Annotated in this window: 63 protein-coding genes, 11 pseudogenes and 1 other annotated feature (2 of these 75 cut by a window edge); of the genes and pseudogenes, 20 read left to right on the forward strand and 54 right to left on the reverse strand. The window is 40.8% G+C overall.

Going from position 1 to position 55,981, the window contains the following annotated elements:
• On the reverse strand, positions 1-154 hold the beginning of the coding sequence (locus tag M5V91_RS19215; RefSeq protein ID WP_009335421.1) for an Lrp/AsnC family transcriptional regulator. Its footprint begins 323 nt before the window's first position; 154 of the gene's 477 nt are visible here — the first part of the coding sequence; the start codon lies at positions 152-154; the stop codon falls past the left edge of the window.
• A 208-nt stretch (positions 155-362) separates the two neighbouring features.
• Here M5V91_RS19215 and M5V91_RS19220 point away from each other — a divergent pair, with 208 nt between their 5' ends.
• Positions 363-1,292, forward strand: coding sequence for a DMT family transporter (locus M5V91_RS19220; protein WP_019381064.1), 930 nt, complete (start codon positions 363-365; stop codon positions 1,290-1,292).
• A 127-nt stretch (positions 1,293-1,419) separates the two neighbouring features.
• Entirely contained in the window at positions 1,420-2,778 is a 1,359-nt protein-coding gene (locus tag M5V91_RS19225) for an IS1182 family transposase (RefSeq protein WP_251266574.1), read from the forward strand.
• Between the two features lie 202 nt (positions 2,779-2,980).
• On the opposite strand, the gene M5V91_RS19230 is transcribed toward M5V91_RS19225, so the two are convergent.
• The 5 genes and pseudogenes from M5V91_RS19230 to M5V91_RS19250 all read right to left on the reverse strand — a co-directional run bounded on the left by M5V91_RS19230 (position 2,981) and on the right by M5V91_RS19250 (position 9,570).
• Complete coding sequence (locus M5V91_RS19230) at positions 2,981-4,534, reverse strand: BCCT family transporter (protein ID WP_009335424.1); 1,554 nt, start codon at positions 4,532-4,534, stop codon at positions 2,981-2,983.
• 350 nt (positions 4,535-4,884) lie between these two features.
• Positions 4,885-5,976 (reverse strand): tartrate dehydrogenase, encoded by a 1,092-nt coding sequence (locus M5V91_RS19235; protein ID WP_251175556.1) that lies wholly within the window; start codon positions 5,974-5,976, stop codon positions 4,885-4,887.
• A gap of 18 nt (positions 5,977-5,994) precedes the next feature.
• Positions 5,995-7,442, reverse strand: a pseudogene (locus M5V91_RS19240) (aldehyde dehydrogenase family protein).
• Positions 7,435-8,519 (reverse strand): annotated as a pseudogene (locus M5V91_RS19245) (aromatic ring-hydroxylating oxygenase subunit alpha). The pseudogenes M5V91_RS19240 and M5V91_RS19245 overlap by 8 nt, the downstream one beginning before the upstream one ends.
• A gap of 31 nt (positions 8,520-8,550) precedes the next feature.
• Positions 8,551-9,570, reverse strand: coding sequence for an NAD(P)/FAD-dependent oxidoreductase (locus M5V91_RS19250; protein ID WP_009335442.1), 1,020 nt, complete (start codon positions 9,568-9,570; stop codon positions 8,551-8,553).
• Between the two features lie 181 nt (positions 9,571-9,751).
• Here M5V91_RS19250 and M5V91_RS19255 point away from each other — a divergent pair, with 181 nt between their 5' ends.
• On the forward strand, positions 9,752-11,137 hold the full coding sequence (locus tag M5V91_RS19255; protein WP_251175558.1) for a sigma-54 interaction domain-containing protein: 1,386 nt from the start codon (positions 9,752-9,754) through the stop codon (positions 11,135-11,137).
• Between the two features lie 160 nt (positions 11,138-11,297).
• On the opposite strand, the gene M5V91_RS19260 is transcribed toward M5V91_RS19255, so the two are convergent.
• Positions 11,298-12,041: a hypothetical protein gene (locus M5V91_RS19260; protein ID WP_284521442.1), complete on the reverse strand. Its 744-nt coding sequence runs from the start codon at positions 12,039-12,041 to the stop codon at positions 11,298-11,300.
• Between the two features lie 594 nt (positions 12,042-12,635).
• Between M5V91_RS19260 and M5V91_RS19265 the strand changes: the two genes are divergently transcribed.
• Positions 12,636-13,073, forward strand: a complete 438-nt coding sequence (locus tag M5V91_RS19265) for a cell wall hydrolase (protein WP_009335446.1) — start codon at positions 12,636-12,638, stop codon at positions 13,071-13,073.
• Between the two features lie 68 nt (positions 13,074-13,141).
• Here the strand turns inward: M5V91_RS19265 and M5V91_RS19270 are convergent, their stop codons facing one another.
• From M5V91_RS19270 to M5V91_RS19285, 4 genes and pseudogenes are all read right to left on the reverse strand, one after another.
• Positions 13,142-13,738 carry a hypothetical protein gene (locus tag M5V91_RS19270; protein WP_251175560.1) on the reverse strand — a complete coding sequence of 199 codons (597 nt, stop codon included), beginning with the start codon at positions 13,736-13,738 and terminating at the stop codon, positions 13,142-13,144.
• 331 nt (positions 13,739-14,069) lie between these two features.
• On the reverse strand, positions 14,070-14,552 hold the full coding sequence (locus tag M5V91_RS19275) for a hypothetical protein (protein WP_251175561.1): 483 nt from the start codon (positions 14,550-14,552) through the stop codon (positions 14,070-14,072).
• Between the two features lie 18 nt (positions 14,553-14,570).
• Positions 14,571-14,990 carry a hypothetical protein gene (locus M5V91_RS19280; RefSeq protein WP_251175562.1) on the reverse strand — a complete coding sequence of 140 codons (420 nt, stop codon included), beginning with the start codon at positions 14,988-14,990 and terminating at the stop codon, positions 14,571-14,573.
• A gap of 70 nt (positions 14,991-15,060) precedes the next feature.
• Positions 15,061-15,147, reverse strand: a pseudogene (locus M5V91_RS19285) (ATP-binding protein); the annotation flags it as partial.
• A gap of 182 nt (positions 15,148-15,329) precedes the next feature.
• On the opposite strand from M5V91_RS19285, the gene M5V91_RS19290 reads away from it, so the two are divergent.
• Genes M5V91_RS19290 through M5V91_RS19300 form a run of 3 tightly spaced genes read left to right on the forward strand, consistent with a single transcriptional unit; the run spans position 15,330 to position 17,270 of the window.
• Positions 15,330-15,650 (forward strand): PadR family transcriptional regulator, encoded by a 321-nt coding sequence (locus M5V91_RS19290; RefSeq protein ID WP_217026171.1) that lies wholly within the window; start codon positions 15,330-15,332, stop codon positions 15,648-15,650.
• Positions 15,647-16,183 (forward strand): DUF2812 domain-containing protein, encoded by a 537-nt coding sequence (locus M5V91_RS19295; protein WP_251266915.1) that lies wholly within the window; start codon positions 15,647-15,649, stop codon positions 16,181-16,183. Before M5V91_RS19290 ends, M5V91_RS19295 begins: the two co-directional genes overlap by 4 nt.
• Positions 16,184-16,196: 13 nt before the next feature.
• The gene (locus M5V91_RS19300) at positions 16,197-17,270 is read left to right on the forward strand and encodes a zinc metalloprotease (RefSeq protein ID WP_251175564.1); all 1,074 of its coding nucleotides are present in this window, start codon (positions 16,197-16,199) and stop codon (positions 17,268-17,270) included.
• Positions 17,271-17,329: 59 nt separating this feature from the next.
• On the opposite strand, the gene M5V91_RS19305 is transcribed toward M5V91_RS19300, so the two are convergent.
• From M5V91_RS19305 to spxA, 3 genes are all read right to left on the reverse strand, one after another.
• Positions 17,330-17,659: an IDEAL domain-containing protein gene (locus M5V91_RS19305; protein ID WP_251175565.1), complete on the reverse strand. Its 330-nt coding sequence runs from the start codon at positions 17,657-17,659 to the stop codon at positions 17,330-17,332.
• Positions 17,660-17,742: 83 nt separating this feature from the next.
• A complete protein-coding gene (locus M5V91_RS19310) occupies positions 17,743-18,156 on the reverse strand; it encodes an RrF2 family transcriptional regulator (RefSeq protein WP_009335455.1) in 414 nt (137 codons plus the stop codon).
• 79 nt (positions 18,157-18,235) lie between these two features.
• Positions 18,236-18,631 (reverse strand): transcriptional regulator SpxA, encoded by a 396-nt coding sequence (gene spxA / locus M5V91_RS19315; RefSeq protein WP_009335456.1) that lies wholly within the window; start codon positions 18,629-18,631, stop codon positions 18,236-18,238.
• 766 nt (positions 18,632-19,397) lie between these two features.
• On the opposite strand from spxA, the gene pdxR reads away from it, so the two are divergent.
• Positions 19,398-20,831, forward strand: a complete 1,434-nt coding sequence (gene pdxR / locus M5V91_RS19320) for a MocR-like pyridoxine biosynthesis transcription factor PdxR (protein WP_251175566.1) — start codon at positions 19,398-19,400, stop codon at positions 20,829-20,831.
• Positions 20,832-21,161: 330 nt separating this feature from the next.
• On the opposite strand, the gene M5V91_RS19325 is transcribed toward pdxR, so the two are convergent.
• The 10 genes and pseudogenes from M5V91_RS19325 to M5V91_RS19375 all read right to left on the reverse strand — a co-directional run bounded on the left by M5V91_RS19325 (position 21,162) and on the right by M5V91_RS19375 (position 26,091).
• The gene (locus M5V91_RS19325; RefSeq protein ID WP_009335459.1) at positions 21,162-21,602 is read right to left on the reverse strand and encodes a GNAT family N-acetyltransferase; all 441 of its coding nucleotides are present in this window, start codon (positions 21,600-21,602) and stop codon (positions 21,162-21,164) included.
• Positions 21,603-21,710: 108 nt separating this feature from the next.
• A pseudogene (locus tag M5V91_RS19330) lies at positions 21,711-22,450 on the reverse strand (ABC transporter permease).
• Positions 22,447-23,357 (reverse strand): annotated as a pseudogene (locus M5V91_RS19335) (ABC transporter ATP-binding protein). The pseudogenes M5V91_RS19330 and M5V91_RS19335 overlap by 4 nt, the downstream one beginning before the upstream one ends.
• An 18-nt stretch (positions 23,358-23,375) precedes the next feature.
• Positions 23,376-23,789 carry a DUF3021 domain-containing protein gene (locus M5V91_RS19345; protein WP_251175570.1) on the reverse strand — a complete coding sequence of 138 codons (414 nt, stop codon included), beginning with the start codon at positions 23,787-23,789 and terminating at the stop codon, positions 23,376-23,378.
• Complete coding sequence (locus M5V91_RS19350) at positions 23,786-24,244, reverse strand: LytTR family DNA-binding domain-containing protein (RefSeq protein WP_251156692.1); 459 nt, start codon at positions 24,242-24,244, stop codon at positions 23,786-23,788. Before M5V91_RS19350 ends, M5V91_RS19345 begins: the two co-directional genes overlap by 4 nt.
• Before the next feature lie 183 nt (positions 24,245-24,427).
• Positions 24,428-24,864, reverse strand: a pseudogene (locus M5V91_RS19355) (YfmQ family protein).
• Positions 24,865-24,886: 22 nt separating this feature from the next.
• On the reverse strand, positions 24,887-25,078 hold the full coding sequence (locus M5V91_RS19360; RefSeq protein ID WP_009335464.1) for a hypothetical protein: 192 nt from the start codon (positions 25,076-25,078) through the stop codon (positions 24,887-24,889).
• 163 nt (positions 25,079-25,241) lie between these two features.
• The gene (locus M5V91_RS19365) at positions 25,242-25,472 is read right to left on the reverse strand and encodes a hypothetical protein (protein ID WP_251156691.1); all 231 of its coding nucleotides are present in this window, start codon (positions 25,470-25,472) and stop codon (positions 25,242-25,244) included.
• Between the two features lie 10 nt (positions 25,473-25,482).
• Positions 25,483-25,875, reverse strand: a complete 393-nt coding sequence (locus M5V91_RS19370) for a hypothetical protein (RefSeq protein WP_251175572.1) — start codon at positions 25,873-25,875, stop codon at positions 25,483-25,485.
• A 54-nt stretch (positions 25,876-25,929) separates the two neighbouring features.
• Positions 25,930-26,091: a hypothetical protein gene (locus M5V91_RS19375; protein ID WP_175502229.1), complete on the reverse strand. Its 162-nt coding sequence runs from the start codon at positions 26,089-26,091 to the stop codon at positions 25,930-25,932.
• A 308-nt stretch (positions 26,092-26,399) separates the two neighbouring features.
• Here M5V91_RS19375 and M5V91_RS19380 point away from each other — a divergent pair, with 308 nt between their 5' ends.
• The gene (locus tag M5V91_RS19380; RefSeq protein ID WP_251175573.1) at positions 26,400-26,876 is read left to right on the forward strand and encodes a VanZ family protein; all 477 of its coding nucleotides are present in this window, start codon (positions 26,400-26,402) and stop codon (positions 26,874-26,876) included.
• Positions 26,877-26,914: 38 nt separating this feature from the next.
• On the opposite strand, the gene M5V91_RS19385 is transcribed toward M5V91_RS19380, so the two are convergent.
• Together M5V91_RS19385 and M5V91_RS19390 are read right to left on the reverse strand one after the other, a co-directional pair.
• Positions 26,915-27,856: a serine hydrolase domain-containing protein gene (locus M5V91_RS19385; protein ID WP_284521444.1), complete on the reverse strand. Its 942-nt coding sequence runs from the start codon at positions 27,854-27,856 to the stop codon at positions 26,915-26,917.
• Complete coding sequence (locus M5V91_RS19390) at positions 27,838-28,245, reverse strand: serine hydrolase domain-containing protein (RefSeq protein ID WP_251175575.1); 408 nt, start codon at positions 28,243-28,245, stop codon at positions 27,838-27,840. Before M5V91_RS19390 ends, M5V91_RS19385 begins: the two co-directional genes overlap by 19 nt.
• Positions 28,246-28,729: 484 nt before the next feature.
• Between M5V91_RS19390 and M5V91_RS19395 the strand changes: the two genes are divergently transcribed.
• Entirely contained in the window at positions 28,730-29,341 is a 612-nt protein-coding gene (locus M5V91_RS19395; RefSeq protein ID WP_251175576.1) for a cupin domain-containing protein, read from the forward strand.
• A 47-nt stretch (positions 29,342-29,388) separates the two neighbouring features.
• Here the strand turns inward: M5V91_RS19395 and M5V91_RS19400 are convergent.
• The 5 genes and pseudogenes from M5V91_RS19400 to M5V91_RS19420 form a co-directional block, all read right to left on the reverse strand.
• Positions 29,389-30,094: pseudogene (locus tag M5V91_RS19400) on the reverse strand (DNA alkylation repair protein).
• A 227-nt stretch (positions 30,095-30,321) separates the two neighbouring features.
• Positions 30,322-30,993 carry a hypothetical protein gene (locus M5V91_RS19405; RefSeq protein WP_369425903.1) on the reverse strand — a complete coding sequence of 224 codons (672 nt, stop codon included), beginning with the start codon at positions 30,991-30,993 and terminating at the stop codon, positions 30,322-30,324.
• Between the two features lie 15 nt (positions 30,994-31,008).
• Positions 31,009-31,962: a DUF2268 domain-containing putative Zn-dependent protease gene (locus M5V91_RS19410; protein WP_251175578.1), complete on the reverse strand. Its 954-nt coding sequence runs from the start codon at positions 31,960-31,962 to the stop codon at positions 31,009-31,011.
• 120 nt (positions 31,963-32,082) lie between these two features.
• Positions 32,083-32,853, reverse strand: a complete 771-nt coding sequence (locus tag M5V91_RS19415) for a class I SAM-dependent methyltransferase (RefSeq protein WP_251175579.1) — start codon at positions 32,851-32,853, stop codon at positions 32,083-32,085.
• A gap of 11 nt (positions 32,854-32,864) precedes the next feature.
• Positions 32,865-33,068, reverse strand: coding sequence for a hypothetical protein (locus tag M5V91_RS19420; RefSeq protein ID WP_251175580.1), 204 nt, complete (start codon positions 33,066-33,068; stop codon positions 32,865-32,867).
• A gap of 392 nt (positions 33,069-33,460) precedes the next feature.
• On the opposite strand from M5V91_RS19420, the gene M5V91_RS19425 reads away from it, so the two are divergent.
• The 3 genes from M5V91_RS19425 to M5V91_RS19435 all read left to right on the forward strand — a co-directional run bounded on the left by M5V91_RS19425 (position 33,461) and on the right by M5V91_RS19435 (position 36,140).
• On the forward strand, positions 33,461-33,715 hold the full coding sequence (locus M5V91_RS19425) for a YiaA/YiaB family inner membrane protein (protein WP_009335475.1): 255 nt from the start codon (positions 33,461-33,463) through the stop codon (positions 33,713-33,715).
• Positions 33,716-33,814: 99 nt separating this feature from the next.
• Positions 33,815-34,022, forward strand: a binding site (T-box leader).
• 91 nt (positions 34,023-34,113) lie between these two features.
• On the forward strand, positions 34,114-35,847 hold the full coding sequence (locus M5V91_RS19430; protein ID WP_251175581.1) for an aromatic amino acid hydroxylase: 1,734 nt from the start codon (positions 34,114-34,116) through the stop codon (positions 35,845-35,847).
• Entirely contained in the window at positions 35,844-36,140 is a 297-nt protein-coding gene (locus M5V91_RS19435) for a 4a-hydroxytetrahydrobiopterin dehydratase (RefSeq protein WP_251175582.1), read from the forward strand. The genes M5V91_RS19430 and M5V91_RS19435 overlap by 4 nt, the downstream gene beginning before the upstream one ends.
• 31 nt (positions 36,141-36,171) lie before the next feature.
• On the opposite strand, the gene M5V91_RS19440 is transcribed toward M5V91_RS19435, so the two are convergent.
• Positions 36,172-36,549, reverse strand: a complete 378-nt coding sequence (locus tag M5V91_RS19440) for a hypothetical protein (protein ID WP_251175583.1) — start codon at positions 36,547-36,549, stop codon at positions 36,172-36,174.
• A gap of 281 nt (positions 36,550-36,830) precedes the next feature.
• Here M5V91_RS19440 and M5V91_RS19445 point away from each other — a divergent pair.
• A pseudogene (locus M5V91_RS19445) lies at positions 36,831-36,935 on the forward strand (DUF1259 domain-containing protein); the annotation flags it as partial.
• A gap of 62 nt (positions 36,936-36,997) precedes the next feature.
• Here the strand turns inward: M5V91_RS19445 and M5V91_RS19450 are convergent.
• Complete coding sequence (locus tag M5V91_RS19450) at positions 36,998-38,125, reverse strand: bifunctional cystathionine gamma-lyase/homocysteine desulfhydrase (RefSeq protein WP_009335479.1); 1,128 nt, start codon at positions 38,123-38,125, stop codon at positions 36,998-37,000.
• A complete protein-coding gene (locus tag M5V91_RS19455; protein WP_192908096.1) occupies positions 38,122-39,048 on the reverse strand; it encodes a PLP-dependent cysteine synthase family protein in 927 nt (308 codons plus the stop codon). The genes M5V91_RS19450 and M5V91_RS19455 overlap by 4 nt, the downstream gene beginning before the upstream one ends.
• Positions 39,049-39,297: 249 nt before the next feature.
• On the opposite strand from M5V91_RS19455, the gene M5V91_RS19460 reads away from it, so the two are divergent.
• Both M5V91_RS19460 and M5V91_RS19465 read left to right on the forward strand, forming a co-directional pair.
• Entirely contained in the window at positions 39,298-39,933 is a 636-nt protein-coding gene (locus M5V91_RS19460; RefSeq protein WP_284521445.1) for a class I SAM-dependent DNA methyltransferase, read from the forward strand.
• A 315-nt stretch (positions 39,934-40,248) separates the two neighbouring features.
• Positions 40,249-41,162: pseudogene (locus M5V91_RS19465) on the forward strand (aliphatic sulfonate ABC transporter substrate-binding protein).
• 63 nt (positions 41,163-41,225) lie between these two features.
• On the opposite strand, the gene M5V91_RS19470 reads toward M5V91_RS19465, so the two are convergent.
• The 10 genes and pseudogenes from M5V91_RS19470 to M5V91_RS19515 all read right to left on the reverse strand — a co-directional run bounded on the left by M5V91_RS19470 (position 41,226) and on the right by M5V91_RS19515 (position 49,398).
• Positions 41,226-42,566, reverse strand: coding sequence for an LLM class flavin-dependent oxidoreductase (locus M5V91_RS19470; RefSeq protein ID WP_251175586.1), 1,341 nt, complete (start codon positions 42,564-42,566; stop codon positions 41,226-41,228).
• Between the two features lie 19 nt (positions 42,567-42,585).
• Positions 42,586-43,437: an ABC transporter permease gene (locus M5V91_RS19475; protein ID WP_251175587.1), complete on the reverse strand. Its 852-nt coding sequence runs from the start codon at positions 43,435-43,437 to the stop codon at positions 42,586-42,588.
• A gap of 14 nt (positions 43,438-43,451) precedes the next feature.
• Positions 43,452-44,220: pseudogene (locus M5V91_RS19480) on the reverse strand (ABC transporter ATP-binding protein).
• Between the two features lie 111 nt (positions 44,221-44,331).
• A complete protein-coding gene (ssuE, locus tag M5V91_RS19485; protein WP_217034814.1) occupies positions 44,332-44,877 on the reverse strand; it encodes an NADPH-dependent FMN reductase in 546 nt (181 codons plus the stop codon).
• A 90-nt stretch (positions 44,878-44,967) separates the two neighbouring features.
• The gene (locus tag M5V91_RS19490; protein ID WP_197214080.1) at positions 44,968-45,123 is read right to left on the reverse strand and encodes a YezD family protein; all 156 of its coding nucleotides are present in this window, start codon (positions 45,121-45,123) and stop codon (positions 44,968-44,970) included.
• Positions 45,104-46,222: a sulfate/molybdate ABC transporter ATP-binding protein gene (locus M5V91_RS19495; protein WP_251175589.1), complete on the reverse strand. Its 1,119-nt coding sequence runs from the start codon at positions 46,220-46,222 to the stop codon at positions 45,104-45,106. The genes M5V91_RS19490 and M5V91_RS19495 overlap by 20 nt, the downstream gene beginning before the upstream one ends.
• A gap of 28 nt (positions 46,223-46,250) precedes the next feature.
• On the reverse strand, positions 46,251-47,120 hold the full coding sequence (gene cysW / locus M5V91_RS19500; RefSeq protein ID WP_251175590.1) for a sulfate ABC transporter permease subunit CysW: 870 nt from the start codon (positions 47,118-47,120) through the stop codon (positions 46,251-46,253).
• Positions 47,121-47,195: 75 nt separating this feature from the next.
• Entirely contained in the window at positions 47,196-48,041 is an 846-nt protein-coding gene (gene cysT / locus M5V91_RS19505) for a sulfate ABC transporter permease subunit CysT (RefSeq protein WP_251175614.1), read from the reverse strand.
• Between the two features lie 28 nt (positions 48,042-48,069).
• Positions 48,070-49,118 (reverse strand): annotated as a pseudogene (locus M5V91_RS19510) (sulfate ABC transporter substrate-binding protein).
• A gap of 109 nt (positions 49,119-49,227) precedes the next feature.
• The gene (locus M5V91_RS19515; RefSeq protein ID WP_251175592.1) at positions 49,228-49,398 is read right to left on the reverse strand and encodes a Fur-regulated basic protein FbpA; all 171 of its coding nucleotides are present in this window, start codon (positions 49,396-49,398) and stop codon (positions 49,228-49,230) included.
• A gap of 492 nt (positions 49,399-49,890) precedes the next feature.
• Here M5V91_RS19515 and M5V91_RS19520 point away from each other — a divergent pair, with 492 nt between their 5' ends.
• The 3 genes from M5V91_RS19520 to M5V91_RS19530 are packed head-to-tail and all read left to right on the forward strand — an operon-like array spanning position 49,891 to position 51,312.
• Positions 49,891-50,319, forward strand: a complete 429-nt coding sequence (locus tag M5V91_RS19520; protein ID WP_009335482.1) for a MarR family winged helix-turn-helix transcriptional regulator — start codon at positions 49,891-49,893, stop codon at positions 50,317-50,319.
• Positions 50,320-50,355: 36 nt separating this feature from the next.
• On the forward strand, positions 50,356-50,991 hold the full coding sequence (locus M5V91_RS19525) for a nitroreductase family protein (RefSeq protein WP_251175593.1): 636 nt from the start codon (positions 50,356-50,358) through the stop codon (positions 50,989-50,991).
• Between the two features lie 21 nt (positions 50,992-51,012).
• Entirely contained in the window at positions 51,013-51,312 is a 300-nt protein-coding gene (locus tag M5V91_RS19530) for a putative quinol monooxygenase (protein ID WP_071159691.1), read from the forward strand.
• A gap of 95 nt (positions 51,313-51,407) precedes the next feature.
• On the opposite strand, the gene M5V91_RS30600 is transcribed toward M5V91_RS19530, so the two are convergent.
• From M5V91_RS30600 to M5V91_RS19555, 6 genes are all read right to left on the reverse strand, one after another.
• Positions 51,408-51,644, reverse strand: a complete 237-nt coding sequence (locus tag M5V91_RS30600) for a DUF2798 domain-containing protein (RefSeq protein WP_341000078.1) — start codon at positions 51,642-51,644, stop codon at positions 51,408-51,410.
• Positions 51,645-51,718: 74 nt separating this feature from the next.
• Positions 51,719-51,865 (reverse strand): hypothetical protein, encoded by a 147-nt coding sequence (locus tag M5V91_RS30605; RefSeq protein WP_306576776.1) that lies wholly within the window; start codon positions 51,863-51,865, stop codon positions 51,719-51,721.
• Positions 51,866-51,924: 59 nt separating this feature from the next.
• Entirely contained in the window at positions 51,925-52,065 is a 141-nt protein-coding gene (locus M5V91_RS19540; RefSeq protein WP_019381106.1) for a hypothetical protein, read from the reverse strand.
• A gap of 82 nt (positions 52,066-52,147) precedes the next feature.
• A complete protein-coding gene (locus M5V91_RS19545) occupies positions 52,148-52,309 on the reverse strand; it encodes a hypothetical protein (protein WP_019381107.1) in 162 nt (53 codons plus the stop codon).
• Positions 52,310-52,315: 6 nt separating this feature from the next.
• Positions 52,316-52,483: a hypothetical protein gene (locus tag M5V91_RS19550; protein WP_009335485.1), complete on the reverse strand. Its 168-nt coding sequence runs from the start codon at positions 52,481-52,483 to the stop codon at positions 52,316-52,318.
• Between the two features lie 23 nt (positions 52,484-52,506).
• On the reverse strand, positions 52,507-52,959 hold the full coding sequence (locus M5V91_RS19555) for a GNAT family N-acetyltransferase (protein ID WP_071159689.1): 453 nt from the start codon (positions 52,957-52,959) through the stop codon (positions 52,507-52,509).
• A 253-nt stretch (positions 52,960-53,212) separates the two neighbouring features.
• On the opposite strand from M5V91_RS19555, the gene M5V91_RS19560 reads away from it, so the two are divergent.
• Positions 53,213-53,482 carry a hypothetical protein gene (locus M5V91_RS19560; protein WP_009335487.1) on the forward strand — a complete coding sequence of 90 codons (270 nt, stop codon included), beginning with the start codon at positions 53,213-53,215 and terminating at the stop codon, positions 53,480-53,482.
• 74 nt (positions 53,483-53,556) lie between these two features.
• Here M5V91_RS19560 and M5V91_RS19565 read toward each other — a convergent pair whose 3' ends face one another.
• From M5V91_RS19565 to M5V91_RS19580, 4 genes are all read right to left on the reverse strand, one after another.
• Positions 53,557-53,712 carry a DUF1540 domain-containing protein gene (locus tag M5V91_RS19565; protein WP_009335488.1) on the reverse strand — a complete coding sequence of 52 codons (156 nt, stop codon included), beginning with the start codon at positions 53,710-53,712 and terminating at the stop codon, positions 53,557-53,559.
• 58 nt (positions 53,713-53,770) lie between these two features.
• Positions 53,771-54,289, reverse strand: coding sequence for a GNAT family N-acetyltransferase (locus tag M5V91_RS19570; RefSeq protein ID WP_251175594.1), 519 nt, complete (start codon positions 54,287-54,289; stop codon positions 53,771-53,773).
• Between the two features lie 458 nt (positions 54,290-54,747).
• The gene (locus tag M5V91_RS19575; RefSeq protein ID WP_251175595.1) at positions 54,748-55,941 is read right to left on the reverse strand and encodes an ABC transporter permease; all 1,194 of its coding nucleotides are present in this window, start codon (positions 55,939-55,941) and stop codon (positions 54,748-54,750) included.
• A protein-coding gene (locus M5V91_RS19580) for an ABC transporter ATP-binding protein (RefSeq protein WP_284521446.1) crosses the window boundary here: on the reverse strand, positions 55,907-55,981 show its 3' end. The gene runs 648 nt beyond the window's last position; 75 of the gene's 723 nt are visible here — the last part of the coding sequence; its start codon lies off the right edge, out of view; it ends in the stop codon at positions 55,907-55,909. Before M5V91_RS19580 ends, M5V91_RS19575 begins: the two co-directional genes overlap by 35 nt.

Genomic DNA, 55,981 nt, shown 5'->3' on the forward strand with positions numbered 1-55,981 from the left:
CCGCTTCCAAACGCTTAATCCTTGCATGTACAGCTGGAGCAGAAAGATTCACCTTTTTCGACAGTTCCAGATTGCTAATCCGAGCATCCTTTTGAAGCAAATCCAGGATTTTTATATCCAGGTGATCTAATACCTTGCTTACAATTGATTCCACTATCCATCAGCCCTTTTCAATTATTCAAAATACGGATCAAATCACACACTCAAACTGAATATTCTACAATTATAATCTTATATACTTTTAATTATTTTGAATTAATTTCATTATACAAAATTATCTTTTGTTTTTTTAAATAAATGTTAAAATTATTCATATAAATAATGTCATTGTGCACAATGGCTCTGAAAAGGAGCTTAATGACGTGAACTATTATCTTCTCCTTCTTTTAACAAGTCTTCTCTGGGGCGGAAATTTCATTGTAGGAAAAACGCTTGTGGATCATGCATCTCCTATTACCTTAACCATTTTAAGATGGGCCATCGCCATTATCTGTCTCGTTCCTCTTGTCTGGCATAAAGAGAAACGGCTGCTGCCGCCGAAAAATGCAATCCTGCCATTACTGCTAATGGGCATCACGGGAGTAGCTTTGTTCCAGGCCCTGCAATTCATGGCACTGGAAAAAACATCGGCCACCAGCGTTGGCTTAATCTCTACATTAAATATGTTTTCCATTGCTGCCTTCTCTTTCATTTTTCTAAAAGAAAAAATAAACATACTGCAGCTCATGTCCATGTTCATTTCATTGTTTGGCGTACTGCTGGTCCTTTCAAAAGGTAGCCTGGAGTTACTGGTCTCTCTTCAGTTTAATAATGGGGACCTTTATATGATGGCCGCGGTGGGCATGTGGGGAATCTATTCGGTCTGCAGCAAATGGGCCATGTCTTTCGTTACACCTATGATGTCCATCTTATACTCAGGCATATTTGGCCTTCTCGTGCTTTTGCCGTTCAACACTGCTGGTTTCACCGTTACAGATGTCAGTGCTTCCTTTCTTTTATCCATTCTGTATACGGGTCTGATTTCAACAGTCCTATGCATGGTACTCTGGAACATCGGGGTCAACCAGCTGGGACCAAGCACTTCCGGCCTGTTCCTAAACTTTAATCCCATTTTCACAGCCATCTTAGCTTTTATCTTCTTAGGAGAGGTCTTGAACTGGATACAAGCGGTCGGAAGCATCATTGTCATTGCGGGGTGTTTCTTATTCTCTGCACTTAAAACCAGGACTGGAAAAACAACAATGGGGATTCCTGCACCAGTATTTATAAGTGAGCCGGTTAAGGAGAGATAAAAAGCAGTGCCTGCCCCTTTATATGGAGCAGGCACTTCAGACTGTCGACAAACTCGATGAAAATCGTGCTTGTCTGCAGTCTTTTTTATTTTAAAATAGAAGTAATACAAAGCTTGAGGTGATTTAAATGCTTTCAAAACATAATCCAATTCAACGGGATCAAATTGAAATGGTTGCTTTAGACGAACTTGTACCGGCGGACCATTTGGTCCGCAAAATTGAAGCGGCGATTAATTTCTCATTCATCTATGACTTGGTAAAAGATAAGTATTCAGAAAAAGGCCGCCCAAGTATTGACCCTGTAATATTAATTAAACTCACATTTATTCAATATACCTTCGGTATTCGCTCCATGCGTCAAACAATTGAAGAATTGAAAACGAATATGGCTTATCGATGGTTTTTAGGATATGGCTTTCACGATAAAGTTCCTCACTTCTCAACTTTCGGTAAAAATTATGAGCGCCGATTTAAAGACAGCGATCTCTTTGAACAAATATTTTACCGAATCTTAAAAACCGCAGCTGAAAAGAATTTAATTAGTGCTGAACACGTTTTTGTAGATTCTACTCATGTAAAAGCGAGTGCAAATAAACGCAAATTTGAAAAGAAAGTTGTTCGAAAAGAAACCCGTGCTTATCAAGAACGCCTTCAAGAGGAGATTAACCAAGACCGCGAGGATCATGGAAAAAAGCCGTTTCCACCTGATAAGTTTGATAAAGAAGAATACAAAGAAATCAAGGAAAGTACAACAGATCCAGAGAGTGGCTACTATGTAAAAGATGAGCGTACAAAACAGTTCGCTTATTCTTTCCATGCGGCTGCAGACCGCAACGGCTTCGTGTTAGGCGCAATTGTAACCCCTGGTAACACGCATGATAGTCATATTTTAGAGCCATTGGTAGAACAAGTCATTGAGAAAGTTAGTAAACCAAAAGCTGTTGCGGCAGACGCAGCCTATAAAACACCTGCTATCACGAGCTACTTATTGAAAAACGACATCACACCTGCTTTACCTTACACACGACCTCGCACAAAAGAGGGTTTCTTCAGAAAACATGAGTATGTTTATGATGAGCATTTTGACTGTTACATTTGCCCAACTGGTGAGATATTAAAATATACTACAACTACAAAGGAAGGCTATCGTCAATATAAATCAGATCCTCGAATTTGTGCTGGATGCCCTTTCTTGTCTCAATGCACACAGAGTCAAGCACATCAAAAACTGATTCAACGTCATGTGTGGGAGGAACATGTGGAAGAAGCAGATCATCTTCGCCACCATCAAGACGTCAAACCGATCTATGAAAAACGCAAAGAAACAATTGAACGAGTATTCGCAGATGCAAAAGAAAAGCATGGCATGCGTTGGACAACCCTCAGGGGACTTAAAAAAATGTCGATGCAGGCGATGCTTACTTTCGCTGCCATGAATTTGAAGAAAATGGCCAACTGGACTTGGCAAGGTCCAGAAATGGCCTAAATGATAACCTCGGAGAGGTCTGCAATTCTCTGTAATTACTTGAAGTCCTACAAAAAATCAAAAAAAGAGTTCGGAATGAGACTATTCCGAACTCTTTTTGTCTACAAACTGCAGTGCCTGCCCCTTTATAGGGAGCAGGCACTTTGATTCCTTCTAATCTTTTGAGTAATTAGGGACAGTGTACCTGTCCCATTGTCCCCGCTTATGCCTTTTTGGCAACAGCTTTCTTTCTTATACTTTTAACGATAGGCTCATCTTGATTCCGGCTTTCACTCATCGCTTTTAGCTCATCTTTTAAGCCCTTATAAGTGGAGTAACACATGAAAAGCATGAGAATGGCTAACGGGATGGATGTGGCAACCAGGGCTGACTGTAAGCCGGATAGGCCTCCTGTCATAATTAATACAGCAGAGACCCCAGCAATTACAATCCCCCATATAACTTTTGTTGAGTGAGATGGATTAGGGTTTCCATTTTCACTGATCATCCCTAATACAAAAACAGCAGAATTCGCAGAGGTTATAAAGAAAACAAGTACAAGTACCATAGCTAAAATACTTAAAAAGACACTCATTGGAAAATAATCGAAAAACTTAAATAAAGCAGAGGTTACATCGGTGGAAACCGCCGTTGCAATCGCTGTTTCGCCCATGTTCTGAATGAGATCAATGGCCGAACCGCCCATCACGGCAAACCAGAAGAATGCTCCTGCAACAGGGATAAAGATGGCCCCGATCATAAACTCTTTGATGGTTCTGCCCTTTGAAATTCTGGCTACGAAACTGCCGACAAGCGGAGCCCAGGCGATCCACCAGCCAAAATAAAACAGTGTCCAGCTTGCAATCCAGGTTCCATCACTATAGGGCTCAGTCCTAAACGACATCCCAATGAAATTCTGGGCGTAATCCCCTATCCCTTGAAAAAAGATCTTTAAGATGGATTGGGTTGGTCCAAGAAACAATACGAATGCCAATAGTGCAAATGCCAGCAGCATATTAAGGTTGGACAAATGCTTCATCGCTCCCTGAAGGCCTGAAACAGTGGAACCGACATAAATAAAACTTACAACGAGAATAATAGCAACTTGGGTATAAAAGCTTACCGGAAGACCCCACAGATAATTCATACCGCTATTCACTTGAAGCGTTCCAAATCCCAGCGATGTGGCTATGCCAATGACAATGGAAAGAATGACAACGACATCAATCAGTTTGCCAAAAGGGCCCCTAATTTTGTCTCCTATTAATGGATAAAAAACAGAACTCAGTGAGGCCGGCAGCTTTTTGCGGAATTGGAAAAATGCTAAGGAGACTCCTACAACTGCATAACACGCCCATGCAGAGACCCCCCAATGCAGGTAAACAAATTGCATTGCCAGCTTTGCGGATTCTTCTGAAGATCCTTTCCCAAAGGGAGGATCAATATAGTATGAAACTGGTTCTGCCACACCCCAAAATACAAGACTTATCCCAATAGAGGCACTGAACAGCATCCCTACCCATGTAGCTGTTTTGTATTCTGGCCGATCATGATCGTCCCCCAGCCTGATTTTCCCGAATCTTGAAAGCCCAATATACATACAAAAAGCAAAGAAGAAAAAGACACTGCCCAGAATAAACCAGCCCAAGTTATTATAGATAAATTCCAGTGAATGATTTGAAAAGCTTTCCATTTGCTTTGGGGCAAAGACCCCTATACTTATTAAAACCAAACTTATGGCTAACGAGGAAAAAAAGACAGTTTTTTTACCGTTCATGCCAACACTCCTCTTTCCAGAATATTGAATTTTCAGTATTTTAAATGTAAGCGGTTTCCTGTTATTCCAAAAAATAAATGAGAGAAAAGGTAAATCGGACTAGCGCATAAAAAATAGTACTCTTCCTTTTCACCTTCACAATTATTTTGATCGTTAGCAGATTCCCTGACCCATAACGGTCACTTTATCTATTTATCAGACTTTGCGGTGCATTAGTATTCTTCCCATCTAAAAAGTGGAAACAGGTTTATAACGACCGCCGCTAATAAAAGTTAAGTATAAAAGAAATGGAAGAAAAATCAACCTATACCATAGGAAGAATCAATTCTTCCTATGATATCCGCTGACTTTTAAACCTTTAGTTTACCAGATACAAGCCGGGTCTCCATGATGTCAATAATCCGATTACCCACTTCCGCGGTAGATGCGGTTCCTCCCATATCCGGTGTAAGTGTCTCATCCTCGATCAGCAAATCCTCAATGGCTCCAAGCACTTGTTTTCCATATTCCTCATAACCAAAAAAGTCAAGCATCTGACTGGCTGACCAAATGGAAGCAAGCGGATTGGCAATCCCCTTACCTGCAATATCAGGAGCAGAGCCATGAATAGGTTCAAACATGGAAGGATACTTTCTTTCAGGATTAATGTTGGCACCAGCGGCAAGCCCTATTCCTCCTGCAATAGCAGCACCCAGGTCTGTTAATATATCGCCAAATAAATTGGAAGTGACGACCACTTCAAACCTCTTTGGATCCTTAACCATCAGCATGGCAGCGGCATCTACAAGGTAGGAGGCTGTTTCCACATCAGGGTATTCAGAGCTTATTTCTTCAAAAACCTGATCCCAGAAAACCATTGAATAATTTAATGCGTTCGCCTTTGATATGCTTGTGAGAGACCTTCCTTCCTTACGAGCTGCTTCAAATGCATACCGAATGATTCTTTCCGTTCCTTTTCGGGAAAACACACTGTTTTGCAGGACAACTTCATTTTGCTGCCCCTTAAACAGCCATTCACCAGCACCCGCATACTCTCCTTCGGTATTCTCACGGATAAAAAGCATATTTATCTCTTCCCGTTTTACATCCACTAAGGAAGTTTTTGCCCCTTTCAGTAAATGAACAGGCCGGATATTCACATATTGATCAAAATCTTTGCGGATTCTTAAAAGCAGATCCCATAAAGAGATATGGTCAGGGACGCCGGGAAACCCGACTGCCCCCAAATAAATGGCATCAAACTTCTTTAATTCTTCCATGCCATTTTCATCCATCATCTTTCCGTGTTTCGCATAAAATTCACAGCCCCAAGGGAAATAAGTAAAATCAAAGCGGAAACCTGAATCCATCGCCGCCACTTTATTTAGTACTTTGATCCCTTCGCCAATCACTTCAGGTCCAATTCCATCACCTGCTATAACCGCAACTTTATAAATTTTCACAAAAATCTCCCTTTACCTTTAGTTATTATTCCAGACAATTAATTTCATCTCGGTCATTTCTTCAACTGCATATTTGATGCCTTCCCGTCCGGTGCCGCTTTCCTTTACACCGCCATACGGCATCTGGTCAACACGGTAGGTTGGAACATCATTGATTATAACTCCGCCAACATGAAGTTCCTGCGAAGCAAAGAGGGCATGCTTCACATTATTTGTGTATATTCCCGCCTGCAGGCCAAACCGCGAGTTGTTGACATGCTTTATGGCATCCTCAATGGAACTGAATTTGTTTACGACGACAACGGGAGCAAAGGCTTCCTGGCAGGATACTTTTAAATCATGCTCCGCATTGATAATAATCGTAGGCTCAAGCACCCCATTTCGAAGGCTTCCTCCGGCTGCAATAGATGCATTCGTGCTTTTTGTTTCCTCAATCCATCCTAGTACTCTATCAGCCTCTCCTTTTGAAATTAGAGAAGAAATATACGTATCCGGTGCAAGCGGATCGCCAACTTTCAGCTGCTTTGCTGCCTGAATAAATTTTTCTGTGAATTCTTCATATACCTCTTCATGTGCATAGATGCGCTGAAGCGAAATACAAACCTGACCCTGATTCGAAAAAGCCCCCATTATGCAGCGGTCAATAATCTGGTCGACATCTGTATCTTTATCAATGATTAAGGCTGAATTCGATCCCAGCTCCAATGTTGTTTTCTTTAAGCCTGCTCTGCTGCGTATCCCAATCCCAACTTCCGGACTTCCTGTAAAGGTGACCATGCTGACCAGGTCATTTCTGACAATTTCTTCCCCTACTACACTTCCAGGACCGGTTATAACGTTTAACACACCCGGCGGCAGGCCTGCCTCTTCAAATAATTCGGCTATAAACAGTGCCGAGAGCGGTGTCTGTGAGGCTGGCTTCAAGACAACTGTATTCCCTGCGGCAATTGCCGGTCCTACCTTATGAGCTACAAGATTCATAGGGAAATTAAAAGGAGTTATGGCTCCTATGACCCCAATCGGCTCTCTCAATGTATATCCAATACGGCCAACCCCGCCTGAAGCAGCATCAAAAGGAATCGTTTCCCCATGAATGCGCTTAGCTTCCTCAGCCGAAAATTTATACGTTTCGACCGTTCTGGCAACTTCCGCTTTTGAGAACATAATAGGTTTGGACGACTCTCGGGTAATGATCTCTGCAGCCTGATCCGCTTTTTCAATCAAAAGCGAAACGACTTTTTCTAAAATCTCAGCTCTCTTGTAAGCTGGCATTTTTGCCATCAAATGCCTGGATTCGTAAGCAGCTTCAATGGCCATTTCAGTCTGTTCTTTATTCGCCATCGCGATTTGGGCAATTTCTTCCCCGGAATAAGGTGAAAAAAGAGATGCGTATCGATCTGTTTCTACTTTTTTCCATTAATCATTAAATACTTTTTTGCTGGCTGAACTCCGGTTATTTTACTCATTTAGGGCCTCCAATACCATTTCATGAAATTGAACAATTGCTTTTTCTGAGGATGAATATCTGCCTTTGCTGAAAGCTCGGGAGCGAAAACCAATTTGTTCCAATTCTACCAATTCAATATCTTCCGAGCGGACTTGCTCCGCAAACGTCATTAAATCCTTTTCCGCCTGGGACAGGTTCTCATCACGGAAATAATATGTGTAGACAGCCATGGATGTTTCATGATCAATCGGAATAATTTGAATGGTCGCCATATTGCCTGGCCCCGGATAAATGGTCAGCATCAGATTTGGCCATAGCCAGTAGAATTGGCCGCCTTGCATTTCGGCATCATTTAAATCAACTGTTCCATATTTTTTATCTGGCTTGACAATTGTCCCTTGCATGGAATAATTCTCACACGTAATAATCTGATAATCATTCATATCAAGTGCAGCAACGAAGCTTGGATGTGCAACATGGCAGTGGTCACACTCCAGGTAGTTATCCATAAAAGCCTTCCAGTTCGCTTTAAATGTACGTGTTTTTTGGCTGGTTCTTTTTAGTTCGCTTAAAAAGGAATTCTTGCTCAACCTTTCAAAGAAATCTCCATATGACTCACTTAATGGCTTTGCATTGTCATCCAAATTTACAAAGATAAGTGATTCCAAAATTTCCATCCGCACCGAACGCAGACAGGCATCCTTTACACAAGCCTCGTCTTCCCCTCTAAAGTTAGGCGCTTTATTCAGCTGGCCATCAAGCTTAAATGTCCATCCATGATAAGAACATTGGAGAATCTTTTTATTCCCGGCTGCATTTTTTTCAAGCTTTGTTGCCCGATGTGGACAAACATTGTAAAAGGCACGGACTACTTCATCTTTACCGCGGTTTACGATAATAGGCTCGCCGGCCACTTCTGCAGTAAAGAAATCTCCAGCCTTTTCCACCTGACTAACATGTCCTACGAGCTGCCAGGACCTTGAAAACACAAGGTCCATCTCTTTTCCAGAACTTTGGGATCTGTGTATTTGTCATAGGTTAAGGTTCTTTCAAATGTACGATTTGTTGCATTTTGCACTTTATTGTAAGCAGTCATGATTTGTCTCCTTCTTAAATGAATTTTTCCTTTAGATTGCTGAACCGGTTTTTTCCTTATCTGCCATAATGCTTGTACTATGGAGCGGCTGGACCTTTGAACCTGGATCAATATAAACCTTTGCATTGCTGACAGCTGTCGGCGCTTCCCCAAATCCGCTGGCTATAAGCTTTACTTTGCCTTCATAGGTACAGATGTCACCTGCCGCATAGATTCCTGGAATATTCGTTTCCATTTTGGAGTTTACCAGGATCGCATTTTTCTCTATTTCCAACCCCCACTCTTTAATGGGGCCTAATGAAGATACAAATCCAAAATTCACTAGTACATCATCTGCCGGGATGAGCATTGTCTCCCCGCTAGCCGTGTTTTCTACCATTACGTTTTCAATTTCTTCTGCACCTGCCAGCTCCACTGGAATATAAGGTGTCAGCATTTCCACACTGGAATGTCTCAATCGTTCCACACTATGCTCATGCGCCCGGAACTTATCTCTCCTATGAATGAGCGTTACCTTGCCGGCAATCGGCTCAAGCATCAGAGCCCAGTCAACCGCTGAATCCCCTCCACCAAAGATCACAACCTTTTTGCCGGCAAACTGATTTAAGTCTTGGACAAAATAATGAAGATTTTTATTTTCAAATTTGTCCTCGCTGCCGATATTTAATTTCCTTGGCTGGAAAGCACCGTTCCCTGCCGTAATAATCACTGCCTTCGTATAATGGGTCCCTTTATTCGTGTGAATCGCAAATGATTGATCAGACAGGCGGACGATGCCTTCCACTGATTCCCCTAAGCAGACAGATGGATTAAATTGATTCATTTGCTTTATCAAATTATCTATCAGTTCCTGAGCTCTTATCTTAGGAAAACCAGCTATGTCATAAATATATTTTTCCGGATATAGTGCTGATAATTGTCCGCCCAGCTGCGGAAGACTCTCAATAATTTTCACCGAAGCCTGGCGCATACCAGTGTAAAAAGCTGTAAAAAGACCAACTGGGCCTCCGCCTATAATGGTGATATCGAAAGCATCTGGATAATTGCCCATTCCTGAACCTCCTTTATATCGTTCTATACACCTTTTTAATGCAAGTACTGTGCCAATAGTGAAAACCCTTAATAATTAAACAAACAATTGAAAATTTACTGAAAAATATCAGATATTGAGTTAAAATATACTCAATATCTGGTATTCTTGAATCAAAAATGACTCAGGAGGGCTTCACCGAATGAAAATGCCAACAAATACAGGCAATGTAGAAATGACATTGGGAACCTTGTTAAAAATTCTTGATTATTCTTCTGATGAAATCTTCGTTTTAGATGGTGAAATGCGGATTCTATATGTGAATAAAGTATGTGAGAGGCACTATGGACTTAAGCCAAGGGATGTAATTGGAAAGTACAATGTGGAACTTTTTGAAAAGGGCTACTGGAAGCCTTCTATTGTTCCTGAGGTATATCGGCGGAAAGAGCCGTGCTACTTAAGACAGCAGACATATATCGGGGCAGAGCTCATGACTACGGCCATCCCGATCTTAAATAACAAAAACGAAATTGAACTGGTTGTCATCACCTCTACGGAAATACAAAAAATTAATATGGTGAATGCAAGGGAGGATAAAATCGAGTCAAAATCGACTCAGCATGAAGAAAAGGAAATAACAATTGTAACCAACAGCGGAGAGATTAAAGAAATATTGGAGTTTTGTAAAAAAGTAGCTCCAACAGATTCAAATATTCTTATTCTGGGAGAATCCGGAACCGGAAAGGGTGCCTTTTCTCAATATATTCACAAAGTCAGCAACCGGAATAAAGGGCCATTTCTTGCCATCAATTGCGCTGCCATTCCGGAAGAACTATTGGAGTCCGAACTATTTGGCTATTCAAAAGGCGCCTTCACCGGGGCAAATAAATTAGGAAAACAAGGATTAATTGAAGCAGCGGACGGCGGCACCCTCTTCCTGGACGAAATCGGAGAAATGCCCCTTTCCGTACAGGCAAAACTGCTTCAGCTCATACAGGAGAAACAGTTCATCCCTGTCGGAAGCAGCGAAATAAAGAAAGTGGATGTCCGCATCATAGCGGCAACTAATCAGAATCTGACCACTATGATTGAAAACAAATCATTTAGAGAAGACTTATTTTATCGTTTAAATGTAATTGATATTCATCTGCCGCCATTGCGGGAAAGAAGGGAAGATATCATTCCGCTCACCTATAATTTCCTGAATAAATTTAACCAAAAATATAAAGAGAATAAAGTCATTTCTGAAGAGTGCCTTAATGTTCTTACTCACTATTCCTGGCCGGGAAATGTGCGCCAGCTCGAAAACCTGATTGAAAGATTAGTCATTATCAGCAATTCCATTATTCAGGTCTCTGATCTCCCTGACATGATCAAGGAAAATACTCATCAAGCAGTATACCCATCTCATTCCACTAGCCTGGACAAAGCTCTGGATGAAACCAAAAGGATTCTGGTAAGAAGATCGTATCAGACCCATAAATCCTCCAGAAAAGTGGCAAACGACCTTGGCATCAGCCAAACGAAAGCAGCCAGGCTGATTAAAGAGTATTGCGGAGCAGAGGGACAGGTTCCTCATCCCTATTGAAAATTGGGGCAGTATTCCTGTCCCCTTCTCAAATTATAAAGGTTTTAATAACTCACTTTTATTCAGTTCTAAGTGATTAATAATCTCAGGAAGCTGAGAGTCATTGCGGTGAATTAATTCTTCATTTAGTACGGGTTTCTCTTGAACAAACTCTTTCCACTCATCCCCAGTCGTATACAGTATGTATTTCGTTGGTTAAATTCGGCTTATCATAGATTTTAAGGAAACTTTCAATACCATATTCATGAATAAGGAAGCTCGAAAATGAAGCAGATTCAATATAAGCCAGCCACCTTAAAGAATGAGAGTCTTTATTTGGGTTTAAATATGAAAAAATTTCATCCTTCTGCAGAAGTGTTTCCAGAGGCAGCATAACTTCTTGCATCATTAAATAGTTCATGATGCCATGGATATCTCCCTTATAATTAGGAAATACTTTTTCGTCCGAATAGGAATCCTGCATAAAAATCGCCAGACCTTCTTGTGTAACATGGTCATGATTATGGCCAAATAATACATGAGTAAGTTCGTGAACGAGAGGATAATCTCCATCTTTCACCCAATAAAGGTGTATAGTATTCCCGCTTGAATAACTTACCTTTTCCTCTTTATATAGATGTAAATATATTTTAGATGGGGAGAGAATTGAAATATTTTTCTTTTGCAGATGATTGTAGTAATCGAGGGTTTCTTCCTTAATTGCTTTTAATGCATCTTCGGAAAAATTTCCTTTATTAAAAGTAACAATTTCTATTTTTCCATCGTCTGTTTTAAAGTTTTTTAGATTACTCTGTTCAGTTGAAACTGCTTTTTCGGAAGTAACCGGATCTGAATCAGAGTGGCTGCAGCCAGTCATCAAAAACAGCAAAAATACAAAACAGCTGATTTTTATTGATCTGCTCAATTTATCTCCACCTTTCTAAATATTAGTGAGGTATTGAATGTGTTATCAAATAAAAAACCATTAATATACTAAACCCGCATAGCAAAATTAAAATCGCATAAAAAACTTTCCTCCATAATCCGCCTATGAAGTAGACACTTACTAAAAAATAATAGATTAGTACACACCCAAAAATAAACAAAAGAAATTCTTTGGTTGATTCCTTTAAGGCAGCGGCGCCGTCACATTTGTTAAAGCCAATCCCCCGAAAATAAATAGGCCTATACCATATAAAAATTTTTTCAGGCTTACTCCACTTTTATCTTTTTGAGTTTTCAAGATACCCACCCCTCATAAGTAATGGTACGAATTCCCATAGAAAAGGTTTCATTAAACTCCCTTTTTTTGCATATTTCAAACGGAGGCAGCATATAAATTAGGTAGCTTATTTAAATAGAGCTCGAAGCAGTTAAGCCACACTAACTGTTTATATATCCGTAATAAGGGGTGCTGAACACGCAATGCGGTTTGCACCCCCAATTAATATTTCTTCCTTTGAACCCGTTAGCATGTTTACAGGATTTCTTAATACAATTCTTTTAGAGGTGATAAAAAGTGCCAAGAGTACAATATACCGACAGTGACGTGGCTTTAATGGCAAGGATGATGAGGGCAGAAGCCGAAGGTGAAGGAAAACTGGGGATGCTTATGGTCGGAAATGTTATAGTCAATCGAAGAGCGGCTGATTGCCTCGATTTTGTAGGTCTCCGGACAATACCTCAAGTCATATTTCAAGTGCAGGGAGGAAATTACTCTTTTGAAGCCGTACAGAAAGGAAATGTTTTTTACAACAGGGCCAGAGGTGTAGAGAAACGATTGGCTAAACAAACCTTAGACTATTGGAGGCAGCATCCTTCCAAGTTTGCTCTCTGGTATTTCAATCCATATGCTCCATGTCCGCCAACATGGTACGATCAGCCTTTTTCAGGACAATTCAAACAGCATTGCTATTATGAACCCCAAGCTAATACATGTGAAAGTGTTTATAGGTGACCATACCCCCACGTTTAGTGGGGGATATTTGCCTTCCTTTAGTGTATGTAAGTCCCAAAAGAAAGCTCTTAGTTACTATCCACTTTCTCAAGGGCATCCGCATAATAATCATCTATTACCAGCATCGGTTCCTTTATAGATTCCAGGAGTCTTTCTACATTGACAGATTCCTTTTCCAGTTCTTCGCTAACACTGCTATAAACTGTAATAACCGCTTCTATTCTTTCTGTTTCTTCCTTACTCATACGATATGATTGATTTTCAAGAAACTTATCCGTCATGCCATTTATAAACCCATCAACACGAAATAAGCTATATTGAAGCAAGTTCCAATCAGGTGCATCCTCTCCCATATCAAAAACAGACATGGCAGACAAATAGGAATTGATACTTCTGCTCTCTCCGTTCACAACTCTCCATGAATTATATAACTCGTCTTTCCACTCATCCTCTTTCTCAATAGGTATCTGAACAAATTCCTCAAGCCAGTGAGCCGAATTATCGCCTACTGCAGCTATGGACCTCAAATGTGCATAATTCCTTTCCTGGCTTTGTTTTATAAAGTGCCTGTATCCGAGATTTATATAAATGCTATAAACAAAAGCTGACACCAATAATATAAATAACATTCTCTTAAAATACTTTTTCGCATTTGTCTTCTTCATCAAATCCCCCTTTGCATCCATCGTTCCAAAAATAAAAAGCCGCCCTTCTGGCAGCTGACTAACTAGCAAAATTGATTAACACTGCTCCCTAATAAAGAAAACTCATAGTAAGAAAAACGAATGCAAATGTGGACATCGCTTTTGGCAATTTACCGTATGTATAAATGAATATACACCCAATTACAATGTGGATAATAGCAAAAAGGATTAGGTTCATTTTTCCGCCTCTTTACTGAATGGTATTAATAAAAATGGAACGTAACCCCAGATCGAATAAAAATAGCCGCCTTTTTCTCGAAGAACTACTTATCAAAACAATCCATTATTCTTACTATTTCAGTAAGGAAGCAGCCATAACATACACGCCACCCATAAAGACAATCCAAACCAAAACAGGCAATCCTAAAGATTTCAAGGCATTTCTCCAGCTTCCGAATTGTTTGCGGCGCAAAATATAATCCGTTATAAAAAATAACACAGCCGCTCCTAAACTTAAACCATACAGAATTGACCCAAAAAGCAAGTGCAGGATTAATGAAATATATAATTCCAGTTTCCTGTTTGTATGGTTCGAAATAAAAAAGGCTAATAAGTCACTAACGGCAGAAGTTAATGTGCCATAAATCAAAATGACCGGGAAGCTGTATAAAAGATAGAAGGGAATGGATATAATAGCTCCCCGAAAGTATTCACCAGCCGAACCAGCTTCTCCAACAAACGGATCCGTTGCAATCAGACCTAACACAACCGCGAACAGTGACCCTGAAATCGATGCAGCTATTACTTTTCTTGCAAACATTTGACTGATGCCCAACTTATTGCCGCTCCTTTTTCATACATACCATCCCTGCTCATTCTTCTTAACCAGACTGATCAACAAAATGTAAAACGGAAAAACAGCTAAAGCTCCAATTGCCATAAGGCCAGAAGCAGTGTTCGGAACATCCCCCTGGTAAGTAATTGGAAAAAGACTTGTTGTCATATATAAAAACAGCACAACATAAGGCAGCCAGAGTATGACATTACAATACCAGGCCTTTGTTTCAGACAGCCAGCGTTTTGTTAAATTAATAAGGAAAACAGAGCAAAGGATAAATCCGCTGATGATAATAACAGACGATACAATATTAACGGTATCAATAGTCCATTCTGTCAGTCTGCTGATTCTGCAGACATTCAGCATAAGCTGAATGGGAATTGCGATCATCACAGCATACAGCATACTTTCTATATTTACCTTTAAGAAAAACACTCCCCTTCTTTAATAGTCTTCAGTCCAATCGCATCGAAATATCAGCTATAATACGGATAACCTCTGGCACGTTGGGCAATTCTTTTTCTAAAGCCTTCGCAAATGTCGTTTTCCCGCTATGCGTTTTGCCGACAGTCATAATCGCTAACCTTTTCACACCTGCAGCTCCGTTCCAAAATCTGCTGTTAACATGAATTTATATTAATACCTTCCTGTACATATTCGAAACCAATATCCATCTTCCTTCAAATAAATTGGAAATTTTTATAGATTCATTATATCGTTTTATGATATATTACTTTTAGATATATCATAAAATGATACAAAGTTGGTGCTGGCATGAAATCTTTAGAACAATTAACAGATTCCGTCTTTTATATAATGGCGGCCTTTACAGAGCCCCGGCATGGCTATGCAGTGATGAGCCTGGTTGAAGAAATAACAAACGGCGAGGTGAATATTGGGCCGGCGTCCCTATATACCATTATCAAAAAGCTGATCAAACAGGAGTATGTTGAGCTATTCGAGGATGCAAACTCGAGGAGGAAGGTTTATGTACTGACAGAAAGAGGCCGTGAAATTCTTCAAGCTGATATTGAAAGGAGAAAAACGATGGTGCAATTTGCGGAAGATGGATTGAATAAAGGGAGAGTACAATGAAGAAAACATATAAAATCTCGAATGGACTCGCTTTTTTTGAACAAAAGGATTTACAGATGCTGCGGGAAAAAGCTGCAGAGGGGTGGATGGTCGAATCCTTTAAAGGCGGCCTGTATACATTTACAAAGTCCAGCCCAGAAGATGTAATATTCAGTATCGACTATCATGAAATGACACCAGAAGACGAAGAAGAATACTGCGATTTATTTGCAGCTGCCGGCTGGACACATGTTTACTCACATACAGGAATTCACCTGTTTAAAGCGGTTCCCGGCACACCGCCTATTTATAGTGATGCTGCGTCCAAAACAGATCAGGTAAAACGAACGGCTAAGCCAGTATACATAGTAACCATTGCTGCCCTCCTGTTCACAATTATTGCTCTAGCATTCATGAAATTAGCAGAGGGATTCCTTAATCAGGCAGGCAAAATAGGATTCTTCATCTCTATTGTTTTATTTATCCCGATGCTTATGACATCCATGGCGCTTTTCATACAGCTGTTAAAAGTAAATAAATCCAGCAAAAATTAAAGGAGATATCTCAATGAGTAAAATTTTTACCCCCTTCTATATATGCTTATTAGGCATTGCTCTCCTAATCGGCTTCTCTTTTACTTCCCATGCAGATAAAGCCTTCTCTATTGGGCTTGTGGCCGCATGTGCTTTCATCGTTCTCTTTATCCATGAACTCGGTCATGTCATCGGCGGAAAGCTTGCCGGCTACACGTTTTTATTTTTGACAGTCGGGCCTATCACAATCGAAAAGAGCCCTGCTTTAAAAATAGTGCCAAACCAAAGCTGGCTTGCCTTTGGCGGACTGGCCAGCTGCATGCCGGACGAAATAAACTTAACGAAGATGGTTAAGAAGCACAAATGGTTTGTGGCAGGCGGTCCTGTATTTACTTTAATTGCATTTGTAATCAGTCTATCCATTTGGGCTATGACAAAGGCCGAAATGGCTATGATGCTTACAGTACTGAACTTAGCCATTTTCTTTGCAACGGCTATTCCCTTTAAAGGAACCTTTAACTCAGATGGCAGTGTTTTTCTGCTTCTGCACAAAGGCGGCAAAGAAGCAGAGACATATCTCGCCGGGCTTATCCTATTAAAAGAAGTGATGTCACCGCGCACCCCAAGCGAGTGGGATGAACAGTTAATCCAGGAATCTTATAAAACAGAAGCTTCCCCAGAGGCCATGACTACCGCATTCCTGCTATTCTACTATCACCTCATGAATATCAATTATGAGCAAGCCTCGGAATCAATTGCAGCCTTCAAAAAACTTCCTATAACCAACAAAACGAAATTCCGTCTGCAGTTTGCTTCACATATCCGGCAAATCGACTCATTCCTGTCCTTAGAACCTGATCTGACTTTAATTAAAACCTTGCATAGCAATATGTATACAATAGATAAGGTCAGCTACAAAAGAAGCGAAGCCATTCTGGCTTATTTAAATAGAGATGCCGAAAAAGCATATTCCCTTCTTGATGAAGTGGAGAGGACCTGCAGAAAAGGAAGCACCCAATACGGTTATTTTCATGCAGAACTAAAGCTGACAGAAATAATAAGGAATCGTATGGACAGCCAGAATGCACAAGACTGTAAAGCAATATAAAACAAAGTGCCTGCATCTGACTGCTTATAAGCAGACGGACACAGGCACTTCCCCGGTTTTTATTTAATATCCTTCACAAGCTCTCTCATCGAATTCAGCTTCGAGGTCAATTCAAAAAACCATTCTTCATCTCCAGTGGAAAGGGCAAGGTCGATCAGGAAATGGATCTGTTCTTTATTGGCTACCTTTGCCGCCGGCATTTTCTTAACCTGTTTGCTAAGCAGGGGAATGATTTTGCCTTCAATAGTTTTATTATCACTTGAAATAACTTTTGTCTTAATAAATCCTTCTTCAAGAGCTTCGATATAGCCAACGATTAGTTCCCCTTCACGGGATTTCCCCTTAATCCAATCTCCCGCTTTTAAAATGGCCTTATTGTTGGACATCATTTTTTTCACCTTCTTAAATGAGATTTTCAAACTGTAATAATTTTCATTACATTTTAATGAATGGAAAGCTTATTAGCTCCCAATTAATTTTCTTTATAGATCAAATCAACAATATTCTTTAATGTATAGTGCTTTAAATATTCACCTAAATGTTCCTCTGCACCTAAAAAGATGTTGATCAGAACTCTTTGCATATTAGCCCCCACTACACAGGCTTCATTTGAATCCGGACACTTCGGCTGCAGTGCGCCTTCAGAAGTAATCTTATAAATATCCCAAAGATTCACTTCGCTTAAATCCCGGGCAAAAATAAATCCGCCGCCCGTTCCCTCTTTTGATTTAATAAATCCATGTTTTTTTAATAAACTCAGGACTTTTCGGATGCGGACCGGATGGACACCTGCACTTTCAGAAATCGCATCGCTCGTTGACATGCGATCCAGCTGCAGGGCGAGATAAGTTAGACTGTGAATGGCAAGAGTAAAATCGCTATTCATGGCCGGCCTCCTATATTTTCTCATACTGTACTGTAATACTAAGTGTTACAGATCGACTTGTCAACAATTTACAGACTGGTTAGTTAGCCAATCTTTGCAGTTCATTGTATGAAAACGTACGAAACTTCCGTGGAAGGAAGCTGCGAATTTCGTCCTCGTTAAAGCCGACCTGGAGTCTTTTTTCATCGAGAATAATCGGTCTGCGCAGCATTTGAGGATTATCGATAATCAATTGATATAACTCTTTTAGCGGCATGGAATCAATATTCACGTTTAACTCCTGGTAAGCTTTTGATTTAGTTGAAATAATCTCCTCAGTCCCATTTTCTGTAAGGCGCAGAATCGATTTAATTTCATCCACTGTAAGCGGATCTGTTACAATGTTCCGTTCAACATAATCTATTTGATGCTCCTCAAGCCATGCACGGGCTTTCCGGCAGGAACCGCAGCTTGATGATAAGAATAAATTCACCATTTAAAAACACTCCCTCTATTGTTTAGATATTTTTTATAAATGTAATATAATTTCTTACAGTTAACATTCAAAAGTAAATCCTTCTTTCCCCAATCGGGTATACTGTAATGATAATCATTACAGTTAAAAAAGTCAATATTTTCTTTTACTACTCGAATAATCGCCATACAATTCAACACCATAATAAAAAAGGAGGGTTACTCTTGAACGTAAATTTCTTTAGAGTTGTTAACGCAATCCTTTTATGGACCATAACAGTCATTTTCCTCCCAAAGTCGTCCTTTAAAAGATTTCTGCCGGTTACCTTATTTTGCTCATGCATTTTGTTAGTGCAAACCCTTTTAAACCTTCTTTTTAAATGGTGGAAAGTAAAAGGCGGTACAAAATTTATTGTATTGGACGCATTAGCTTTTATTTTCGGTCCCTTTTTCGCAATAAATTTATGGGTATTTCATTTTACTTATGGTAAATACCTGCTATATTTTTTCTTTAATTTCGTGATGGACATCATTTTTGCTTTCCCGCTAAATGCACTATTCCAAAAGATTGGCCATTACAAGCTTAAAAAATTCAAACCCATTACTCTGTTCCTGATTTCCTTCGCACTTGCAAATGTTAATTACGGCTTTCAGAAGTTAATGGAAAAGAACAAACCTTAAAAGCCATATATCTGCTTTTTTTACGCTTTTAAACCCTCTCCATCCATTATTTTAGAAAAAGGCTGTTATAATAATTTTAAAGTTTCACTTCGAAAAGGATGTTTCAATTGGATTGGAAACCTGATAGAAAATCAAAAACACCTATTTATAAGCAGCTGGCGATGTATATAGAAAACGGAATAGCAGATGGCACATTCCCTCCCGACAAACCGCTGCCTTCAGAAAGAGGGTTAGCAAAACAGTTTGATATCAATAGAAGCACGGTTGTTGCTGCATATGATGAACTGGAGTCAAACGGGATTGTTGAACGAAATCGGGGAAGCGGTACGATGGTCAGCAAAGATATTTGGGGAATGGCCAAAAGGCGCATTCCAAGCTGGAACCGGTATATAGAAGCAGGCTCCTTTTTGCCCAATTTGCCAGTCACACAAAGGATTCATAAAGAACTGGCAGAGACAAAACTGATCAACCTGGCCAGCGGGGAACTCTCTCAGGACCTCTTTCCTTTGGCTTCGCTAAGAGAGATTACTTCCAATCGCTCTTTTATCGGGACACTGGGGTACGATCACCCTCAGGGAAATGAAATCCTGAGAAAAACACTGACTGACCATGTAAAAAAGTTCCGGGACATCGAGACCAGCCCTTCTTCCATACTTATTACTTCCGGTGCCCAACAGGCCCTGCACCTTGTCGTCCAATGCCTCTTAAAGCCCGGGGACTCTGTTGCCATCGAGGATCCCTCTTACCACTACAGCCTGCCAATCTTTAAATCAGCCGGAGTCAAAACTTATTATTTAAAAACAGGCAAGGATGGAATAAATCCTGATGATATTATAGCTTTATATAAAAAGCATCGAATTAAGATGATCTTTTTAAATCCCATTTTTCAGAACCCAACAGGCACATTGCTTCCTGAAGACAGGCGCAGAAAAATCCTTGAATTGTCCTCTGAATACGGAATTCCGCTGGTGGAAGATGATCCTTACAGCCTGACACCCTTTACCTGCGGAAAAATGAAGACACTCAAATCCCTCGACCGTAACGGCATTGTTTTATATATAAGCTCCCTGACCAAAATTGTCGCTTCCGGCCTCAGAATCGGCTGGATCATCGGTCCGAGATCAGTAATTGAGCGGTTATCAGATGCTAAGCAGCAGGTGGATTTCGGTCATGGAAGCTTTTCGCAATGGATTGCGAATGATTTTATTGAGTCCGCAGGCTTTGAGTCACATTTAAAATTTCTAACCAGACATTTGGAACAGCGGAGAAACTCCATTGTTTCAAGCCTGAATCATTTCCTGAAAGACCAAGTGGAATTCAGCACTCCGCAAGGCGGAATCCATCTTTGGTGCAGAATCAAAAAAGAGCATAATGAAAATCAGCTGCTTGAAGAATCAATTAAACGGGGTGTCATCTACGTTCCCGGAACCACCATGGGCGCTGAGAAGGGATTCGTGCGTTTTACGTTTGGCAGGGAAAATGAAGAAAGAATCCATGAAGGTATTAAGCGGTTTGCTGAGGCTCTGAAAACTCTAGAATAATGAAAATACGCCTGGTTTTCAGGCGTTTTTTCATTAAGGTAATGCAAAATTCTACAACAAATTGAATCTTCCATCATTGAAAAATCAGCATATCTGCTTATCTAATTCACATATCCACAGGGTTATACATTACGATGTCACAGATCTAAAGAACTCAAAGAGTCTGTGGTATTGGGCCCCCTGCAAAGAGAGAGCCTTCAGAACCTATTGCAAATTACTTAAATCCAGATAATACAAACAGAAAAATTTATAAAAAACCATAAATATTATTCATTTGATATTTAAATGGATCCAAGAGTACGGAAAATCCATTCCTTTTTAAAGAATCCATTAAATACTCAATTCATAATGGTAAAATTGCTCATCCCGCTTAAACCCGATTTTTTCATAGAGTCTTTGTGCAGAAAAATTATCAGGAGCCGTACTGAGGCTGATACTTACCGCACCTGTTTCAGCAGCGAGCTCTTTCGCTTTGTCTATGAGCTTTTCCCCTATTCCCTCTTTCCTTGCCTCTGCATCCACATACAAATCATTCAGGATCCAGGCTCTTTTCATAGATATAGATGAAAAAGTTGGATAAAGCTGAGTAAATCCAAGATACTTTCCTTCCTTCTTCACCACATATATGACAGAATCCTTCTTCTCTAATCGTTCTTTTACGTAATCGGCTGCTGCTTCCAAATCGGGTGCTTGTTTGTAAAATACGCGATATAAATTAAATAATGCAGAAACTCCTTCCAGATCCTCCATTGAAGCTTGATAGATTTCCATATTCATAACCACCTTTATAACATGAATTAAGTAATTATATAAATATTAACAAATATTTGTAAACTCAATATGTCTTTATGCAATGAAAAAGCCCCAATCTCTTAGGGCTTACTTTCCGCTCCACCGAAAGAATCGCACAGCAAGTACAACAGACACAATCGCAATCCCAATCAGAACAGCAGCTTCAAATCCATATTCCGTAATCGGCGCTTCAGTCCAGGTACCCCTCAGCAATTGAATCACATAATAAAGCGGAAGGATTTTAGCTGCGTATTGAAGGACTGATGGCATCATCTCAAGAGGAAAGGTCGCACCTGAGAGGAACAGCATCAGGTTCAGGAATAAGGAACTGATGGCTGCTGCAGACTGTGCATTTTTAGCTAAGGATGTCAGGAATAAAGCAAACGGGAAAAAGGCCAGGATGCTGATCAGCAGAGAAAGCAGCGTACTGCCAATATAAGCCGGCAGAGTCAGGTCATACAGAAGCATCCCAAAGATCATAAGCAGCAAGGCAGATATGGCAAAGATGACGGTCCCTTGAAAGGTATGGGCGGCGAGGATTTTCCATGGCTGAAGCGGAGTTGACTGATACCTCCTTAAAACACCCGTTTCCCGGTAATTGGTTAAAACGGTTCCCAGTGTAAAAAAGGAAGTGGTTACTATGTTGACGCCAATCCATGAAGGAACAAAGTATTCTGCAAAAACCTTTTGGCTCATGTTGTCTCCTACAAACATGGAACCGAACAGCCAAATCATGACAACTGGAAACAGGAACGTCCAGAACGTGCTTAACCGGTCCCTAAAAACATTTTCGTTTCAAGGGCGGCGAGCTTTACAATAGCATTCATCCGATTTTCTCCTTTTCTAAGTACTGGACAAATAAATCATCGAGTGAGCCCTTCTCAAACTTAAAGTCTGCCAGACGTATCCCCTTTTCCTGGCAGTGAGCGAAAATGTGAAAAGCTGTTGTCTGCTGATCATCGCAGTACACTTTGAATTCGTCCAGGTTATTTTCCACTCGTTCAACACCAGGAAGGGAGAGTAAATATTCACGGCTAAGGCCGGCACTCGTAAAGGCCAGACAGTCAGCAGCCCCTTCATTCAACAATTCATGCGGTGTATTCAGTGCTTTCAATTGGCCGCTATAGATCATTGCCACCCGATCACAAAGCTGCTCAGCTTCTTCCATATAGTGCGTGGTCACGACAATGGTGCTGCCCCGGTCCCTTAACAGCCGTATTAATGACCACATTTCCCGCCTTGCAGAAGGATCCAGCCCCATACTCGGTTCATCGAGGAAAAGAATTTCAGGTTCATGCAGGGTGGCTAAGGCGAGCGTTACCCGCTGTTTCCAGCCCCCGGATAGGTCATCAAACGTTACGTTCAATTTTTCTTTTAAGCCCAGCAAGTCTATTAAATAATCTTTTTGCGCCGGGCCTTCGTAAAAGGAAGAAAAGAGGTCCAGCGCTTCTTTTACTTTCATTTTCTTCTGAATGGATGTGGCTTGAAACTGCACGCCGATTTTTTTGTTTAATTCACGCAGCTGCTTGCTTGGAACAGGGCAAGCACTTCAACCTCCCCTCCGCTCGGAACAGAGATCCCCTCAAGTATTTCAAGTGTTGTTGTTTTTCCTGCTCCGTTCGGCCCTATAATTCCGAAGATTTCCCCTTTATAAACAGTAAAGGAAAGATTGTTTACTGCCCGGGCGGCACCAAAATTTTTAGATAAATTTTTTACAGAAATGACACTTTCCATCCGAATCCTCCTTCAATTCTATTCGATACATTCCAGATCCTCATTCATCTTCTTCGATTCGTTTTTAAAGTAAAGATAAAAGCCGATCCAGGCAATCGCGTAAACCAATAGTGAGATTCCAAGGTAGATGAAAAAGTTCTTTACTCCGATCGGAATCCAGCCAATCCAAAGACCTAATGTGAAATAAACAATCGTGACGGTAAGATAGTGCAGGGCAGTCTGCATGGGCAGGCGAAGTGAGCGGATTTCAAAATAAAGCGGAGTAACCGTAAACAGCCAGCCGCTGATAATAAAGCCCAATGCATTTATGATAAATGTTTGCCCATCTAACGTGGGTTGACCGCCGAAATAAATTAAGGCTATAGTTGCCGCTGTAGAAATGAATCCCCCAAAGAATATGCCGATCATGCTTCTGTACAAAAATGTCCTCACTTCGTCTCCCTCCTGTTCATTCTCAAAATTTCCTTTATCCGTCCGACATAATGGCGTGAAGCATACTCCTTCTCCCCCGATTTAAAGTGCACACAGAGTGTCCCGTTAAAGGATGGCTCAAAATGGCTCATGGCGTAAAGGTTCGCTATGACTGATTTGGATATCCTGATAAACCGGTGGGGAGGGAGGGATTGTTCAAGTTCATAAAGTTTTTGCTTTACTTTAAAAATTCCTTCAGGGGTGGCGGCTGTCACTGTGTCGCCTTCTGAACGGAAAAATTGAACTTCATCAGGCTTTATTAAGTGCTGGTTCTCTCCATCCTTTCCGACAATCAGGCCGGTTTCATTCTTCCTAAGGTACTCTAGGATTTCCTGGATATCCGGGGTGATTTCTTTGCAATGAATTGTCACGGAGGTTTCCTCGTTGCGCGGGTCGATGTTAAGCAGGATTTTCATGAAGGGCGCCCCTCCTTTCCATCAGCTTTATAGATTCAGTATAGATGGCTAATTTCCAATTGTCACCAGAATTAAGGCAACACGCATGATCAGCAGGGTAAGCTGCAGTAATTCCCCTCCCTCCTGCAGACATAAAAAAGCCTAAATCACGAAGGATCTAGGCGTCTATTTGATGCTCTTAGTTTAACTGGCCTTGATTGCCAGTGAACTGCTTTGCAGGCTATCAGAAATCAAGCTGTATGCGATGACCTTTTTCTGCACTGTTTGACCACATCAATTCGGTCCTTATAGCTATATACGAACAGCTTGTCATCTCTTTCCAGAAACTCAATAACTATAGGTGTTCCACTGATCTCCGGCCGTAAAAAAAGCTGTTCGTTGCCCGGGTGGATATAGTGTTTCTTAATAAATATTCCTTCATTGAACTGATTGATAAACTGAAATTTCTCCTCATCTTTCAGCCTAGTATCACCAATTGTGACTGTAACCTCTTTTTCATCAAGCTTGGAATGAGTTTCAAATTTCCGGATCAGCCAATTAACCGTGCCGGTCGGCATACAGGTCAGCACGATTTTCAGCAGACTAACGAGAATAATAGGAACCACTACTGCCCATGTCATCTTTTTTCATCTCCATTTGTATTTAGAACCGCCAAATATAAACTCCAAGAGAAGCTAATCCGATAAAAATAATTACCACATATATTAAGGTTAAATTGGTTGTGTTCCGTTTTGTTGAACTTCCATAGTTTTCATCAGCCTTGCCTGTCAGCAGCAAAGTCGAAACCACAGCAAAAATTAAGATAATTAGAACCAGCCCAAGCATTATTCCCATGCTGCGCACCTCTTCTTTTACATTTTAATAAACTTCTATAACTAAATAATACCGTAAACCAGTCAATAGATAACCATCCAATTCGATATAAAATTAACCATCCACTTTTCACCAAAAAAAATGCCGCTCCCATCTTAATAGGTACGGCAAATATTATTGAACTCTACATATCAGGCACAGAAAAGGCCGTTGAACCTCTTGCTTCACCCTCTAATTTTTTATGAATCTGTTTGACCACATCCATTGCTCTTTCATGAGAGTCATATTCACCCAGGACCCTGCTCCAATATACAAAGAAACTCCTGCTGATTATTCCTTCCACGGTTTTTCCTTTAACAGTTACCTCTTTCACATTGACTAAGCTTCTCTTATTTTGCGTCAGTACCCACAGCATTAATTTCCTCCTATCGGCTCCTCTTTAAATCTATAAAACCCGCCTTTTCACCTGCTTTTCCTCTTTCCTCCCATACAATGAAAAAAAGAAGTTCATCTTTCTGGTCATAATAACCACAGTCACTGCATGCCCAATAATAGTTTCCTTTATTATCAAAATCCGGATATCCCCCTTCATAATCATCCGGGAAAATTCTATAATCTGCACGCTCAACGGTACCTGACCCTTTATAGCGGATCTTTATGGAGTGACTTCCTTCAAGACCAGCCAGCTTAGCATTAATTTCAACTGACCAATCCCCGTTTTCGCCCGTATAACGAACCGTTTTGGTTTTTAACATTACTTCATAAAACGTAAAAATCAAGACTGTAACTACACACAGCCATATTAGTTTCTTTTTCAAAATAAACACCTCTGTATAAAAGATGTCCCTATCTACTAAAATATGACTATTAATCTATTGAGGCAATTTCATAAAACACTCCCTCAATTCATCTGGCAGTTCTTCCACGGCAAGTACTTTTAACTTTTCAGTGCCCGGGGATGTCATGATCACAAAGGTCTTGCCCTCATATTCCAATAGAGTAAAATGGCTTATTCGATCAGGCAATGTATTCAAAATCCTCTTCCTTGAAATTGCTTTCAAATTCCTCCAGAACAATTTTTCGAGCCTCTTTGTAGTTTTCTGCTAAGGCAATCTCCTGATACAGCTCAAGTGAATTCTTTGGACAAAAAAGAATTCATAATAGGTTATTGCACTTATAATAATGAATGCCATAGCCATCATTCTAATCCAATCCTTTTTCATAACATCCCCCTTATGCATTGCATTAGTTTTATTATAATAGCAGGCAGTTAAGTTTATTGGGTGAAAATTGGAAAAATTATGTTATTATTATCAAAGACTATTTTTAAGCGGGGATAATAATGAAAAAGATCATAAGATTGATCATGGGAATTAGCTTTCTTTCTTACCTAGGTGCCTTAACAGTATTACTCTTCTTTATATCGAGAGGATTTTGGTCAGACATGCCGTTAATGGAATATATGAAGCTTTCCTCAAACTTTGTGCCTTTTAAAACAATTAATGGGTATGTACTAGCTATTTCAAATGGAAGTATGAATTTAATCATTCCTATAAAAAACCTTGCCGGCAATGTGGCTGCATTTTTGCCAATGGGAATTTTTCTGCCCTATTTTATAAGAACGCTAAACAGAATTAAATCATTTGCAGTTACCATGACTGTTATGATTCTTAGTGTGGAAATTATACAGCTGGTCACAAGAAGAGGAAGTTTAGATATAGATGACTTTATTCTAAATATCATTGGAGCGTTAATAGGGTTTGGATTATGGAAAGCGATGACAGCCCGGAAAACAAGGAAAAATGCAGTGAACATATAAAAAATTGCCTGTCTAACGGATGTAGACAGGCATTTCCATTACCTTGCTTTATTAAAAATTAATCTAAATAGCAGCAGCCCATTTATTGCTAGTAGAATTACACCCAAAATCGTTAAAAGGGCAATATCAGGTGCAAAGACAGAGATGGAATGCCAAGGTGAAGATGTACTAGCTGTGAAAACAGGGATTAGTCCAGCTGACAGGCCAATAAAAATCAGCCCTAAGAAAAGTTCCATTCCCTTTTTTAGAAACTTCCGGGTTCTGAATCTTTTCCATAAATAGATTGAAAGTATTATTAGCAGCAGGACGCATCCCAGCAGAATGGATTGTATCACCAAACTATGATTAGGTACTTGTTCTGTCTCATCGCCATTTAAAAGGCTAATAATATGATTCTTAAGATAATAAAGCCCATCTTCCTCTAAAATATGATTCTTATTTGTCAGAATAACGCCGCCCCAGCCAGTTTCCGGGATATAAAAGACTTCTGCATGCGAATCAGGTGTAGAACCAGAATGCCAGATCATTTCTCTGGAAGTATCCGGGCCTGATATGCGTATTCCTAAACCATAATATCGGTTCTCACCTGTTTGAACCTGAGGAGTCATAAATAAATCCAATGTTTTGTCACTGATAAAATGATCTGGCCCTTTCCCGCTCAATAATTTTACAAATTGGACCATATCTGCAGAACTGGCCGCAATGTATCCGTATGGTGCCCCGGCATTATCGTAGGCTACAGAACTTTTCACCGGAAATCCAAACCAGGCTTGATAACCGCTAAGGTATCCTTTCTTATAAGCTCCCTCTTTATTGGCTGCAGCATTTTTCATTCCTAAAGGCTCAAAAATCTGCTGATCCCTATACTCTGCATAGGGCATTCCTGTTAGTTCTTCAATCATCGCACCCAGAATTAAGAAATTGGCATTGCTGTATTGATGTTTCTCACCAGGTTCAGCAGTCAGTTCAACTTCTGACATTTTCCATTTTTCAGTGTAAACCAGGGAAGATATTCCTGAATGCTGGCTTCCAGGCGGATGGTTCCATTATCAGCTAATTTCATTATGGCCATTCCCGTTAATGATTTGCTTATGGAGCCAATCGTGAAAGGAGTTTGTTCTGTAACCTCCTCCTCTGATTCTCCAGTAACGCCCCATGACCTTGAAAAAAACAGCTCATTATTATGAACGATGGCAACTGAAGCTCCTGGAACTTGATATTCTTCCAGGTAATCCTTAATTGCCTTCTCTATTTTTGCTTCGATGTCTTCCTCAGCTGAAGCAGAATTTTCAAGCAAATCATGACTAAATGAAGTGAGCAAGAAAAGAACCAATATTATCTTTAAAGAACTGGACGGCAATACTGCCATATAACCTCTCCCTTTACCAATGTTCTTAATCAACGGTTTGTCCCGTTGTCGGGATGCTAAAAAATATCTATAGGCACATTCCCTTTCTTGATCTCATCTTACCTGTATTTGGAAATATCTATAATGAGCCTCAGCTTTATTTTCAAATAGGACTTGAGACGCAGAAGAAGATCGGACTCTTTCATCAAGAAAGATAATTTGGAAAATAATGCAGGTTATATAGAAAGATAGAGGTACACATGGGGCCGGCAAACAAATAATGAATACTGTAGCGATTAGTTTTCTTAAGCCTATAGAACTTTTGGTCTCTTTTTAGTAATGGTGATTTTACCTTTCATACCAGTCGAGAACCTTATGCCTTTTTTCTTCATTTATTGCTCTCCTTCTTTTTCAAACACAACCACGTTATTTAGGTACATGCACCGATTGTAGGCATATGCATACTTTATCTGAGAAAATCATTTCCCAAAAGGACTGAGCAGAAATGGTTAAATATTTGGATTACAGCTCTCCGTCTTTAAATTACTTTTTTGATGTGAACAAAAGCAATCTAATGAAAAAAGATAACAGAAATTTAATAAATGTATTGGGCATTCAGCAATTAAACACGCTGGAAGATGTCTCACTTCTGGACATCTATCTAAGCAAAAATAATGTGATAGAACCTCATTATCACCAAAACGCTGCAGAATTGGTTTATTGTATTTCAGGTACAGCGACTGTTTCATTACTTAATCCATTTACAAAACAAATCCAGAACTATTACATTACACCTGGGCAAGTAGCCAATGTCCCTCAGGGCTGGTGGCATTATGAGATAGCCAATACCGACAGCACTCATCTGCTGGCCATCTTTAATGCTCCTACTCCGGAAGTCATCCTGGGATCAGACATTCTCAAATTAACGCCTTCAAATATAATGGCGCACACTTATTGTATGGATGAAAAGCAATGGCAGAAGACCGTATCACCTGTCCAACCTTCAACCTTTATCGGCCCGACAAAAGACTGCAGCAGAAATGTTCATAGGCCGGAACCAAACCAGCAATATCAATACACCCAACAATATTTCCCTCAACATATGTATTATTATTGAGGGTTTCACAGGCATGGATATTACCATGCCTGTCTTCTTAGATTCTCTTAGCATATGCATGTCTTCCGCTTAACCCCAACCCGTTCCTTCGATTCCACCTTTTCAATATTTTCCTTTGCCAAAGGCACTTTACAGGCAGAGTTTCCGACATCCACATGCACTTTTCCGATTTGTACAGCAACATTCTTCGCTTCCACATTCAGCTCCGGTACATATGACCCCACAGAGATGACAAAACCGTTCATCACATACCTTACTCGGTTTTTTTCTTCATGAATGGTATTTTTAACTTTAGTCAATAATGCTTTTATTTCATTGACATCCAGCTCATTATCAGATGTGATTGAAACATAATTGGAGTAAGTGCTCCAGCCGCAGACTGAAACCATTTCTTCCTCCGATTTAATCCACTCCCGGACCAATTCAAGAGCATAATCACTTTCAGCGGCCACCTGGGCAACTGTATATTCCGCAGGCATATACCAATAAGCCTTCTCAGCCCAATCCTGTAAAGTCTCCTTTGTCATTAGCTTCGGATTAACAGATAGTCCTGCCAAATACATCGCATCATGATTTCCTGATTCATATAATTGCAGTGCCAGCTCATGATTCTTCTTTACATGCTTCACCAGCTTTTTCAAATCTCCAACCTTCACGCCAAAAAAGCTCCTTCGCCCCGTGATTCATAAAGATCCGCTTCGTCTGATCAGAGCCAAGCTCCTCAAGCCTTTTCATGATTTCTTCATAATTCAATCTCTCTCACCCCTTCAAACAACAGCCGCCATTACATTATCAGCCGTATTCATTTACTTTAAGTCAATTTCTCCTTAAAAAGCTCTTGTCACCAAGCTATATATTGTGGTTAAGCCGAGCTTTCCAGCAGCCGTCATCAATTTTCTTTTAACAAACGGATTAATTTCGTCACTTTCAAGAAGAGCAGGATGGTGAAGAACAGGGAAACCAATAGACTCCCGTATAAGTTATAAGAACAATACAACCGAAGAAGTGATGCTAATTAAGTTCATTAACGAGGAGACATCTCCTGATGCTTCATAAACGCATCCATATCTCCAGGTCTGTGGGCTTCTTCTTGAAAGGAGTTTTATACTCTTTGAAAAAAACTCCAGCCCAGATATTTGTTCAGGCAGAGGCGGGGATACAACAAAATTGTGGTTAAGATGTCCGTCTGTTCCACTTCCACCCGTTATTCTTGTATCATATCCTTCACCAATCTCTAACTCCCAGAAACTATGCCGGTGAAGCCGATCTCTTCTATTTTCTTCGTCAGTTTCCCAATCGATATTAAAATTCACGACACTTGCATTTTCATATTGCCTAATAAAGTTCACTGAGTAAATAGCTTTTTCTTTCTCAACTGACTTCAAAATCGGTATATACTTTTGAAAATTAACGGGCTCGACCTGCGGGCGGAAATGCTCATCATTTTCCAGCAAGCCAAATAGTGACCTTAAATAATCCTCATAAAGGCCATTCACTTTTGCCCATTTCGAAATCACATCAAGGTGCGGATACCCTGGGTTATCAGATAATTCCTTCCGCCTCTTCAGCAAAGTGCATATCTGCTCATCAATGGATAACAGTCTTTCATCATAATGCTCTGCAGGTCTTTCAAACGGCATTCTTTTCACCATTACTCCTCCTCAGCGCTACTGATAATTTTTTAAATACTGCCCCTCTTGAAAAATCTCTTCCGCACTCAAGGCTGTCCACTCTTCCGGAGTAGTATCCGGATGCAGTTTGAGATAAGAATCTACCATTTTGTAGCCTTCACTGTAGCCATAATGACGTGGAAGGGCCTGACCGCCCATTAAAATCTCCAGAGAACGATTTAGATCATATGTATCTAAATCTCCTTCAACTTTTGCCCAGAAGGTTTTATTAAAACTTGGGTCCACTTGAGAAAAGGTGATATTTGGATAAATGAGCTTTTCAAACATCACAGCTTTACCTTCAAAAATGAGGTTATCCAGCACAGAAAAAGATATATACTTTTCTAAGTGTTGTTCAGTCCAAATACTGTGATGATATTCATGAGCTATGCCGGCCCTAATCATATCTTCTGTGTAAAATTCATTGTAAAAAACAATAATCTTTCCAGCTCCTGCTGCAACCATTGTATTCTCATTTCCGGGATGTGAAGGAAAAACGCAAACTGCTGTTTCTTCCTCCGAAGGTAAAAAATCTGAGGATTTTAGAAGTGCATCCTTAATGGCAACATTTGTTTTTTCTTCATCGATTTCGTTCAGAACTTTCTTAATTGAATCAGAGTTTTCAGGGGACCATTTCAGCAGGTTATCTACCATGTGGAGGTATTCCCCGCCCTCAAAGCATGTGTTGTAGACTTTTTTTATTATTTTATTCTGATAAACTTCACCGGCATCTTCTTGGTTTTTTTCGAGCTGATCAATCAGAGAAGTATATAGCTTATAAGCGTGTACGACTTTGTATTTTTGTTTTGTCTCCGGATGTTCAAATGAATAAGCAATCTTTTCTTCAACTTGTTTTTCTTTGCTCGACTTTTCCTCTTCAGAACAGGCAGCCAATGTGAACAGTATCGTCAGCATCAGCATAATTTTTGAAAACCGCAAAACTCTCTTCATACCAACCATCCCTTGCCCAAATATATCTTTTAAATTAACATTACCATAATTTGGACATTCGCTAGGTGACACCCATAAAAAATCCTGCCCTCATTTTTAAGAGGACAGGCAGTATAATCCCTAGATTTCTCTCATCTTTCTGCAAACATAAACCATCTCATAGCTATCAGATCTGACAGGTGTCTCCTGCCAATCACTAAATACATGGACAATCTCCATTCCGTTATTCAATAGAAGCCGGTCCATTTCTCTTGGAAAAACATACCGCAGGTTTATACTTGTTCTTTTTTCATTGGTCTGCATTCCTTCACTATCGTAAAATTTTCTTATAGTGATATAATGCTGAATCTGACTTAGTGAGTCGTACGTACTGATTGTATATACATCCACTTTGTTTTGACTGACAGGGTCTATATACGTTTTCCAATATTCTTCTTCTGCAGGCTGCAGCAGCTCTTCCACACTCGGAAACCTTGATCCAAAGACAAAGATGCCGCCGCGTTCCAGATGTTTATTAACAGATGATAAGAAATCATCCTGATCTTCATTCGTTAAAAAATGCTGAAAAGAATTTCCGACTGAGAACATGAACGGACTCTTCACATTCAGACTGAGACCTCGGCAATCCTGTTCCACCCATTCAATTTGCAGGCCCAGCCCAGCTGATTTCTCCCTTGCAAGGTTTAACATTCCGCTATGGGCATCTACTCCAATCAAACGATGCCCTTTACTTGCCAGCGGAATGGCCGCTCTCCCTGTCCCGCAGGCTAAATCAATAATTGGCCCACCCGTTTTTGAAGCCCATTTCAGCAGATAGGAAACATCCTCCTGGTAGGAGTCATTCTCTTTATCATATAAAATCGGATCATTGTATTCTTCTGTAAATTTCATAGTATCCAGATTTAATTCTCCTTTCTATCTTCAAATGAAGTTTCACTTCTAGCTTCAATTTTATGAGGTTCCTTGCTGCTTTTCCTGATCAGCCCATTATCCAAGTCATCAATTGGGGTAAAGTTATTGCCTGATACGTCTCTTCTGGACTTAAACATCCGAAAAAGAATATAAATCAGCAAACCTATTACTGCGATTAATAAAATATAGCGCACTTTGCCACCTCATATCGGTTATTTCTTAAACAGCCGGTAAACAAAAAATATTCCACTTGCTATCAGCAGTAAAAGTAAAACAGAATCAGTCCCGGAACACTATATTCGCTAACAAATCTTTACCTCCTTTCAGCCAATAAAAAAATACCAGCTTTAGATTCTCTCTTTATTTAAACCTTTTTACACAAACATATCTTCTAAATAGGTGAATTTTCAACGAAAATTAAAAACAGTAGAAAACTCACATGATTTTATGTTGCATTTTTTTACAAAAAAGGATAATTTTAAGTCATAAAGAATAAAATGTTACATCTGCTGTATTAGATGTAAACCTTACAGCACTGCAAGGGGAAACCGAGAAAATTTGTTATGGAAAAAGGGGATTGAAACACATGCAAAAGTATAGAAGGAGAAACACGCCAGCTTTTACATTTTTAGCATACTTTACACTGATCGCCGGCGTTGGCCTGTTTCTGATTGGGCTTTACAATGCTGATATGGAGCTTAATGAAAAAGGGTATTATATTGCGGTCATGCTCCTGGTGGCAGTTGGATCCATTCTGACTCAGAAAGTAACACGGGACAATGCCGAAGATGCGGAAATCATGGCAGAGCAGGAGCGCAGATCAGCTAAAATTGAACAATAATACACAAGCTCAGAAATGCTTCTGGGCTTTTTCTTTTATTAAATAAAATGTGTTGACTTTAACACTTAAAAGCGTTTAAGATATAAAGCATCCTAATACTTAAATGCTTTGAAGGAATTGAAGTAGTGGTATCCTCCCTGTTACAGAGAGCTGGTGGTGCTGAAAACCAGTACAAAGGAGATCATGAATTACGTTTCTGGAGCTTCTTATTTCTTTTCTGAAATAAGACGGTTTAGCCGTTATTCTGTGAAGTGGTAAGTTATATACTTACAATCAGGGTGGTACCGCGAATAAATTCGTCCCTGCTGAATGAAAATTCAGCAGGGACTTTTTATATCCATTTACTTTCGCACTAAAAAGCGTTTAAGCATGAAAACTAATAAAAGGAGACATACCAAATGAAGAAATCGATTCCCCTGCACTTACGCCCTTTTACAGCCCAGCAGCATTACAATGCTTACAGTCCCATTGACCATGCGGTTTGGAGATATGTGATGAGGCAAAATCATCATTTCCTTGAGGACATAGCCCATGATGCATTCACTTCAGGTCTGAAGTCATCCGGCATTTCCATCGACAGCATTCCACGGGTAAGTGAAATGAACGATCATTTAGATAAAATCGGCTGGGGGGCTGTCATTGTCGACGGATTGATTCCGGGCACAGCGTTTTTTGATTTTCAAGCGCATGGCATCCTTCCTATCGCAACGGATATACGCCAGAAGACCAATATCGAATACACACCCGCTCCTGACATTCTCCATGAAGCGGCGGGGCATGCACCGATTTTATTTGATGAAACCTACTCAGAGTTTGTTAAATTAATAGGGAATATCGGCGCCAACGCTTTTGCGACAAAAGAAGAACATGAGGTGTTTGAAGCAATCAGGCATTTATCGATTGTCATGGAAAGTCCTGCTTCAACAGAAGAAGAAATTGAAGCAGCCAAACAGCGGTTAAAGGAAAAACAGCATCTCGTAAAAGGACTTTCTGAAGCTGAGCAAATCTCCCGGATTTTTTGGTGGACAGTTGAATTTGGACTGATTGGCGATCTGCAGAAGCCCAAGATCTTCGGTGCAGGACTGCTGTCATCTGTAGGAGAAAGTAAACATAGCCTGTCCGATCAGGTGAAGAAACGCCTGTTTACAATTGAAGATGCGATTAACACCAGCTATGACGTTACATCTATGCAGACTCAGCTATTTGTTTGCGAAAGCTTTGAACAATTGATTGAGGAAGTGACGAGGTTCGGCGAGTCGATGGCCTTCAGGCAAGGCGGTACAGTGGCTATCGAAAAAGCGATCGCTTCAAGCAAGGTTGCGCACATCGAGTTCAATTCCGGAATTCAGATTACTGGTCTTTTCACCGATATCATGAAGGATGCAGAAGGGGAAGCCATCTATGTCAAAACCTCAGGTCCAAGTGCCCTTTCGATTCAAAATGAACAAATTAATCATCATGGTCCTGATATTCACAATGACGGCTTTGGAGCGCCTATCGGAAAACTTGCTGGAGGCATTAAGCTGGAGAATCAATCTGAACAGAGCCTGAAAAAACTTGGCATCGAAATAAATAAAATGATGCAAATCACATTCGAAAGCGGAGTAGAAATTTCCGGCCATGTGACGAATCTATTATTTAATCATGATACCCTTGTTTTAATATCACTTGAAGAATGTCTCGTCAAAAAGGGAGAAGAAATCTTGTTCCATCCCACTTGGGGCACATATGATTTAGCTGTGGGCAGTCAGATTGTTTCTGCACGGCCCATCGCAGCAGATTACGCTGCATACCACGGGGAATCTGTTATAAACGAAGAAGAAAGTCCAAAAGAAGGAACAACCCTTACGCCTCTGGAAGAGCTATATGCGGAAGTAAGGCAAATCCGAGACACAAATTTCTCTCAGGATGTCCTTCTTCACAGTGTTATCGGAAAAATTCTCGACGAGTTCCCGGAAGAATGGCTGCTTCAGCTGGAAGTATTGGAACTGCTTGAAAAGCATGACAAAGAATCCCCTTTGAAAAAACTGCTCCTGGACCAGCTTGAAAAGTTAAGCAGGGAAGAACGCTATGTCCGGCTGATTCAAAACGGACTCGATGTCATTTTTGGCAGGAGGCATGCCACAGTATGAAAAGATTAAGTGAAGAAGAAATAGCCCGGCAACTATCCACGCTGTCGGACTGGAAAAGAAAAGACAGCAAATGGATTGAACGACGTTACCGTTTCAAAGAATACCTCGATGGAATCGCATTCGTAAATAAAATAGCATCGCTTGCCGAAAAAGAAAACCATCATCCTTTTATCACCATTCAATACAAAATGGTGATCATCTCCCTCACTTCCTGGAGTGAGAATGGGCTGACAGGTCTGGATTTTAAGCTAGCCAGGAAGATTGATGACCTTTATCTTGCAGACCATCATTAGGAAAATAAGTGCCTGTTGAGGTGACAGGCACTTATTTTTCCATTGTATCAAGCGGAATCTCATATTCCGGAAGCACTTCGTAAAACGCCCTTCTCTTTGCATACCAGTCTGAATGAAGATTCAGCAAAATTTTCTTGTCATCCTCTAATGCAATTTCAAGCTGAGCCGGCAGCCCCCTCTTGTTTAGCTGAGTGACCGATTTCACCTCTTCCCACTGATAGCTTTCAACTGCCTTTATAGTGGATGCGCAATTAATATGAATCCCGTTTTCATCCAAATAGGCATACACATCAAAAGACATATAGAATATGAAAAGAGACAGTCCGAACAAGAAAACAGCTGTTAAAGTCAGCCGTTTTGAAGAATTCATTTCCCTGGAATACAGAAAAGTCCCAGCCACAGCGAACAAAAGAAAAAATCCTGTACTAAAGATCACATAAGAAAGTTTATAGGTGCTAAATGCTAAGAAGAATTGAGGATAAAAGTAGAATTTATGAATGAAGTTAACGCAAATGATGCTGATGGGGATTACACTTAAAATGTAAATCAGACTTAGGCTGAATAACTTAGGTATTAAACCCTTTTCATGGGCAAGCTTGATGTGACATCACCTCCCCTTTATTTACCTTATATTACCACATTAACCATATATATAACTTAAAATTTGTACTAATATAAATGGGGCAGGACAATGAGTGGCTATTTGATCAGCCCAGCCTCATTTATGTGAATATCCAGGATGTTGATCATCCAATCAATTTTGCAAGGAAAGTCAGAAGAGCGTTAAGAAGTTAATCATTTTCAAATAAAAAAATACGCAAGCCCCATTTAGAATTTGAACTAAATGGGGCTTTTCCTTATAGCGCTGACTCCAAATCCTCAATCAAGTCTTCGGCATCTTCCAGACCAACCGATATGCGGATCAGGCCGTCTGTTATTCCCAATTCCAGACGGCGATCTCTCGGTATCGATGCATGTGTCATTTTGGCTGGAAGGGAAATTAGACTTTCCACCGCGCCTAAACTTTCTGCCAGGGTAAAGTATTTTACTTTTTTAAGGACCTCTTCTGCCTTTTCACCGGTTCCGGCATCAAAGGAAATCATTCCGCCAAAGCCCCGTGCCTGCTGCAAGTGAATGTCATGGCCTTTATGATCTTTAAATCCTGGATAATAAATCTTTGAAACCTGTGGATGATTGGCAAGAAAATGTGCCACCCTTTTCGCATTTTCTTCAATTTCCTCCATCCGAATGGCCAGTGTCCGAATTCCCCTGATTAATAGCCAGCTGTCCTGCGGTCCCAGAACAGCACCGGTTGAATTTTGGATGAAGTGCATATCTCTAGCAAGCTGTTCGGAATTCACCACAACCAGCCCAGCAACCACATCACTATGTCCGCCTATATATTTGGTGGCACTATGGAGGACTATATCAGCACCCAGTTCTATCGGATTTTGCCAATATGGTGTACTGAAGGTGTTATCTACAATCATTAGCAGATTCTTTGATTTTGCCAGTTTGGAGATACCGGCCAAGTCTGTAATCTTCAGCAATGGATTTGTTGGCGTTTCAACATAAATGGCTTTTGTATTTTCCTGGATCGCCGCTTCCACAGCAGCCAAATCACTTGTATCCACAAAGGTTACATCTACATTATATTTCGTCAGAACCTTTGTCACTAATCGATAGGACCCGCCATATACATCATCTGTGAAAATAACATGATCTCCTGTTGAAAATAAGTGCATTACAGAAGAGATAGCCGCCATGCCGGAACCGAAAGCAAACCCGCGGTATCCGCCTTCCAAATCCTTTATTAATTCCTCCAGTGCATGCCTTGTCGGATTTCCGGTTCTTGCATACTCATAAATGAAATTGCCCACACCATCTTGTTTAAAGGTACTGGCATGGTGGACAGGAATGGAGACGGCACCTGTATGTTCATCCCTGGAGATGCCGCCGTGAATCATTTGTGTTTTCTTTCTCATTGTTTATCCTCCTCATAAATAGATTTACTTAAATACCGCTCACTGCTGTCAGGAAAAATCGTGAGAATATTCGTGCCAGGCGCAGCGTTCTCAGCTTCTCTCAATACTGCTTCGAAAGCAGCTCCTGACGAACTTCCAACTAAGTATCCTTGCAATAATGCCAGCTCCTTAACTCGTTTAAAGGCATCTTTATCTGAAATGGTATGAATGGCGTCAAATAAACCTATTTCCATATACGGCGGCAAAAACTCCATCCCGATTCCCTCTGTTCGGTGCGGCCCTGCCTTTCCGCCATTTAAAATGGATCCTTCAGGTTCAACGATAACTGTCTTTATCTTTGGATTCTTTTCTTTAAAATATCTGGCGCAGCCCATGAATGTACCGCCAGTCCCTGCTCCTGCTGCAAAAATATCGATCTTCCCATCTAACGCTTGGAAAATCTCAGGTCCCAATGTTTCATAATACGTTTGCGGGTTATTTTCATTGCTGAATTGCTGAGGACTATAGGAATTAGGAATCTTTAGCAGCAGTTCCTCAGCCTTCTTAATAGCGCCTTCCATGCCCTCTTCAGTCGGCGTATTAATAACTTCTGCCCCTAACGCCTTCATTAGTTCCTGTTTTTCAACGCTGAATTTTTGAGGTACGACACAGATGATTTTGATCTTCGTTCCAATAGCAGCCAGCGCTAAGCCGATCCCGGTATTCCCTGCAGTCGGTTCAATTACAGCCCCATCTTCCGGAAGCAGCCCATCCTCAATCGCTGTCTGAATCAGCTTTTGTCCTAACCGATCCTTTACACTGCCGCCGGGGTTAAAATATTCAAGCTTAGCGAAAACATTTACTCCATGCGGAACAGCGTAGTGTTTGATTTTCACAAGAGGGGTATGCCCAATCAGTTCCTTCACACTGCTGTAATAATTCATCGTCAGCACCTCTGTTTTTCAGAAAGAATGGTTACTCTTCTCCATAGCGTTTTTTGGATTTTACTTATGTTTCCTTTAATTCTTATTATTCCTACTTGTATAGTATGTTTTAAATGTTTTTTTGTCAATTATCAGCTGAAAAATCAGCTGGCAACTGAGAAATAAGGCAAGTTGCAAAGTTGCCAAGTTAGATATTTATTCATACTATACCAATAAGTATTATAAGAATTAAAAGGAGTGATTTTTACAATGGGCCGTGAATTTGTAGATTTGTTTGACCACTGGGCAGAATCCTATGATCAGGCTGTAACGGGTAAAGACCTTGAATATCAAGAGGTGTTTTTGAATTATGAACATATCCTTCAAGAGGTTGCCAATCATGTGAACGGGAATGTAATTGAATTTGGTGTAGGCACTGGCAATTTAACACAGAAACTCTTGGAAAAAGGAGCTAATGTAACTGGAATTGAACCTTCTGCAGCCATGAGGGATATAGCAGGGAAAAAATTGCCAAATGTTCCGTTATTAAATGGTGATTTTCTGGACTTCCAAATAATTGGTCCCGTAGATGCCTTCGTTTGTACTTACGCTTTTCATCATTTAAAGGACACCGAAAAAGCTGAAGCCATCACAAAATACAGTTCTTTGCTTTCAATTGGCGGCAAAGTGATTTTTGCAGATACCGTCTTTAAAAGTAATGAGAATAAACAGGCTGTCATCGAAGAAGCAAAAAGGATGCATTTTCTCAGCCTAGCACAGGATCTGGAAACGGAATATTACACAACGATCCCAGTATTGGATGAAATCTTTCAATCCAATGGGTTTACTGTCGAGTTTAAGCAGCTCAATCGGTTTGTATGGCTCATACACGCAATTAAATTATAATCCTATCACCGCGCCAAAAATCCTACTTGACAAATAGGAAATATCAGAATTATGATTGAATTATCAAAAATATATTGCCGATCAGTCTGCTGAAGGCCCTGCGGAATAGCTGTTTGCTATTCCGCAGGGCCTTTGTTGTTTATCGGTGTAAAAAAGGGGGTGAGATTAAACAAATCGGGTTTAAGACTTAAAACATTTAGGGGGATTGAAAAATGAATAGCTGGAAGTATGTAAAATCTTTTGTTGTTTTTGTATTCCTGATCGGATGGCTGGCCGGATGCCAGGAACAATCGGCAAGCACAAGAAGCGATTCTGATGGTAAAAAATGAAGACGGCCTAACCGTTACAATAGGAATCCAGCAAAGCATCTGGCCTATTCTATTAGCCAAGCACAAAGGCTGGTTTGAAGAAGAGTTTGAGAAAACAGGAGTAAAAATAAAATGGGCGGAATTCCAAAGCGGTCCTTCTTACTTTGAAGCAATTGCATCTAACCGCATAGACTTTGGCCGTGTTGGAAATATTCCGGTGCTTGCCGGACAAAGTGGCGGGATTGATTTTAAAGAGATTGCCGTTGCCAGCACCGGAGAAAGAGGGGATGCTCTTCTGGTTCCTAAAGACAGCCCTATTACATCTGTAAAGGATTTAAAAGGAAAAAAGTGGCGGTTGCAAAAGGAAGCAGTGCATTTGGCCTACTCTACCGCCTTCTGGAAAAGGAAAACATCAGGCCGTCAGAATTGGAAATCATCCAGCTTCAGCCTGATGAAGCACAGCCTGCTTTTGAAACCGGGAAAGTGGATGCATGGGCAATCTGGGAACCTTATCAGTCCATTCAAGTGGTCAAAAACGGCGCAAAAGTCATCGCAAATGGTGAAACAGTCGGAACCTTCAGTCCCGGATTTCAAATTGTCCGCACACAATTCGCAAAAGAACATCCTGAACTAGTGGAACTTTATCTTAAGGTAACGGAAAAAGCAACAAGATGGCAGCTTGAGAACAAAGAGGAGGCAATCGAAATATATGCAGATCTGAAGAATACGGATAAAGAAGTTATTGCGAGAGTGCTGGAAAACTCCGTTCCGGCCAATACACCAATCAGTCCGGAAATTGTGGGGACCCAGCAGGAGTCTGCTGCACTTCTATTAGAATTGGGAGGAATCAACAAAGAAATCAATGTTTCTGAAGTTGTTGATAACTCCTATATTGAAAAAGTCTTAAAAGAATACAAATAACTATTCATTAAAACAAAGAAAAGAACCCCGCTTCATTTAATCTGAGCGGGATTCTTCTTTAGCTTATCCTGCTGGATCAACATTTTGAACTAAGTCAGGAAAGGGCAGCCCAAGATTGCCTCGCAGGGTATCACTTGTATATTCTGTTCTAAAAAGGCCTCTATTTTGAAGAAGCGGAATAACGTATTGAACAAAATCTGAAAAGCCTTCACTCATTAGCTGAGGCATGATGTTAAATCCATCAGCACCCCCATTTTCAAACCATAGCTGAAGTTCATCCGCTATCTGCTCAGCTGTCCCGGCAATCGTATAATGACCCCTGCCTCCAGCAAGCCTGAGAAGCAATTGTCTAATGGTCAGATTCTCTTTTTTAGCCAGATCCTGGATAAGTTTGGTTCGGCTCTGATGCCCTTGAATCTGCTGGATTTCAGGCAGTTCGGGCAGCGGTCCATCCAATGGATAGCCTGTTAAGTCAATGCCAATACGATTGGAAAGCTGCAATAGACTATACTCAGGATTGGTCAAATTATGAAGCTCTGTTTCTTTTTCTCTCGCTTCTTCTTCTGTTGCACCTATTATAGGGCAAATGCCCGGAAGGATGATGACATTCTCCGGATTTCGTCCAAACTCAGCAGCCCTCGTTTTTAATGCTTTGTAAAATGCTTGTGCTTCAGAAAGGGACTGCTGTGCTGTAAAAACCACTTCTGCGAATTGAGCGGCGAAATCAATGCCAGTTTTCGATGAGCCGGCCTGTACAATGACAGGTTGCCCCTGCGGAGATCTTGGGCTGTTTAACGGTCCCTTTACCGAATAATAGCTGCCCTTGTGGCCGATTTCATGCACTTTATCACTCAAGGAATAAATCCCCGCTTCTTTGTCCCTTACTAACGCCCCTTCTTCCCAGCTGTCCCATAATTTTTTAGTCACTTCCACAAATTCTTTGGCACGCTTATAGCGCTCCCTGTGTTCTGGTATTTTTTCGAGATTAAAGTTATTTGCTTCTGCATCCGTTCCTGACGTGATCACATTCCAGCCTGCACGGCCTTTGCTTAAATGATCCAGAGAAGAAAATCTTCTGGCCACATTGAAGGGCTCATTAAAAGTAGTCGAGACCGTTGCGATCAGTCCGATTTTTTTGGTTGCAGCGGACAAGGCGGATAATAGAGTGAGAGGCTCAAAACCTCCACCGCCCAACTCTCCGTACTTGACAGCACTTGTCGATACCGAATATCTGTCTGACAGAAAAATAGAATCCAGCTTTGCTTCTTCCGCTTTTTGAACAATCTCCAGATAATAAGAGATATCATATGCCCGCTCTGGATCTGATGAAGGGTGCCTCCATGCGGCCTCATGGTGTCCCATGCTTGTTAAAAATAAATTCAGGTTCATTTTACGATTTCCCATTCTATCCCGCCTCCATTTTTTAGCCTTTATAGCTCTCCCGCCATTTAAGCCATTTTCTTTCAAAGTATCTTACAAACGAATCCGAAGCCTTTCCAAATACAGCGAAAATAATAATTCCTGCAAATACAACCGTTGTCTGTGAAAATTGTCTGGCATCCGTAATTAAATATCCGATACCTTCACTTGACCCCATGAGTTCCGCAGCGACCAGCGCCAGCCATGCTGCACCTAATGCAAGGCGAAACCCCAGCAGGATATTAGGTAGGGCCGAAGGAAGGATCAAATTCGTGATTTGCTTCCATCTGCTGAATTCAAGCACCCTTGCAACATCAAACAATTTTGCATCCACACTGCGTATGCCAAGGAAAGCATTGACATAGAGCGGAAAGAAAGCTCCTTTTGCGATAAGAAGCACCTTGGAGACTTCACCAAAACCAAACCACAAGATAAACAGCGGAATGACTGCCAGAGTCGGAATGGTCCGAAGCATTTGCAGCGTCGGATCCAGCGTATGCTCCACCTTGCTGGAAAAGCCGACAGCTAAACCAGCAAGCAATCCAAGGGTTCCTCCAATGAGAAAGCCTCCCAATGCCCGCAGAAAGCTGACTTTAAAATGGTAAAGAAGATTGCCTGCAGTCAGCAGCTCAATAAATGAGCTGAAAATGCTGCTTGGCCTTGGCAGGAGTGCTTCCGAGATTAGATGATAATAGCCGGCAAATTCCCAGATGAGCAGTACAAGAAACGGAAATATCATCCCTCTTAAGAACACGCCCAATTTTTTATCACTACTTCCCTTTAATTCTTTTATTCTCAATTTCTCTTTGCCCTGTTCTAATGCCGTCGGGTGTGCCCAGTCTGCTTTATTATTCAATCCATACACCTCCGCTAGATTCCTGCTCGATCTATTAATTCAAGTTCATCTGTCTTTTCAAATTCATTTAAAATAAGCTGGCGAAATTCCTGAAACGATTTATTTGATTTTTCCTTGGATGAGGCAAACCAATTTTTACCGCTTTTTGAATGGATCCCGGTCTTGCATTCATGATTACTACCCGGTCTGCAAGATAAATAGCTTCATCTATATCATGGGTAACAAAAAGCATGGTGGTTCTATTTTTTTGCCAAATATCCAGAAGAACATCCTGCATATGGGACCTGGTAAACGCATCAAGAGCACCAAACGGTTCATCCAGAAGCAATACCTTAGGGTTACGCAAAAGGGCACGGGCTATAGCAGCTCTTTGCGCCATTCCCCGGAAAGCTCTCTTGGATAGGCCTTGGCGAACTCATCCAATTTAACCAGTTCAATTAATTCTTTTACCTTTTCCTTCACTTCCTTATTTCTTAATGTGAAATTAGATGCAATATTCTTCTCAACCGTATGCCAGGGAAACAGCCTTGGCTCCTGAAATATAAAGCCCTTATCAATACTGGGGCCCTTTACTTCCTTCCCGTCAATCTTCACAATACCTGCCACATCATTATCCAGACCGGCAATGATTTGCAGCAATGTGCTTTTCCCGCACCCGCTGGGCCCTATAATCGTAATCAATTCACCATTTTCAACATCTAAATGAATATCCTTTAATGCCTGAACTTCTCCTTTTTCTGAATGAAACGTCTTGTCTAAATGACTGATCTCTAAAAAAGCCATTTGAAATTTCCCTCCTTTAAAATTTCCACCTGCCAGTTTAAATAAAAAAAGACACGTTCTATGAAAATAGAAATCGTGTCTTCTCCGGGAGTCCGGTCGAATGACTGTTTGCTATAATACAGCTTTTTTATTTTGGGAGATGTTTACTAACTGCTTAAGCTGATCTGTAACTTTTTCAAGCACCTCCTCATTTTTTATCGGATTTTCGAAATCTTCTTTATCCACATATTGATCGGTGAGATACACCCCTTTTAAGATCGTCTGGGCGCTTAGGGCAGCCAATAAAGGCTTTAAGGAATAATCAATTGCCAGCAGATGGGCAGGACTTCCTCCAACCATTAATGGAAAAACAGGCTTATTTTTAAAAGAGTCTTGAGGAAGACTATCCAGCAATGCTTTCAGTGCACCTGTATAAGCAGCTTTATATACTGGAGATACAATAATGATGCCGCTTGCTTCCTTTATTTCTTCAGAAAGCTTTTTAATGGAAGAATGGTCATACCGTCCTTCAATCAGGACATTGGCAGGAAAATCAAGTACAGAGTATTCCTTTACAGAAATCCCTTGTTTAGCAGATTCTTTCAGCAAATAGTTTACAAGTATGGAAGACCTTGATACGGAAGATGGACTTCCCGATATGGCAATATAATAGCTCATAACCGCCGCCATCCTTTCTTTGATTTATTTCTACACAACAATATCCTACAATACCTATAAACAAACTAGGAATAAATCCAAAAATAAACATCATCTCTTCCCATTATTAGACTCTACACGTATTTTTTCAGTTATTTCCACTTGCGCCACTTTCCCTGCATGAAGGGTAATGACGACTGACCCATATTCAATATCCTTAATAGAAGATAAAATATACTTTTCATACTCAGGCGTGATTTTTGCCATTGTACATACTCCCTTCCTTAAATAAATTAAATGATAAATCTTCAGGTGTGAAGATTTTGAGCTGCTTTGGTTTAATGAATACTTCTTCTCCTGCATTCAATCCCAGCCTGCGATACTTTTCTTTTGGAATTTCGGCCTCCAGATAATCATTGGTGTCTTTCCTGATAAGTTCTATTTGCACAATTGGCCCAACGATATGCAAATGGGATATGGTAGCAAGCACTGCATCATCATTTGATCCTTCTCTGCTGATGCTGATATCATGCGGCCTTGCGTAGCCTACTGCCTCCAGGTTATCTAAGCCTTCCCAATCTGGAATTTCCAAAGCCACATCACCTTGGTTCAGCTTTCCATTTTTCAGCCTTCCCCTGAATAAATTGACGCTCCCTAAAAAGTCATATACGAAGGGAGTCTGAGGATTATCATATACTTCCTCCGGTGTCCCAATTTGCTCGATTTTCCCCTGATTCATCACGACAATCTTGTCAGCAACATCCAATGCCTCTTCCTGATCATGTGTAACAAATATGCTTGAAATCTGGAATTCATCATGGAGTCTTCTCAGCCACCTTCTCAACTCTTTTCTGACCTTTGCATCAAGAGCTCCAAACGGTTCATCCAATAAAAGCACCTTAGGTTCAACCGCCAAAGCTCTTGCAAGAGCAACCCTCTGTCGCTGTCCTCCTGACAGCTGGGCAGGATAACGATTTGCCAAGTCCTTCAGCTTTACAAGCTCCAGCAGCTCATGAATTTTAATCTCAATTTCTTTTTTGCCCGGCCGTTCTTTCCTTGGCCTTACTTTCAGCCCATAAGCGACATTATCAAATACCGTCATATGGCGAAACAGTGCATAATGCTGGAAGACAAATCCGACTTTTCGTTCTTTAGCATTAATGCCGGTAATGTTCTCACTATCAAAAAATATAGAACCCTTGTCAGCTGCCTCTAAACCGGCAATAACCCGCAGCAGGGAGGTCTTCCCTGAACCCGAGGGGCCTAATAAGGCAACCAGCTCTCCTGTATGGATTTCAAGATTGATTTTTTCCAATGCCTGAAAAGTCCCAAAAGCTTTGGAAACGGAATTTATAACGATACTCATTCTGAAATCCCCCTACCTTCTATGATTTCTATGCTCTTCTGTTTTTTCCATGCCATTCCAGAATGTTTTTTATAATAAGTGTGAATATGGCCATTATCGACATTAAAGAAGCAACAGCAAACGCAGCAGCGAATTGGTATTCGCCATATAGGATTTCGATATGCAGGGGCATTGAGTTGGTTAGCCCCCTTATATGGCCGGATACGACCGAAACCGCTCCAAACTCTCCAATGGCACGCGCATTGCAGAGAATCATGCCGTAAAGAAGAGCCCATTTGATATTAGGCAGGGTCACATGCCAAAATGTCTTCCACCCTCCTGCCCCAAGAGTGATCGATGCTTCCTCCTCTGCCGTTCCCTGCGCTTGCATAAGCGGGATCAATTCCCTGGCAATAAAGGGAATCGTTACAAAGATCGTCGCAAGTACAATACCAGGCACAGCAAAAATTATTTTGATATCCCTCTCAAAAAGCCATTCCCCGAAAATTCCCTGGGAGCCAAACAGCAAGACGAAAATTAAGCCGGCAATTACGGGAGAAACAGCGAACGGAAGATCAATTAGCGTGATAAGCAGGTTCTTTCCTTTAAAATGAAACTTGGTTATTGCCCAGGCTGCCATGATTCCAAAGACGGCATTCAGCGGAACAGCAATAATCGCTACCAAAAGGGTAAGCTTAATCGCGGATAATGCTTCCGGATTCGTAATTGCCTCCAGATAAACCGCAAATCCCTTTTCAAAAGCCTGAACAAAAACCGTGACCAGCGGCAAGATCAGAAACAACCCCAAAAATGTTAAGGCAAAGCTGATTAACAGCCATTGAACCCACCTGGGATCCTTTGCTTCTCTAGGACTCCCAAGCGGAGTACTCGGAAAATTCAATGGTATATTCCCGCCCATTTCACCACCCCTTTCTTTTAAAAAAATCAAAACGGCAGCAGCCGGAAAGTCACTTAAAACGGTCGTCTTCTATACCTAATGCGAAATAAACTTTCTGTTCGTCCACCATTGAATAAAGTTGATAATAAATAACAGCATAAACGACACGACCAGCATGACAGCAGCAATGGCTGTAGCACCTGCATAATCATATTGCTCAAGTTTCGTCATAATCAGCAGTGGCGTGATTTCGGTTTTCATGGGCATGTTTCCCGAAATAAAAACGACTGACCCATATTCCCCAAGAGACCTTGCAAAGGCAAGGGTGAACCCTGCAAGTGCAGCCGGCAGCAATTCCGGGAAAATGATTTTTCTGAAAGTCTGGAAGCGGCTTGCTCCAAGGGAGGCAGAAGCTTCCTCCACCTCTTTTTCAAGACTTTGCAGGACAGGCTGCACCATTCTTACTACGAATGGAAGCCCAATAAATGTCAGGGCAATTACCACCCCGACTGGCGTAAAAACCACCTTAAATCCCAGCAGACTTCCAATCCATCCATTAGGTGCATATACAGTTGTCAGGGCGATACCTGCAACTGCCGTCGGAAGAGCAAAGGGCAAATCTACAAGACCATCAATGATCTTTTTGCCTGGAAAAGAATATCTGACCAGAACCCAGGCCAGGAGAACACCAAATACCATATTAATTAAACCAGCTGCCAAAGACGCACCAAAACTCAGCTTGTAGGAGGCCACTACTCTTGGATCCAGCACCGTGTTCCAAAATTTAGTCCAGCCCATTTGCGAACTATAAAAGATGATCATGGACAGCGGCAATAAAACTAAAATACTAAGATAAAGCATGGTGTAGCCCATTGTTAAGCCGAAGCCCGGCAGTACGCTATATTTTTTGAAGTCTGTTCTTTTTGATATTCTCAACCCCATCACCTGAATCCTCTCATTCTCATGCTGTTTATTGGAGATAGATCTCATCAAATGTCCCGCCATCATTAAAGTGGGTTTCCTGTGCTTTTTGCCAGCCTCCAAATTCTTCATCTACGGTAACGAATTCAATATCAGCAAACTGATCGCCATATTTCTTCAGCACTTCAGTATTTCTCGGTCTGTAATAGTTCTTTGCTGCAATTTCCTGTCCGGTTTCACTGTATAAATACTTTAAATAAGCTTCGGCTGCTTCAGCCGTTCCTTTTTCTCGGCTATTTTATCCACGATTGCTACTGGAGGCTCCGCAAGAATACTGATCGATGGATTCACAATTTCAAATTTGTCTTTTCCAAGCTCATTGATGGATAAATAGGCTTCATTTTCCCAAGCTATAAGAACATCTCCTATTTCCCGCTGAACAAATGTATTCGTTGAATCACGTGCCCCTGAATCAAGAACCTCAACATTCTGATATAAATTCTTCACAAAGTCTTTGATCTGCTTTTCGTCTCCATTAAACTGCTTGCTCGCATAGGCCCATGCCGCAAGATAATTCCATCTTGCTCCTCCTGATGTTTTCGGATTAGGTGTAATAACCGAAACATCTTCCCTAATCAGGTCATCCCAATCTTGAATATTTTTTGGATTCCCTTTTCTGACCAAAAAGACAATTGTGGATGTGTAAGGAGTAGAATTATCATTCAGCCTTTTCTGCCAGTCTTTTTCGATGATTCCCCGCTTATTGGCAATTTCATCAATATCATAGGCAAGCGCCAAAGTTACCACATCCGCTTCCAGCCCGTCAATGACCGATCTTGCCTGCTTTCCGGAACCGCCATGTGACTGTTGAATCGTCACGTCCTGCCCGGTTTCTTCCTTCCAATACTTGATAAACTCCTGATTGAATTCCTGATAAAGCTCTCGTGTCGGATCGTAGGAAACATTCAAAAGTTCTATCGGATCCTTGCCTGAGCTGCCTTCACTCTCTGCTTTTCCACCGCTTTCCTGACTGCATCCTGTAATAAAAGTCAAAACCAGCAAACCTGCTGCCAATAAACCTATAAAAGAATTCTTCATACCCATCCAGATCTCCCCTTTTGATTGTCCTTATAAAAAAAGACCGCATGCTTAGTTCACTAAGCACCGGCCTTCAGTTTATCTGATCAGCTCCATATTCTCTTCGGCATCACTCTTTCTCTCCCTGATTGGCCAGGTTATTGGCGTATTCCCGCTCAAGGTCAGTTAAGGTTAACGCAAACAATTGGTGCTCACCTTTCTTAAAGACTCCCGCACTTATCAGACTGTTAATTAAATATCTCTTTCTGCCTTCAACTGCCTTTCTTAAATGCTTTGACACCTGACTCCCTCCTGATTTACTCAATCAATAGCTGCTGCAAATGCTTTTGGTTGACCAATCAGCGAACAATCCTAATTCTTATTAAACATATAATTCCAATCATATTACTAGGTTTTTATTGCATATGTTACTCATAAAGTTCTTTTTTCCATTCACCCCCAGAAAGAAAGTAATACCTATAATATACAGCGGATTACTCGGAATAAGGGTGTAAAAAAAGACCCTGCGGTTCCTATGGAACAGAAGGGCCTTTGGTTTTCCAATCGGCTATTGATTTGAAGTTCTTATTAGAAATGAATTTACAATGAATTTTTAGAAAAGTCAATCCTTTTTTTGCTTTTTCTCAATTTAGCTTTTTTTACTTATAAGTAAGCAGAGGGCATCAGGTTAAAATCCCGAACAGCTAATATATTTGACTTTAAAAATATTTTACATTATAGTAATTGACGTATCAATCATTGACCTATCAATTATACAAAAGGCGGGGATGCTGTGTTCAAATGTTCAAAGGAAGAAGAATTAATTGCCGCCCGGCTGTTTGAGCTTAGTAAGCAGACAATGCCGAAGTTTGAACGCTGTACAGGCATCAGCCAGTCACGGCTTGAGATTCTTCGGGAGCTTTTTGAAGCGGAAGAAATTACGCAGCGGGAGCTTCAGAAAAAAGTGAATATTGATCATGCTGCTGTCACAAGACACCTTAAGCAGCTTGAAGAAAAAGGCATGGTAATCCGCAGGAAAAATCCTGAAGATAATCGCTTTACTTATGTCAGCCTCACAGAGGAAGGCAAAACGAAGATTGCTGCTTACTGCGAAGAAAAGCAGCGATTTATTTCCAAAATCCTGAACGGCTTTTCGGAACTTGAGCGAAGCACACTATTAAATATGCTCACACGCATCCAGGAAAATATTGATAAATTGTAATTTTCACATCCAGAAAAACATAAAGGAGAGTTCTTCATGAATAAAACCGTTATCAATGACTTTAAGGAAATCATCACAGGACGCCGTTCTATCCGTAATTATGACCAAACAGTCAAAATAAGCAGAGAAGAAATGGCAGAAATCCTGGAAGAAGCGTCTTTGGCTCCTTCATCCGTTAACCTGCAGCCATGGCGCTTTGTGGTGATCGATTCAAAAGAAGGCAAAGAAACACTGGCACCGCTTGCAAAATTCAACCAAAGGCAAGTAGAGACATCAGCAGCTGTCATTGCCGTCTTTGTTGATATGAAGAGTGAAATATTCATTGAAAAAATTTATGATACAGCTGTTGAAAAAGGATATATGCCTGCTGATGTAAGAGACAAACAGGTGCCATCCATCAAGGGCTTAGTGGAAAACATGACATTCGAACAAAAGAAAGAAATGAACCTTATTGATGCTGGTCTCGTATCCATGCAGCTAATGCTTGCAGCACGTGCCCACGGCTATGATACAAATCCAATTGGAGGCTATGAAAAAGACCGCATAGCTGATGCATTCCATCTTGACAAGGAACGCTACTATCCTGTCATGCTTATCTCAATCGGCAAAGCCGCTGATCAGGGCTATAAATCTGTCCGCCTGCCTGTTGAAGATATCACGGAGTGGAAATAACTCATAAAGGAGAAATCAAACATGATCATTATTCATGCTGGGTTCCAAATACAAATTGACAAAGAAAATGACTTTCTGACTGAAATCCGTCCGCTGATTGAGGCTTCCAGGGCAGAAGAAGGCAATATCTCTTATGACCTTTTAAAAGATACAGAAAAAGAGGGGTCCTATACGATGGTGGAATTATGGGAGGATATGGATGCTGTAAAGTTTCACAACCAGACAGAACATTTTACCTCCTTTACAGCGAAAGCCCCTCAATATTTTGCCGCACCTCCTCAGGTGAAATTGTTTAACGCACAGCCTGCAGATAAAAAGTAAATTATATGCAAGAAAACGCTTGAGATATAAAATCCCAAGCGTTTTTTAACGATTTTATTTACAATCCCTGCCTGGCTGGTTTGTCTGGCATGGATTTATTTCATTGCAAGTCTTGCAATAGGCCGGGCAATCAATAGCTCAATCCAGAATGCAACACCGAAATTCCGTAACCAGCTGTGGAAAAAATTTCGAAACGGCTCCAGGCTTATTTGTTTCGAACCAACCCAGGTGCCTAGTATGGTTAAAAAAATAGAAAGAATGGTCACATTCAATGAAGTATTCAATAAAATCCGGGCATTAAATCCGTCCGTTTGCCCTGAAAATCTTTGCATAATTCTGCCAGCTAATGGTCCCGCCACTAACCTTACAAGCAAGACCACGATCACCCACATAAACGGAATAATCTTTAAGGTTTCCAAATAGTTTCTTTTCTGAAGCCGCGTTCCACTTCCACAATAATCGGTGCAATCGCGTTTACCGAAATGACAGAAATGATCAACAAAAATAACATGCCTTCTTTTGCATTTTGAGGCAGCCAGTCCTCGTTAACCAATATCTCTACACACTGACTTAATTATTATATTAAATCAAATATGAGGATTTCTAATCTTTTTATTTATTGTTCTCTTTTTGATCATGATAAGCAATAAGAATGACTTCTTCTCCCTTTTCCTCACTTAACTGCTTTTCCAGGTTATGCACCTGCTGCAGATCTCCGTCGGACAATTTGGCAAAATGATATTGTTTATCCATTTTCATCACCTTTTCGTAATAGGATACCTAAAGTTTGTGTTTTCCAAGCATTTTTATACACAAAAGTACCCGGTTTCAATCACTATTTAATCCCCAAAATGGCAATGGAAATGACAGCTAACACCAGGCTCAGCAGCAATGAAATGCCCCAATGCTTCTTTTCAGTCATCTTAAATAAAACATTCATTACTGAACTGATTGCCAAAAAAATAAAGAAAACAAATAAAAAAATCATAAGTTCCATTATCTCTTAACCTGCCTTCTGCCCTGTTTTCGCAAGGAAATAAGAAGAGCTTCCCATTATCATCCCTCCGAAGATCCCCATGAAACTGCCGGCAGCTGCCCAATAGGCCGACAGAAAGATGCCGGACATTAGCAAAATCAGCCCTCCTATAAACAGGGCCATTCCCAATTTCATTCTGCTTCTTCCCTCCTCTTTCTTTAGCCTAAATCTTTCACAACCGCCATTTCCTTCCCAAAACGGTGGCCATGATCCGCAAACCCCAAACTTGCATAAAGCTTGTGTGCCCCAAGATTCTCAGGATGGTAGCCTACTGCAAGTTTTTTCGCATTCGGCAGTTTCGCCATCTCCGCTATCATCAGTTCAGTCGCTTTTTTGCCTATTCCCTTGCATTGGTGCGCCTTATCAACCATAATCCGATAAATCCAGTAAGCATCCAATTCCTCTATACATGCATTAAACATTAAGAAGCCGACAGCTTTATCCTCCAAGTAAATCACATACGGTTTCAGCGCTGTTTCAAATTTAGATTGCGCAATGGAAACAGCATTCGGCTCCATGTAAGCTTTTTGTTCCTCTGAAAGCTCCAATAAACAGCAATCATACCAATTGTCTGCTGTTACTTCTTCAATTCTCACTTTGCCGGTATTCATATAAATTTCCCCTTTTCACATTTTGGGGAAACGCGATTTTAATTAGGCGTTCTCCCCTTATTTTTATCCATGGTAACTAAAGTTTTATTTAGCATAATGAACGCCTCCTTTTACTAAATTGTCAGAAAAATAAACACCCACTCATTATACTATAATATTCCAGTAAATGCGCACTTGGGATTTCAGTTATTTTTTCTATGGAAAGGCCATATATAATATATTGATTCAGTAAAAAAAGGGAGGATGCGATAATATGCCAGCGAAGCAAATTCGTTTACGAAGAATTCAAAGCCTTGCTCACGACATTATGGTAGAAATGAATTCAAAGGAAGACCATAAGAAGAATGAATCATACAGAACCGTGATTGATGACCTATCACGTGCGATTGGGGAGCTATCTGATCCATCGGGTGATTATTCATTGGATTATGTAGAAGAAAAAGTAGGCACTGCCCATTATAAAATCTTTAAGAACATGAAAAAACTGACGCCTCTTCGAAAAACAAAAGAATCAGCATGGTAAAATTTTTTTGAATGAAACTGATAATTATTATCAATAATAGATAAAGAAGGTAACCAAATCGGTTACCCCTTGCCTTAAACTTCTGGTTCGAACGTTTTACAGTCTGTCTCTTTGCTGTTGGACGCCTGCTTGCCTTTATGGCTGACAACGTAAATAGCTTCTGCACCACACTTATTTCCCTTTTCCCAATAAGTACAGTTATTTACTTCACAAAGAACATCTTTAGCCATGTATATCACCTCCTGGACATTATTTTCTTCCAATCAGGATGGTGATATACTTGCTTGTTCAGTTATCTATGTTCCACTCTTCTTTCAAAATCGCATAATAATATTCATCCCACCACTCATCGCCATGAGGAATGCACTTTTTGAAGCAGCCTTCCCGCCTCATGCCAATTTTCTCCATCACCCGATAAGAAGCCGGATTCTCAGGCTGGCAGGTTGCAATAATCCGGTGAAGCCCAAGTTCTTCAAAGCCATATTTCAGCACGGCATATGCTGCTTCTGATGCATAGCCTTTATTATAAAACTTCGGATTGAACACCCAGCCAATTTCATATGTATGATCGCCAAAATATTTATGGAAAGCTAGATAGCCAATTAGAACATCTCCATTTTTTAAAAGAACGGGAAAATGCTCTGCTTTTTCGGTATTCTCGCAGATAAACTCTTTAGCAGCTTCTTCTGTAAAAATACCTCCTGGAATGTATTTCATTACTTCAGGATTTGAAGTGTACTCATAGACTGCCTGCCAGTCTTCTGACTTGAACTTACGGATTATTAGCCTCTCTGTTTTAAGCTCCATTTCATAACCCCTATTCAGCTGTTTTCATCCTAATGTATGTTCGCTGATTTCAGCCAGATTTCCTTTAAAAATGCTGAACGCACATAAATTTTTTTATCCGCACAGAAATAACGTCTATCCGCACATAAAAAATCTTATGCGCACATATTTATCAGCTATCCGCACACAAATTGCCCGAGGCACCTTTATTTCGAAGAAAAGTGGTCCATTCCTACAAAATTCATTACGGAGACAGGACTTTTCTATCCTTTTCTGCAATTGGCGCAGGTTTTCCAAACAGATATCCCTAAAAAATCTGGTATCCCTTATCCCAGAGCAGATTCAAATGCGCCACATATCATATATCGCGCTAGCAAAGTGAATAAAAACATAACAAATATCATATTTAATTGAATCATTATGTTCACCTCAAACAAAAGACCACCCCCAGCCTCAGCCGAAGATAGCCTCTTTAATAATCACTCATACCGCAAAGATTCAATCGGACTCAGCCTCGAAGCTTTATTGGCCGGCAGCAGTCCAAAAATAATGCCGATCGCCATTGAGAAGAAAAGGGCTCCTGCGACGACCTGCCAGGAAATGAGCGATGGCCATCCGGCAAAGAAAGAAATCAGGGATGCCGAACCCCAGCCAAGCAGGATTCCCAGCACTCCTCCGATTAAGGTCAGCGTGACAGATTCGATTAAAAACTGTCCCATGATTTGCCCCCTGGTCGCTCCGAGTGCTTTACGGATGCCGATTTCCCTCGTTCTTTCCGTTACAGATACGAGCATGATATTCATGACGCCAATTCCGCCGACAAACAGCGAGATGCCGGCGATACTGCCGATGATTAAAGTCATGACCTTTGTAATCTGGCCGATTCCTTCTGCCATTTCTTCCATGTTGATGACCATATAAGATTCTTCTGTATTATGCATCTTGTTAAGTAAGTTGGCGGCCTTCTTTCCGGCCGTCTGAAGCTGATCAGCGGATTCTGCCTGAAGCGTCACTTGGGTATAGTCACTCTTTCCATAAATAGTCTGCCATGTTTTAGTAGGCACATAGATCTCCAGAGCACCGAATGAAAAGAGTCCTGTCGGCTTTTCCATGACGCCAATGATCTCAATCGGCTGGTTCCCAATCCGGATCACTTCGCCAACCGGCGACTTGCCATCAAAGAGCTCCTCCTGCATGGAATTGCTGACAAGCCCCACCCTGCGTCCGCCAAGGAAATCTGCAGCCGTAAAGGACCGCCCTTTCTCCATATCAACATTGTTCAGCTCAAAATAGGCTGGACTTACTCCTGTTGTCGATGTTTCTGCCTTCTTTTCTCCAAAAGAAGCCTGTGAAAACTGTGAGCTTGAAGCAACTACTCTCTTAATCTCTGGAATCTGCTCCAATGCATTGATATCTTCCCCATCAAAAGGAGCTTCATTAAATATGTTTGGGTTTGCCTGAATTTCCTCGTCAGAAGGCTGATAAAACAGCTCCACTGTATTGCCGGGACCTGTCAGCTGCGTCTTCAGCATCGCTTCTCCGCCCTGGCCGATTGCGACTACAATAATGACAGCCCCAACACCAATAATGATCCCAATCATCGTTAAAATCGATCTCATTTTATGCGCCTTCAATGAACTAAGCGCCATTTTGATATTTTCTACAAAACTCATGTAGGCGCCCCCTGCGGGAAGGTTCTGCCGACACAATCAG

Source organism: Cytobacillus pseudoceanisediminis (assembly GCF_023516215.1).
Taxonomy (GTDB): Bacteria; Bacillota; Bacilli; order Bacillales; family Cytobacillaceae; genus Cytobacillus; species Cytobacillus pseudoceanisediminis.

Bases quoted from the DNA above. Each gene is read 5' to 3' on its own strand.
- M5V91_RS19225 (WP_251266574.1), top strand. From the start codon at position 1,420: ATGCTTTCAAAACATAATCCAATTCAACGGGATCAAATTGAAATGGTT.
- M5V91_RS19230 (WP_009335424.1), bottom strand. From the start codon at position 4,534: ATGAACGGTAAAAAAACTGTCTTTTTTTCCTCGTTAGCCATAAGTTTG.
- M5V91_RS19250 (WP_009335442.1), bottom strand. From the start codon at position 9,570: ATGGGCAATTATCCAGATGCTTTCGATATCACCATTATAGGCGGAGGC.
- M5V91_RS19255 (WP_251175558.1), top strand. From the start codon at position 9,752: ATGAAAATGCCAACAAATACAGGCAATGTAGAAATGACATTGGGAACC.
- M5V91_RS19270 (WP_251175560.1), bottom strand. From the start codon at position 13,738: ATGAAGAAGACAAATGCGAAAAAGTATTTTAAGAGAATGTTATTTATA.
- M5V91_RS19290 (WP_217026171.1), top strand. From the start codon at position 15,330: ATGAAATCTTTAGAACAATTAACAGATTCCGTCTTTTATATAATGGCG.
- M5V91_RS19295 (WP_251266915.1), top strand. From the start codon at position 15,647: ATGAAGAAAACATATAAAATCTCGAATGGACTCGCTTTTTTTGAACAA.
- M5V91_RS19300 (WP_251175564.1), top strand. From the start codon at position 16,197: ATGAGTAAAATTTTTACCCCCTTCTATATATGCTTATTAGGCATTGCT.
- M5V91_RS19305 (WP_251175565.1), bottom strand. From the start codon at position 17,659: ATGATGTCCAACAATAAGGCCATTTTAAAAGCGGGAGATTGGATTAAG.
- M5V91_RS19310 (WP_009335455.1), bottom strand. From the start codon at position 18,156: ATGAATAGCGATTTTACTCTTGCCATTCACAGTCTAACTTATCTCGCC.
- spxA (WP_009335456.1), bottom strand. From the start codon at position 18,631: ATGGTGAATTTATTCTTATCATCAAGCTGCGGTTCCTGCCGGAAAGCC.
- M5V91_RS19325 (WP_009335459.1), bottom strand. From the start codon at position 21,602: ATGGAAATCTATCAAGCTTCAATGGAGGATCTGGAAGGAGTTTCTGCA.
- M5V91_RS19350 (WP_251156692.1), bottom strand. From the start codon at position 24,244: ATGAAAATCCTGCTTAACATCGACCCGCGCAACGAGGAAACCTCCGTG.
- M5V91_RS19360 (WP_009335464.1), bottom strand. From the start codon at position 25,078: ATGGGAATAATGCTTGGGCTGGTTCTAATTATCTTAATTTTTGCTGTG.
- M5V91_RS19365 (WP_251156691.1), bottom strand. From the start codon at position 25,472: ATGCTGTGGGTACTGACGCAAAATAAGAGAAGCTTAGTCAATGTGAAA.
- M5V91_RS19380 (WP_251175573.1), top strand. From the start codon at position 26,400: ATGAAAAAGATCATAAGATTGATCATGGGAATTAGCTTTCTTTCTTAC.
- M5V91_RS19385 (WP_284521444.1), bottom strand. From the start codon at position 27,856: ATGTCAGAAGTTGAACTGACTGCTGAACCTGGTGAGAAACATCAATAC.
- M5V91_RS19390 (WP_251175575.1), bottom strand. From the start codon at position 28,245: ATGGCAGTATTGCCGTCCAGTTCTTTAAAGATAATATTGGTTCTTTTC.
- M5V91_RS19395 (WP_251175576.1), top strand. From the start codon at position 28,730: ATGGTTAAATATTTGGATTACAGCTCTCCGTCTTTAAATTACTTTTTT.
- M5V91_RS19405 (WP_369425903.1), bottom strand. From the start codon at position 30,993: ATGGTGAAAAGAATGCCGTTTGAAAGACCTGCAGAGCATTATGATGAA.
- M5V91_RS19410 (WP_251175578.1), bottom strand. From the start codon at position 31,962: ATGAAGAGAGTTTTGCGGTTTTCAAAAATTATGCTGATGCTGACGATA.
- M5V91_RS19415 (WP_251175579.1), bottom strand. From the start codon at position 32,853: ATGAAATTTACAGAAGAATACAATGATCCGATTTTATATGATAAAGAG.
- M5V91_RS19425 (WP_009335475.1), top strand. From the start codon at position 33,461: ATGCAAAAGTATAGAAGGAGAAACACGCCAGCTTTTACATTTTTAGCA.
- M5V91_RS19430 (WP_251175581.1), top strand. From the start codon at position 34,114: ATGAAGAAATCGATTCCCCTGCACTTACGCCCTTTTACAGCCCAGCAG.
- M5V91_RS19435 (WP_251175582.1), top strand. From the start codon at position 35,844: ATGAAAAGATTAAGTGAAGAAGAAATAGCCCGGCAACTATCCACGCTG.
- M5V91_RS19450 (WP_009335479.1), bottom strand. From the start codon at position 38,125: ATGAGAAAGAAAACACAAATGATTCACGGCGGCATCTCCAGGGATGAA.
- M5V91_RS19455 (WP_192908096.1), bottom strand. From the start codon at position 39,048: ATGAATTATTACAGCAGTGTGAAGGAACTGATTGGGCATACCCCTCTT.
- M5V91_RS19460 (WP_284521445.1), top strand. From the start codon at position 39,298: ATGGGCCGTGAATTTGTAGATTTGTTTGACCACTGGGCAGAATCCTAT.
- M5V91_RS19470 (WP_251175586.1), bottom strand. From the start codon at position 42,566: ATGGGAAATCGTAAAATGAACCTGAATTTATTTTTAACAAGCATGGGA.
- ssuE (WP_217034814.1), bottom strand. From the start codon at position 44,877: ATGAGCTATTATATTGCCATATCGGGAAGTCCATCTTCCGTATCAAGG.
- M5V91_RS19490 (WP_197214080.1), bottom strand. From the start codon at position 45,123: ATGGCAAAAATCACGCCTGAGTATGAAAAGTATATTTTATCTTCTATT.
- M5V91_RS19495 (WP_251175589.1), bottom strand. From the start codon at position 46,222: ATGAGTATCGTTATAAATTCCGTTTCCAAAGCTTTTGGGACTTTTCAG.
- cysW (WP_251175590.1), bottom strand. From the start codon at position 47,120: ATGGGCGGGAATATACCATTGAATTTTCCGAGTACTCCGCTTGGGAGT.
- cysT (WP_251175614.1), bottom strand. From the start codon at position 48,041: ATGGGGTTGAGAATATCAAAAAGAACAGACTTCAAAAAATATAGCGTA.
- M5V91_RS19525 (WP_251175593.1), top strand. From the start codon at position 50,356: ATGAATAAAACCGTTATCAATGACTTTAAGGAAATCATCACAGGACGC.
- M5V91_RS19530 (WP_071159691.1), top strand. From the start codon at position 51,013: ATGATCATTATTCATGCTGGGTTCCAAATACAAATTGACAAAGAAAAT.
- M5V91_RS30600 (WP_341000078.1), bottom strand. From the start codon at position 51,644: ATGCAAAGATTTTCAGGGCAAACGGACGGATTTAATGCCCGGATTTTA.
- M5V91_RS19540 (WP_019381106.1), bottom strand. From the start codon at position 52,065: ATGGATAAACAATATCATTTTGCCAAATTGTCCGACGGAGATCTGCAG.
- M5V91_RS19545 (WP_019381107.1), bottom strand. From the start codon at position 52,309: ATGGAACTTATGATTTTTTTATTTGTTTTCTTTATTTTTTTGGCAATC.
- M5V91_RS19550 (WP_009335485.1), bottom strand. From the start codon at position 52,483: ATGAAATTGGGAATGGCCCTGTTTATAGGAGGGCTGATTTTGCTAATG.
- M5V91_RS19555 (WP_071159689.1), bottom strand. From the start codon at position 52,959: ATGAATACCGGCAAAGTGAGAATTGAAGAAGTAACAGCAGACAATTGG.
- M5V91_RS19560 (WP_009335487.1), top strand. From the start codon at position 53,213: ATGCCAGCGAAGCAAATTCGTTTACGAAGAATTCAAAGCCTTGCTCAC.
- M5V91_RS19565 (WP_009335488.1), bottom strand. From the start codon at position 53,712: ATGGCTAAAGATGTTCTTTGTGAAGTAAATAACTGTACTTATTGGGAA.
- M5V91_RS19570 (WP_251175594.1), bottom strand. From the start codon at position 54,289: ATGGAGCTTAAAACAGAGAGGCTAATAATCCGTAAGTTCAAGTCAGAA.
- M5V91_RS19575 (WP_251175595.1), bottom strand. From the start codon at position 55,941: ATGAGTTTTGTAGAAAATATCAAAATGGCGCTTAGTTCATTGAAGGCG.